A 56886-nucleotide genomic window follows, 5' to 3' on the forward strand; every position below is an offset into this window, starting at 1 on the left:
TACCGCCTACATGTATTCGACCTACGAGGAAGAGTGCGAGGCCAATCCGAGCAGCCGCGACAAGATCATGATCCTCGGTGGCGGCCCGAACCGCATCGGCCAGGGTATCGAGTTCGACTACTGCTGCGTGCACGCCGCGCTGGCCATGCGTGAAGACGGTTACGAGACCATCATGGTCAACTGCAACCCGGAAACCGTTTCCACCGACTACGATACCTCCGATCGCCTGTACTTCGAGCCGGTGACCCTGGAAGACGTGCTGGAAATCGTTCGCGTCGAGAAGCCGAAAGGTGTGATCGTCCAGTACGGCGGCCAAACCCCGCTGAAGCTGTGCCGTGCCCTGGAAGAAGCTGGCGTACCGATCATCGGTACCAGCCCGGACGCCATCGACCGCGCCGAAGACCGTGAGCGTTTCCAGCAGATGGTGCAGCGCCTCGGCCTGCGTCAACCTGCCAACGCCACTGCGCGTAGCGAAGAAGAGGCGCTGACGCTGTCCAAGAACATCGGCTACCCGATGGTGGTGCGTCCATCCTATGTACTGGGTGGCCGGGCGATGGAAATCGTCTACCAGGAAGAAGAGCTCAAGCGCTACATGCGCGAAGCGGTGAAAGTCTCCAACGACAGCCCGGTTCTACTCGATCGCTTCCTCAACTGCGCCATCGAAGTCGATATCGATGCGGTATGCGATGGTGAGCAGGTCGTCATCGGCGCCATCATGCAGCACATCGAACAAGCGGGCGTGCACTCCGGTGACTCCGCCTGCTCGCTGCCGCCTTACTCGCTGCCGGCACACATCCAGGATGAGATCCGCGACCAGGTCAAGAAAATGGCCCTAGAGCTCGGCGTCGTCGGCTTGATGAACGTGCAGATGGCCGTGCAGGGCGAAGACATCTATGTGATCGAGGTCAACCCGCGCGCTTCGCGTACTGTGCCGTTCGTCTCCAAGTGCATCGGCGAGTCGCTGGCCAAGGTTGCGGCGCGTGTGATGGCTGGCAAGACGCTGGCTGAAATCGGCTTCACCAAAGAAATCATCCCACCGTTCTTCAGCGTCAAGGAAGCAGTATTCCCGTTCAACAAGTTCCCAGGCGTTGACCCGATTCTCGGTCCAGAGATGAAGTCGACCGGTGAAGTGATGGGCGTGGGCGATACCTTCGGTGAAGCGTTCGCCAAGGCGCAACTGGGCGCCAGTGAGATCCTGCCGACTGCGGGTTGCGCCTTTATCAGCGTGCGTGACGACGACAAGCCGTTGGCCGAGCAAGTCGCTCGCGATTTGATCAGTCTGGGCTTCGAGGTCGTGGCCACCTCCGGCACCGCCAAGGTGATCGAGGCTGCCGGCCTGCCGGTTCGTCGCGTTAACAAAGTGACTGAGGGTCGTCCGCACGTGGTCGATATGATCAAGAATGACGAAGTCACTCTGATCATCAATACCACCGAAGGTCGGCAGTCCATCGCGGACTCCTACTCCATTCGTCGTAACGCTCTGCAGCACAAGATCTACTGCACCACCACCATCGCGGCGGGGCAGGCGATCTGCGAGGCACTCAAATTCGGTCCTGAGAAGACAGTGCGCCGACTGCAGGATCTGCACGCAGGAATCAAGGCATGATCAAATACCCAATGACCGTCGAGGGCGCTCGCGCCCTGGAAGAAGAACTGGCCCATCTGACCAAGGTCGTCCGTCCGAAGCTGAGCCAGGATATCGGCACGGCCCGTGAGTTGGGCGACTTGAAGGAAAACGCCGAATACCATGCTGCTCGTGAGCAGCAGGGTATGGTCGAGGCACGTGTGCGTGATATCGAAGGGCGTCTGCAGAATGCAGTGGTGATCGATGTCAGTACCATTGCCCATACCGGCAAGGTGATCTTCGGCACCACGGTGGAAATCGCCAACGTCGAGACTGACGAAAGCGTGTCCTATCGGATCGTCGGAGAGGACGAGGCTGATATCAAACAGGGCAAGATTTCCGTCGGTTCGCCTATCGCCCGTGCCTTGATCGGCAAGGAGGAGGGTGACGTGGTAACGGTGAAAACGCCAAGCGGTCTGATCGAGTACGAAATTGTCGAAGTTCGTCACATCTGACCTCGCCGCGACGTCCGACATGGCGGCAGGCTTCTGGATGCTGCTGCAAACCCTCTGGGTGGGCGGCATCTGGATACTGCACTTCATGGTGCTGCCGGGGCTGTACAGTGTAGGGCTGGCGTCGCTGCTGATCGATGAAATCGCCGGCGTGTTGATGCCGCAGATGGTGTTGATCACCTTGGTCTGCGTGCTGATTCAGGCTGGCTTGCTGGTCAGGTTGCGTCGTCTTTCGTCGCTTTGGGGCGAGCGCCGCGGGCAATTGCTGCTCGCGGTACTGTCGATTGCCTCGGGCTTGCTGGCTTCGCTCGCGCTCTGGCCGGATGCCATCCGCTGGCAACTGTTCAGTTACCTGTTGCTGGCATTTTTCGGTCTGCTGCTGGTGCTACAGCCTGTGCCCCGCAAACCTTCGATAGCCGACCCCGCGGTCGGCTAATTCGACGACTCAGCCCTGATGGCGGCTGATGTTGGACAGATTGCGATTGGCTTTGGGGTTCTTGCGGTAGAGCAGCGCCATTTTTCCGATAACCTGTGCCAGGTCGGCCTTGCTGGCCTTGCACAACTCATCGATCACCGCCAGGCGGCCTTCGCGCTCGGTAATGCGCAACTGAATCTTGATCAGTTCATGATCGTTCAGGGCGCGCTCCAGCTCCGCCAATACGCCTTCGGTAACACCGTTATCGGCAACGATCAATACCGGTTTCAGGTGGTGGCCGATAGATTTGAACTGTTTCTTCTGCTCTTGAGTGAGCGGCATAATCTGAACCCTGCGTCTTAATCTGGGGAAAGCGGCCTATTTTAACCGAGCCGCTCGAAGCCCGCCCAGTTATTCATTCTGTTCTTCCGAGGTGTTGTTGTGGCCCGTTCCAAGACCAGCCAGCGTTGGCTGAAAGAGCATTTCGACGATCCGTACGTCAAAATGGCGCAAAAGGACGGCTATCGTTCACGTGCCAGCTACAAATTGTTGGAGGTTCAAGAGAAGGATCGCATCCTGCGCCCCGGCATCACTGTGGTCGACCTCGGTGCTGCTCCGGGCGGTTGGTCGCAGGTCACCAGTCGCGTTATTGGCGATAAAGGCCGGCTGATCGCTTCGGACATCTTGGAAATGGACAGTATTCCGGACGTGACTTTCATTCAGGGTGATTTCACGGATGACGCGGTGTTCGCGCGCATTCTGGAAGCGATCGACAATCATCCGGTAGACCTTGTGATTTCCGATATGGCCCCCAATATGAGTGGAGTCAGGGAGTCGGATCAGCCTCGTGCCATGTATTTGTGCGAGCTGGCACTGGATCTCGCCACGCGTGTCTTGCGTCCTGGTGGCGATTTCTTGATCAAGATCTTCCATGGCGAAGGTTTCGATGAGTACCACAAGCAGGTTCGTGGTCTGTTCGAGAAGGTGCAGATGCGCAAACCGCTGTCATCGCGCGGCCGTTCTCGTGAGCAGTACATGTTGGCTCGCGGACTCAAAGTACAGCGCGAAGAGTAAAACCAAAGGCTTGGTTGTCAGTCCAAGCCTATGCGCGCATCGTTACGGGCAGATATCTCATAAAGGGTTACAGACGGTGTCAGCCACGGGCGGGCGTTTGTAGTAAGTTAGATCGGTTTATAACTGGTCGTCATGCGAAGCACGCTTCGGCAAGGGGCCTGCTTCAGAGGGTAGCTAATTGAACGACATGGCAAAGAATCTGATCCTGTGGCTGATCATCGCTGCCGTCCTGGTTACGGTGATGAACAATTTCTCCAGTCCGAGTGAGACTAACAAGCTCAACTACTCGGAGTTCATCCAGCAGGTGCAGGATGGTGGGGTCAAGCGTGTCACCGTCGATGGTTACATCATCAGCGGCATGCGTTCCGACGGTTCGTCGTTTGAAACGGTGCGCCCGGCGATCCAGGATAATGGTCTGATCAAGGATCTGATGGATAACAACGTCGAGATCGTTGGTAAGCAGCCTGAGCAGCAGAGCATCTGGACGCAATTGCTGGTTGCCAGCTTCCCGATCCTTGTAATCATTGCCGTATTCATGTTCTTCATGCGCCAGATGCAAGGCGGTGCCGGCGGCAAAGGCGGGCCGATGAGCTTTGGCAAAAGCAAGGCGCGCCTGCTTTCCGAAGATCAGGTCAAGACCACTTTCGCTGACGTCGCGGGTTGTGACGAGGCTAAAGAGGAAGTCAGTGAGCTCGTCGAGTTCCTGCGTGACCCCGGCAAGTTCCAGCGCCTTGGTGGTCGTATTCCACGTGGTGTGCTGATGGTCGGCTCGCCGGGTACCGGTAAAACCCTGCTGGCCAAGGCGGTTGCTGGCGAAGCAAAAGTACCTTTCTTCACCATTTCCGGTTCTGACTTTGTGGAAATGTTCGTGGGTGTCGGTGCCTCCCGCGTGCGTGACATGTTCGAACAGGCCAAGAAGCATGCGCCATGCATCATCTTCATCGACGAGATCGACGCCGTTGGTCGCCACCGTGGCGCCGGCATGGGTGGCGGTCACGACGAGCGCGAGCAGACCCTCAACCAGTTGCTGGTAGAGATGGACGGCTTTGAAATGAACGATGGCATCATCGTCATCGCCGCGACCAACCGTCCGGATGTGCTCGACCCTGCGTTGCTGCGCCCGGGCCGCTTCGATCGTCAGGTGGTGGTCGGTTTGCCGGACATCCGTGGTCGTGAGCAGATCCTCAACGTGCACATGCGCAAGGTGCCGATGGGTGAGGACGTCAAGGCTGCGGTCATCGCCCGTGGTACTCCAGGCTTCTCCGGTGCTGACCTGGCCAACCTGGTCAACGAGGCATCGCTGTTCGCTGCTCGTTCGGGTAAGCGCGTCGTCGAGATGAAGGAGTTCGAACTGGCCAAAGACAAGATCATGATGGGCGCAGAGCGCAAATCCATGGTCATGTCGGACAAGGAGAAGCTCAACACCGCATTTCACGAGGCAGGTCACGCCATCGTCGGTCGTCTGGTGCCCGAGCATGATCCGGTCTACAAGGTCTCGATCATTCCCCGGGGCCGTGCCTTGGGTGTGACTATGTTCCTGCCAGAAGAAGACCGTTACAGCCTGTCCAAGCGTGCACTGATCAGCCAGATCTGCTCGCTGTACGGCGGCCGTATCGCCGAAGAAATGACCCTGGGCTTCGACGGTGTAACCACCGGCGCGTCCAACGACATCATGCGTGCCAGTCAGATCGCCCGGAACATGGTTACCAAGTGGGGGCTTTCGGAGAAACTTGGCCCGCTTCTGTATGCCGAAGATGATGACCAGCCGTTCCTTCGTGGTGGTGGCGGTTCGTCCAGCTCCAGTGTGTCGGGTGAAACAGCCAAGCTGATTGATTCGGAGGTGCGCAGCATCATCGATCAGTGCTATGGCACGGCCAAGCGCTTGCTCGAGGAAAACCGCGACAAGCTTGATGCCATGGCTGAAGCCCTGATGAAGTATGAAACCATCGACGCTGATCAGATCGATGACATCATGAGTGGTCGCGCGCCGCGTGAGCCGCGTGATTGGACGGGTGGTGGCAGCGATGCCGGCAAGCCGGCAGCCAAACCCGACGAAGCTGATCTCCCCGAGAAACCAATCGGCGGCCCTGCTGCCGAGCTGTAAGGCTTTTCATGTCCCATGCTATACCCCGGAACCGGCTGCCCTGTGGCAGCCGGTTTCTTGATTTGACCCGTCCCCAAGTGATGGGGATCCTCAACGTAACCCCTGACTCGTTCTCCGACGGTGGCCGCTTCGCCCTGCGCGATGCGGCGTTGCGCCATGCCGAAAGCATGGTGCTGGCCGGGGCGACGCTGATCGATATAGGCGGTGAGTCCACTCGGCCGGGCGCCGCTCCCGTGTCCGTGGAGCAGGAGCTCGCGCGCGTGGCGCCGATGGTGGAAGCCATCGCCGCCGAGTTGGACGTGATCATCTCCGTCGATACTTCGACTCCGGAAGTCATCCGTGAGTCGGCCAGGCTGGGTGCCGGGCTGATTAACGACGTGCGCTCGCTGCAGCGTGACGGCGCGCTGCAGGCGGCTGCTGATAGCGGCTTGCCGGTTTGCCTTATGCATATGCGTGGTGAGCCCACTACCATGCAGCAGAGTCCGCAGTACGACGATGTGCTGGATGCCGTGGCAGACTTTCTGCGCGAGCGTCTGGCGGTCTGCGAGGCGGCTGGCATTCCCGCAGAGCGTATCGTGCTCGATCCGGGTTTCGGCTTTGCCAAAACACTCGAGCACAACCTCAGCCTGTTCAGGCGCATGCCTGCGCTGCAGGCGTTTGGTCTGCCGCTGCTGGTCGGCGTTTCACGCAAGAGTATGATTGGTGCCGTGCTGGGCCGCGAGGTCGATGGGCGCCTGTATGGCAGTCTGGCCCTGGCGGCTCTGGCCGTTGCCAAGGGTGCAAGTATTCTGCGCGTTCACGATGTGGCGGAAACCGTCGACGTGGTGCGCATGGTCGCCGCAGTCGAAGCGGCGCAGTAATTAGAAGAAGGGAGTTGTCGTTTTGAGTCGCAAATATTTTGGCACCGACGGTATTCGTGGGCGCGTCGGTCACTATCCCATTACGCCTGACTTCATGCTCAAACTCGGCTGGGCCGCGGGCATGGCCTTTCGCAAGCAGGGCAAGTGCCGGATTCTGATCGGCAAGGACACGCGCATTTCCGGCTACATGTTCGAGTCGGCTCTGGAGGCGGGTCTGTCTGCCGCAGGCGCTGACGTCATGCTGCTGGGGCCGATGCCGACGCCAGCGATCGCCTACCTGACGCGTACCTTCCACGCCGAAGCGGGCATCGTCATCAGTGCATCGCACAACCCTCATCATGACAACGGCATCAAGTTCTTCTCCGGGCAGGGCACCAAGCTGCCTGACGAAGTCGAGCTGATGATCGAGGAGCTGCTCGATGCGCCGATGACGGTGGTCGAGTCCGAGCAGCTCGGCAAGGTATCGAGAATCAATGACGCCGCAGGTCGCTACATCGAATTCTGCAAGAGCAGTGTGCCGACCAGCACCGATTTCGCCGGCCTCAAGATCGTTCTCGATTGTGCCCATGGTGCGGCCTACAAGGTCGCTCCGGCGGTGTTCCAGGAGCTCGGTGCCGAAGTTTCGGTGCTTTCCGCTCAGCCCAACGGGCTGAACATCAACGCGGATTGCGGCTCGACTCATGTCGAAAACCTGCAGGCCGAAGTCGTGTCGCGTCAGGCGGATCTGGGTATTGCCTTCGATGGCGACGCCGATCGGGTGTTGATGGTCGATCACACCGGTGCGGTGGTGGACGGTGACGAGTTGTTGTTCATCATCGCCCGTGATCTGCAGGCGCGTGGCAAGCTGCAGGGCGGTGTCGTCGGTACCTTGATGAGTAATCTGGGCCTTGAACTGGCCCTCGATGAACTGCAGATTCCCTTCGTGCGCGCCAATGTGGGCGACCGCTACGTGATCGCCGAGCTCCTGGAGCGCGGCTGGCAGCTGGGTGGCGAAAACTCCGGACACCTGGTGTGCTTCCAGCACGTCACCACGGGTGACGCCATCGTTGCTGCGTTGCAGGTATTGCTTGCCATCCGTCGGCGTGGGCAGAGCCTTGCTGAGGCGCGCCAGGGGCTGCGCAAATGTCCGCAGGTGCTGGTCAACGTGCGTTTCGGTGGCGGTGTCGATCCACTCAAGCACCCCGATGTTCAGGCTGCCAGTGACAGCGTGACCGAGCGAATGGCAGGACGTGGCCGTGTGCTGCTGCGTAAGTCCGGCACCGAGCCGCTGGTTCGGGTCATGGTCGAAGGCGAGGACGAAACGCAGGTGCGAGCCTATGCCAATGAATTGGCTGAGGTTGTCTCTAAAGTCTGTGCTTGATTCGGCTTGCCAGTCCACAAGCGGTTGGGTAACATCTGCGCCCTCTTTGACCAACGAGGTAAAGCATGCGCCGCCCAATGGTTGCTGGTAACTGGAAAATGCACGGTACCCGCGCCAGTGTCGCAGAGCTGATCGGTGGTCTGAATCAGCAGGTGTTGCCTGGTGATGTCGATGTTGCCGTGTTTCCTGTCAGTGTTCATCTCGGTCAGGTTGTCGAGGGGCTGAGTGGCGTTGCCGTGTCGGTTGGCGCGCAAGACTGTGCGGTCGAGGCGGGGCAGGGTGCGTTGACCGGAGAAGTATCGAGCGAGCAATTGCGCGATACCGGCTGCAAGTTCGTGCTGATCGGTCATTCCGAGCGCCGCCTGATCCTGGGTGATAGCGAAGAGCAGGTCGTTCGCAAGTTCGCGGCGGCTCAGGTCGCTGGGCTCGTTCCGGTTCTGTGCTTGGGGGAAACCCTTGAGCAGCGCGAGGCTGGGGAGACGCTTGCGGTTGTCGAGCGTCAGCTCGATAGCGTCATCGGCGCCCTGGGCGTTGCGGCTCTGTCGGCTGCTGTAGTGGCATACGAGCCGGTCTGGGCCATTGGTACCGGGCTGACGGCGTCGCCCGTGCAGGCTCAGGATGTGCATGCGGCGATTCGTGCTCGGGTCGCTGGCAAAGATGCAGATGTGGCGAGTGCTTTAAGAATTCTTTATGGCGGCAGTGTCAAGGCCGCCAATGCAGCCGAGTTATTCGGCATGCCAGATATCGATGGGGGGCTTGTGGGTGGAGCCTCTCTGAATGCGGATGAGTTCGGTGCGATCTGTCGCGCTGCAGGAAACTAAGAATATGCTGGAAACAGTCGTTGTGGTTCTTCATCTGCTGGGTGCGATCGGTGTGGTTGTGCTGGTTTTGCTGCAGCAGGGTAAAGGTGCCGATGCAGGTGCTTCGTTTGGTGCTGGTGCCTCGAATACCGTATTCGGTAGTCAGGGAACTACTACCTTTCTGAGCCGAGTTACTGCTATACTCGCCACCGCTTTTTTCATTACCAGCTTGGGGTTAGCTTACTTTGCTAACCAAAAGTCTGATACGCTTGGTCAGGCTGGTTTGCCTGATCCGGCAGTGATGGAAGTGCCGCAGGAAAGCAAGCCTGCAGCAGAAGATGTACCGGTGCTTGAGCAACAGCAGGCACCAACTTCGGGGCAGCAAGATGTACCTCAAACCCCTGAAGAGCAGTAAGCGTTAATTTGCCGAGGTGGTGGAATTGGTAGACACGCTACCTTGAGGTGGTAGTGGCCATAGGCTGTAGGGGTTCGAGTCCCCTTCTCGGTACCAATTAAATGGAAGAGCTCGCTGTATGCGGGCTTTTCTGTTTCTGGAGGGTTGGTTGACCTGCGAGCCGGTTCGGTCGTATAATCCGCTCCCAGTTTTGACGCGGGTGGAGCGAATCGTCGGCGTCGGGCTAATGGCCCTGAGGTCACTGGTTCATCCAGCCCCCGTAGCCAGTATTAGTGGAGCCCCTTTCAAGGGGCTTTTTGCTAGCTGGTGGACAGATTTGCCGTCGCACGGACGGTTTTATGGATGGGCGTTTCGCCCATTTTTTATTTGCACAGCATGCGCGAGGGGTTCAGGTGTCGAGCAAGCTAGAACAGTTGCAGGCCTTGGTGGCCCCGGTAGTCGAGGCGCTTGGCTACGAGTGCTGGGGTATTGAGTTTCTGTCTCAGGGGCGGCATTCGCTGCTACGTATCTACATCGATAGTGCCAATGGCGTCCTTATTGAGGATTGCGAAAAGGTCAGTCGGCAGATCAGTGGTGTCCTCGATGTTGAAGACCCCATTGCCGCGGAGTACACCCTGGAGGTGTCCTCGCCCGGTATGGATCGGCCGCTTTTCACCTTGGCGCAGTTCGCCAGCCATGGCGGCGAGCAAGTAAAAATCAAGTTGCGCTCGCCGTTCGAAGGGCGCCGCAATTTTCAGGGTCTGCTCCGTGGTGTGGAGGAGGAGGACGTGGTGGTGCAGGTGGATGACCACGAGTTCCTTTTGCCGATCGATCTGATCGACAAGGCCAATATTATCCCCCGGTTTGATTGAGACACGGATCCCGCGGGGTTCGCGGAATGCGTGGATCCCAATGGATTGCGAGAGGCGAGGCGTACGATGAGCAAAGAAGTACTGCTGGTTGTTGAGTCGGTATCCAATGAAAAGGGCGTGCCGGCCTCTGTAATTTTCGAGGCGCTTGAGCTGGCTTTAGCCACGGCGACCAAGAAACGTTTTGAAGATGAAGTAGAGCTGCGCGTGGCGATCAATCGTCAGAGTGGCAACTATGAATCCTTCCGCTGCTGGACTGTGGTCGAGGAAGAGCATTTCGAAGATCCTGCGCATCAAGTGACCATCGACATGCCACGGGCTGTTGAGGCGAATGCCAAGGTCGGTGATGTACTCGAAGAGAAAATCGACTCCATCGAGTTCGGTCGTATTGCTGCACAGACAGCCAAGCAGGTCATCGTGCAGAAAGTGCGCGAAGCCGAGCGTGCTCAGGTTGTCGAAGCCTATCGTGAGCGTGTTGGCGAGATCATCGCGGGTACCGTGAAGAAGGTGACTCGTGACAATGTCATCGTTGATCTGGGCGCTAACGCGGAAGCGTTGCTGGCTCGCGAAGACATTATCCCGCGTGAAACTTTCCGGGTTGGTGTTCGTCTGCGTGCGTTGCTCAAGGAAATCCGTGCCGAGAATCGCGGCCCTCAGCTGATTCTGTCGCGTACTGCGCCAGAAATGCTGATCGAGCTGTTCCGCATCGAGGTGCCGGAAATCGCCGAAGGCCTCATCGAGGTCAAGGCTGCTTCGCGTGATCCAGGCTCGCGAGCCAAGATCGCGGTGCGTTCCAAGGACAAGCGTATTGATCCGCAGGGTGCCTGCATCGGTATGCGCGGTTCGCGTGTACAGGCGGTCTCCGGTGAGTTGGTCGGTGAGCGCGTGGACATCGTGCTGTGGGACGACAACCCGGCGCAGTTCGTCATCAACGCCATGTCGCCGGCTGAAGTCGCGGCGATCATCGTTGACGAAGACGCTCATGCCATGGACATCGCTGTCGGCGAAGACAACCTCGCTCAAGCGATTGGCCGTGGTGGCCAGAACGTGCGTCTGGCAAGCCAGCTGACCGGCTGGACGCTGAACGTGATGACCGAAGCGGACATCCAGGCCAAGCAGCAGGCCGAGACTGGCGACATCCTGCAGAGCTTCATCGACGAGTTGGAAGTCGACGAAGAACTGGCCCAGGTGCTGGTCGAAGAAGGCTTCACCAGCCTGGAAGAAATTGCTTACGTACCGATGGAAGAGATGCTCAGCATCGATGGTTTCGATGAAGAAATCGTCAACGAACTGCGCTCGCGAGCGAAAGATCGTTTGCTGACCAAAGCCATCGCTACAGAAGAAAAGCTGGCAGACGCCCAGCCGGCCGAAGACCTCCTCGAACTCGAGGGTATGGACAAAGGCCTGGCGCAGGAACTGGCAGTGCGCGGTGTGGTTACCCGCGAAGACCTGGCCGAGCAGTCTATTGACGACCTGCTCGACATCGACGGCATCGACGAAGAGCGTGCCGGCAAGCTGATCATGGCCGCCCGAGCCCACTGGTTCGAGTAAGTTTTACGGCCTGAGGAGAGAAGTGCATGACGCAAGTCACGGTGAAAGAACTGGCCCAAGTGGTCGACACACCGGTAGAGCGCCTGCTGCAGCAGATGCGAGAGGCGGGTTTGCCGCACAGCAGTGCCGAGCAAGTTGTCACCGATAACGAGAAGCAGGCCCTGCTTGCTCATCTGAAGAGCAGCCACGGCGAGAAGAAAGCCGACGCGCCGCGCAAGATTACCTTGCAGCGCAAAACCACCAGCACCCTACGGGTCGCTGGCAGCAAGACCATTAGCGTTGAAGTGCGCAAGAAGAAAACCTTCGTCGAGCGCAGCAACGAAGAGATCGAAGCCGAGAAGCAGCGTGGGCTCGAAGAGCAACGCGCGGCTGCTGAAGCTGCTCGCCTGAAAGCCGAGGAAGAAGCCAAGCGTAAGGCTGAGGATGAGGCCAAGCGCCAGACTTCCTCGCCAACTGCCGGGCAAACACCTGCTGCCGAAGTGGCGCCAGCGCCAGTTGTTGCGCCGGTTGCTGCTCCTGCAGCCGATGAGCGTAAGAAGGACGAGCCGCGTCGCCCAGACAAGCCTCGTAACGATGACGCTAGCCGCCGTGATGGTGATCGCAAGACCACCCAGCACCGCCCGACCGTCAAGGAAAAAGCGCCTGCTCCGCGTGTGGCTCCGCGTTCCGTCGATGAAGAGAGCGATGGCTTCCGTCGTGGCGGCCGTGGCAAGTCCAAGCTCAAGAAGCGCAATCAGCATGGCTTCCAGAGCCCGAGCGGTCCGGTCGTGCGTGATGTTGCCATTGGCGAGACCATCACGGTTGGCGAGCTGTCCCAGCAGATGTCGGTCAAGGCCGCTGAAGTCATCAAGTTCATGTTCAAGATGGGGACTCCGGTCACCATCAACCAGGTTCTCGACCAAGAAACTGCGCAACTGATTGCCGAAGAGCTGGGCCACAATGTCAAGCTGGTCAGCGATAACGCGTTGGAAGAGCAACTGGCTGAGTACCTGAAGTTTGAAGGCGAGGCTATCTCCCGCGCGCCGGTCGTTACTGTCATGGGTCACGTTGACCATGGTAAGACCTCGCTGCTCGACTATATCCGCCGCGCCAAGGTAGCTTCTGGCGAAGCCGGTGGCATTACCCAGCACATCGGTGCCTATCATGTAGAAACCGATCGCGGCATGGTTACCTTCCTCGATACCCCGGGTCACGCTGCGTTTACCGCAATGCGTGCTCGTGGTGCCAAGGCGACCGATATCGTGATCCTGGTGGTGGCTGCTGATGACGGCGTGATGCCGCAAACCATCGAAGCGATCCAGCATGCCAAGGCTGCTGGTGTACCGCTGGTGGTTGCAGTGAACAAAATCGACAAGCCGGGCGCTGACCTCGACCGTATCCGCAGCGAGCTGTCGGTTCACGGTGTGACGTCTGAAGAGTGGGGCGGTGATACGCCGTTCGTGTCGGTCTCCGCGAAAGTCGGTACCGGTGTGGATGACCTGCTCGAAGCCGTCCTGCTGCAAGCCGAAGTGCTGGAACTGACCGCAACACCGTCGGCTCCTGGCCGTGGTGTGGTGGTTGAGTCCCGCCTGGACAAGGGTCGTGGTCCGGTAGCGACTGTTCTGGTTCAGGACGGTACGTTGCGTCAGGGTGACATGGTGCTAGTCGGTTCGAACTACGGCCGTATTCGCGCCATGCTCGACGAGAACGGCAAGTCGATCAAAGAAGCAGGTCCGGCGATCCCGGTTGAGATCCTCGGTCTCGACGGTACGCCAGAAGCCGGTGACGAAATGAGCGTCTTGGCTGACGAGAAGAAGGCGCGTGAAGTTGCGCTGTTCCGTCAGGGCAAGTTCCGCGAAGTGAAACTGGCTCGTGCGCATGCCGGCAAGCTGGAAAACATCTTCGAGAACATGGGCCAGGAAGAGAAGAAGACGCTTAACATCGTCCTCAAATCTGACGTCCGTGGTTCGCTGGAAGCGCTGCAAGGCTCGCTTGGCGGGTTGGGTAACGACGAAGTACAAGTGCGTGTGGTCGGTGGCGGCGTTGGTGGTATCACCGAATCCGATGCCAACCTGGCACTCGCTTCCAACGCTGTACTGTTCGGCTTCAACGTGCGTGCCGATGCGGGCGCACGCAAGATCGTCGAGCAGGAAGGTCTGGACATGCGTTACTACAACGTCATCTACGACATCATCGAAGACGTCAAGAAAGCGCTTACCGGCATGCTCGGCAGCGATGTTCGCGAGAACATCCTCGGTATCGCCGAAGTCCGCGATGTGTTCCGTTCGCCGAAGTTCGGTGCGGTCGCCGGTTGTATGGTGGTCGAGGGTACGGTTCACCGTAACCGTCCGATTCGCGTACTGCGCGACGACGTGGTGATCTACGAAGGCGAGCTGGAATCGTTGCGTCGCTTCAAAGACGATATGGCCGAAGTGCGTAACGGCATGGAATGCGGTATCGCTGTGAAGAGCTACAACGACGTCAAGGTCGGCGACAAGATCGAAGTGTACGAGAAGGTCCAGGTGGCTCGCAGCCTGTAATCGCGAGTCGCAATACGCAGCGCCCGGCCCCGCATTCGCGCGGCCGGGCGTTTGCCGCTTTTGAGTCCGATGCTTTTTCAGGCGTCGAGGCGAGTGGAAGGTAGCAAAGATGGCAAAAGACTATAGCCGTGCCCAGCGCATCGGCGACCAGATTCAACGCGAGTTGGCTCAGCTGATTCGCTCGGAAGTCAAAGATCCCCGCCTGGGTGGCTTGGTGACTGTCACTGCGGTCGACGTCAGTCGTGATGCCAGCCATGCCAAGGTGTTCGTCACCATCATGGGTGTCGAGCCCGAAGAGGGCGTCGATCCGGTTACGCAAAGCCTACGCGTGCTTAATGACGCCAGCGGTTTCCTGCGTATGCAGTTAGGTAAGGCGATGAAGTTGCGTAGTGTGCCGAACCTGCGGTTTCACTATGACGAGAGTGTTATTCGTGGCGCTCAGTTGTCAGCACTGATCGAGCGTGCGGTGACCGAGGACAGCAAGCACGCTGAAGATGATACCGAGGCCAAGGAGTAAGCGCGTGGCTCAGGTAAAGCGTATTCGTCGCAAGGTCGATGGCATCATTCTGCTCGACAAGCCCAAAGGCTTCAGTTCCAACGCCGCATTGCAGAAGATTCGTTGGTTGCTCAATGCCGAGAAGGCTGGACACACCGGTAGTCTGGATCCGCTTGCCACCGGCGTATTGCCGTTGTGCTTTGGTGAGGCGACCAAGTTTTCCCAGTACCTGCTCGATGCCGACAAAGGCTATGAGACGGTCATGCAGCTTGGCGTTACCACCACCACGGCCGATGCCGAAGGTGAGGTGCTCGAGCGTCGTGATGTGAACGTCGCTGCTGCCGATATCGAAGCGCTGTTGCCGCGCTTTCGGGGTGATATCAGCCAGATCCCGCCCATGTACTCCGCACTCAAGCGTGACGGCCAGCCGCTGTACAAGCTGGCTCGAGCAGGAGAAGTGGTGGAGCGCGAACCGCGTTCTGTTACTATTGCGCGCCTGGAGTTGCTCGACTGCGCCGCCGACAAGGCGAGCCTGGCAGTCGATTGCAGCAAAGGCACCTATATTCGCACCCTGGTCGAAGATATCGGCCAGTTGCTGGGCTGTGGTGCCCATGTCGCCGAGCTGCGACGAGTACAGGCTGGGCCGTTCGGGCTGGTGCAAACCGTCAGTCTGGAAGAAATCGAGCGTGTGCATGCCGAGGGTGGTCATGAGGCGGTAGATCGCTTTCTGCTACCCGTAGACAGTGGTCTGGAGCATTGGCCGCTGCTGAGTTTCTCGGAGCACAGTGCGTTCTATTGGCTACAAGGGCAGCCTGTGCGTGCCGCAGACGCGCCGAAGTTCGGCATGGTGCGGGTACAAGATCACAATGCTCGTTTCATCGGTATCGGTGAAGTGAGCGAAGACGGGCGTATTGCGCCGCGTCGTTTGATTCGGTCTGTATGACCGTGGCGAGCTGCTCCGGCGGCTCGTATCGAGGGTGGCTGTTAATAGGCGCGGTCATACCTCCTTTAAAACACGGGAAGCTATTCCCGGCCTATTGAGGCTGTCGTTCGCGACAATCTCCAGATGAGAGGATGCCCACATGGCACTCAGCGTTGAAGAAAAAGCTCAGATCGTTAATGACTACAAGCAAGCCGAAGGCGATACCGGTAGCCCGGAAGTTCAGGTTGCTCTGCTGTCCGCTAACATCAACAAGCTGCAAGGCCACTTCAAGGCCAACGGTAAAGACCACCACTCGCGTCGTGGCCTGATCCGTATGGTTAACCAGCGTCGTAAGCTGCTGGATTACCTGAAGGGTAAAGACACCAGCCGTTACAGCGCCCTGATTGGTCGTCTGGGTCTGCGTCGCTAAGCAATGCTTATGCGCCGTTGACCGCAAAAGCTGGAAGTGAGCTCGCCTCGCTTCCAGCTTTTGTGTTTATGCTTCATCCGTTTTAACGTTTCACCCGTTTGGACAGCGCCGGGCCGACTCCCGAAGCCACTGCCCACGAATTCGCAAGAAACCGTTTCCCCAAAGGCAACAGAGAGAAGGAAAACACCGTGAACCCGGTAATCAAGAAATTTCAGTTCGGTCAATCGACCGTTACCCTCGAGACTGGCCGTATCGCCCGTCAAGCCTCCGGCGCAGTGCTGGTCACCGTTGACGACGACGTTGCTGTACTGGTTGCCGTAACCGGCGCTAAAACTGCCGACCCGAGCAAAGGCTTTTTCCCGCTGTCCGTGCATTACCAGGAAAAAACCTACGCTGCCGGCAAGATCCCCGGTGGTTTCTTCAAGCGTGAGGCGCGTCCTTCCGAGAAAGAAACCCTGACCTCGCGTCTGATCGATCGTCCGATCCGTCCGCTGTTCCCAGAAGGCTTCCAGAACGAAGTGCAAGTCATCTGCACCGTGGTTTCCACCAGCAAGAAGACCGATCCGGACATCGCTGCGATGATCGGTACCTCGGCTGCTCTGGCGATCTCCGGCATTCCGTTCAACGGCCCAATCGGTGCCGCCCGCGTCGCTTTCCATCCGGAAACCGGCTACCTGCTGAACCCGAACTATGAGCAGCTCAAGGCGTCGAGCCTGGACATGGTCGTAGCGGGCACCAAAGACGCCGTACTGATGGTTGAGTCGGAAGCCAAAGAGCTGACCGAAGACCAGATGCTGGGCGCTGTGCTGTTCGCCCATGATGAATTCCAGGTCGTTATCCAGGCTATCGCCGAGTTGGCTGCCGAAGCCGCCAAACCGACGTGGGACTGGCAGCCAAAGGCTGAAAACACCGCACTGCTCAGCGCTATTCGTAGCGAGTTCGGCGATGCCATCTCCCAGGCTTACACCATCACCGTCAAGCACGAGCGTTATGCCCGTCTGGGTGAGCTGCGCAATGAAATCGTTGCCAAGTTCTCTGGCGAAGAAGGCCAGCCAACTGCCGGCGAAGTCAAAGAAGTATTTGGCGAAATCGAATACCGCACCGTGCGCGAGAACATCGTCAACGGCAAACCGCGTATCGATGGCCGTGACACCCGTACCGTGCGTGGCCTGAACATCGAAGTCGGTGTGCTGGACAAGACCCACGGTTCGGCGCTGTTCACCCGTGGCGAAACCCAGGCGCTGGTCGTTGCCACCCTCGGCACCGCCCGTGACGCACAGCTGCTGGACACCCTCGAAGGCGAGCGTAAAGACCCCTTCATGCTGCACTACAACTTCCCACCGTACTCGGTGGGCGAGTGTGGTCGCATGGGCGCCACTGGCCGCCGCGAAATCGGTCACGGCCGTCTGGCGCGTCGCTCCATAGCTGCCATGCTGCCGGCTGCTGACGTGTTCCCGTACACCATCCGCGTCGTGTCGGAAATCACCGAGTCCAATGGTTCGTCCTCGATGGCCTCGGTCTGTGGTGCCTCCCTGGCACTGATGGATGCTGGTGTGCCGATGAAGGCGCCGGTAGCCGGTATCGCCATGGGGCTGGTTAAAGAAGGCGAGAAATTCGCCGTTCTGACCGACATCCTCGGCGACGAAGATCACCTGGGCGACATGGACTTCAAAGTAGCCGGTACCGCCAATGGCGTCACTGCGCTGCAGATGGACATCAAGATCCAGGGCATCACCGAAGAAATCATGGAAATCGCTCTGGGCCAGGCCCTGGAAGCGCGCCTGAATATCCTCGGCCAGATGAATCAGGTCATTGCTCAATCGCGTAGCGAACTGTCGGCCAATGCGCCGACCATGATCGCCATGAAGATCGACCAGGACAAGATTCGCGACGTCATCGGTAAAGGCGGCGCTACCATCCGCGGTATCTGTGAAGAGACCAAGGCTTCGATCGATATCGAAGACGACGGCTCGATCAAGATCTTCGGCGAAACCAAGGAAGCTGCAGAAGCCGCGCGTCAGCGCGTTCTGGGCATCACTGCGGAAGCCGAGATCGGCAAGATCTACGTCGGTAAGGTTGAGCGCATCGTCGACTTCGGTGCCTTCGTCAACATCCTGCCGGGCAAAGACGGTCTGGTGCACATCTCCATGCTCAGCGATGCGCGCGTCGAGAAGGTCACCGACATTCTGAAAGAAGGCGAGGAGGTCGAAGTGCTGGTACTGGACGTCGACAACCGCGGCCGTATCAAGCTGTCCATCAAGGACGTTGCCGCTGCCAAAGCTTCGGGTGTCTGACCCGGGCTAACGCCGCTGCTACGAGAAAGCCAGTCAGGGTGACCTGACTGGCTTTTTTATGGGTGCTCGATAAAGACGTCAGGCGCGCTCAGGGATCGCGAATGTTGCCTTTTGGAGTGCCTTGCTGATGATCCGTAGACATAAAAAACGCCAGCCAGGCCAAGCCTGACTGGCGTTTGTGTTGTAGTGATCCGATCAGTCTGTGTACTGGAACAGTTTGATGATCTTCTGTACGCCCGAGGTGTTCTGTACGACGTTGCTTGCGGCATTGGCTTCCTGGCGGCTGACGACGCCCAGCAAGTAGACAACACCGTTCTCGGTGATCACCTTGATGCGGCTGCCCGGTACGCCGCTGTCGGCGAGCATCTGGGTTTTGATCTTGGTGGTCAGCAGCGAGTCGTTGCTGCGGGCCAGCAGCGAGCTTGGCTGCTGCACCTGCAGCTCGTTGTGTACCTTGCGCACGCCTTGTACGGTGCGCGCGGCCTGCTCGGCGGTGCTCTTCAGTTCGGCGCGTGGCGTCTGCCCTGCGATCAGGATCACGCCGTTGTAGCTGCTCACGACGATGTGCGAGGTGGGGCTGGCGAGATCAGCGTGCGCGCGGGTAATGGCGTTTTCGACATTGGGGCCGACGAACTGATCGTCGATCTTGTTGCCAATGCTACGGCTGCCGCAACCGCCAAGGATGAGGCTGATTGCCAGTGCGGCGAAGATCAATGGTGAACGGGTCATTCTTCACTCCCAAACAGTTGACTGTCGATAAGGTCGCACAAGCAGTGGATGGCCAGCAAATGGACTTCCTGAATGCGTGCCGTGACCTTGGACGGCACGCGAATTTCAACATCTTCCGGGAGCAGCAGCGAAGCCATACCGCCGCCGTCACGGCCAGTCAGGGCGACCACGGTCATTTCCCGGTCATGAGCGGCCTGAATGGCCTGGATCACGTTGGCTGAGTTGCCACTGGTGGAGATCGCCAGCAGCACGTCGCCGGGTTGGCCGAGTGCCCGGATCTGCTTGGAGAAGATCTCGTTATAGCTGTAGTCGTTGGCGATCGAGGTGATCGTCGAGCTATCGGTGGTCAGCGCAATGGCTGGCAGGCTTGGGCGCTCACGCTCGAAACGGTTGAGCAATTCCGAGGAAAAGTGCTGAGCGTCGCCAGCGGAGCCGCCGTTGCCGCAGGAAAGAATCTTGCCTTCGCTGAGCAGCGCCTGAACCATCACCTGACTGGCGTGCTCGATGAAAGGTGGCAGTACCTCCATCGCGTGGTGCTTGGCTTCTATGCTGGCTTGAAACAGCTGGCGAATCCGGGCTTGCATATCCATGTGGATGTTTTGACCTTGACTGTAACGGTACGCCGAGCCGGGTGGCGCGCAGCGCTGTCGTTGAAAATGGCGGTGAAACGGTGCGTTCGCAGCAAGCCGGGGCTTCAACTGTCGAAGGCGTTCCTGATCCACTCCAGTGGTGCGGGTTTGCCATGGCCTATGGCTATGACATCGAAACGACAGGGATGTTTGGCCCAGCGCTTCTCTTGCTGCAGAAACTGTGTAGCCGTGGCGATCAGCTTGTCACGCTTGCGCCTGTCGACGCTCTCGATCGCACCGCCCCAGGCATTGTGTTTGCGATAGCGCACTTCGGCGAATACTACTGTATCGCCATCGAGCATGACCAGATCGAGTTCGCCGCGTTGGCCGCGCCAGTTATGGGCGATGTGTTTCAGGCCGTGAGTTTCGAGATGCTCGCGGGCGAGGGCTTCAGCCGCTCGCCCGCTGGCATGTCGAGGGTCGTCGCTCAAAGCGGAACGTCGGGCAGGCGCTGGATCTGCCCGCCACGAATTTCAGCCCAGGGCAGTTGACGCTCCACGCGTTGCGCAGGGTTCAGGCTGAGGCTGCCGGAAAGACCATCGATGCGGCTGTCTGGCAGTGCCTTGAGCTGGCCCAGGCGCGGCGCCAGGCGGAAGGCATCGACGCCCATGGCGTACAGGCGGCCCATGCTGCCGCCAGCTTGCGGCCACTGGTTGTTGACCTGCTGTCGCAGTGGATCGTTGGCGTCCAGCAGCCACGGCGTTTCGCAGAAGCGAATGCCGTCGAGGTCACGATACTGGGCGGCATTCATACTGCCGTTGAACAGGTGCGAGGTCGCATAGACCGGCACTTCACCTGCGTACTGGTAGGCGAGGGTCGGTTTGATCTGTTGAGCCTGTTGTGGCGTGGCGGCAAGGAAGATGAAGTCGACATCCTGGCGGCGGCTGGGCGCAGCCCCGGAAGCCGAGCCGCTGCCGCTGAGCTGGAACAGGTTGGCGATCTGCCGAGCCATGTCTACCGGCTGGTCGATGTGTTCGGCGCCTAGGAAGGTGCCGCCGGCGGCCTGCCAGCTCTGCTGGAACGCGGCCAGGACGCGATCGCCCCAGTCACCTTTGGGTACCAGTGCCACGGCACTGCGCTTGCCATCGGCCCAGGCGCGACGAGCGACTTCACGGGCTTCGTCTTCGGCGGCCAGGCCGAACTGGAACAGTTGCTCCGGGCTTTCTGCGCTGGCTTCGCTGTAGTTGAGGGCCAGGGTGGTGATCGGCAGTTGCTCGCGATTGCCTAGCTGGGTCACCAGATTCTTCTCGAGTGGGCCGACGACCAGTTGCACGCCATCGGCCTGAGCCTGGCGGTAGAAATCATCCAGAGAGGTCAGGCGGGCACTGTCGTACAGCTGGATCTGCGGCTGCTTCTCGCCGCTCTGCTGCGCCTGGTAGTGAGCGGCGAGGAAGCCGTCACGCAGTGCGCGCGCCACGGATGCCAGTTGGCCTTCCTGTGGCAGCAGCAGGGCGATTTTTTCCAGCGGCTGGCTGGACAGTGCCTGCAGGTCGGCCAGGGCTTTCGGCAGTTGCTGGGCAGCGGGGTGGTTCGGGTGTTGAGCCAGCCAGTTGTCGATGGCGCCCTGCTGTTGTTGCAGGGTACCGACCGTCTTGGCGACCTGCGCCAGAGACAGCCAGCCGGCCAGATCGGCATCGTCGGCGCTGGGCGTCGGCTCGGCCGGCAGGCTGGAGACTAGGCTCCAGATCTGATCCTGGTTGCGCTGTGCCTCGTCGCCGCTCAGCAGTGGTGCGATGAACACGCGCTCACGGGCTGCGGCGAGAATCTGGCCGTCTTTCTCGAGTGCGTTGGCGCGAGCCAGCTGGGTGCGTGTCTGCTGTTCGACCGGCAGTTCACCGAGGCGCTCAAGGCTGGGATGGGCGAGGGCGCTGAGCGCTGCCTTGGCATCGTTGCGGGTCAGGGCCAATTCGGCAGCGAGCGTGCTGGCGAAGATCTGCTGAGCCGGCTTGAGGGTCTGCAGGTCGACCTGGGCGAGAATGCCGCTGGCGCGCTCGGCGTTGCCTTGCTTGTAGGCCAGGTCGGCGGCGGTGAGACGCAGCAATTGCGCGTCTTCGCTCTGGCTGGTACCGGCCTGCTGGAGCATCTGCTCGAGGCTGGCTTGAGGTGTGCGAGGCAGTTCGCCGAGGTTGGAGGTGGGCGAGCTGCTGCAGGCAACGAGCAAGCCGGCAAGGCAGAGTGCAGAGAGCGGACGCAGGCAGGCGATCATGTAAGCGATTCCGGTTCTTGAGCAAATGAACGCACAATTGTACCCAAGGCATGCCGTCGGCGCGATCTCGAAGGTGTTAACCGGTGCGCAGACAGCGGTATCGTCCGTCGGGAACCCCTCGTTTGTCGCACGCGTTACAATGAGCGCTTTCTGATTAGATGAGGCGCCGCCGTGACTGCTAGTGAAGCTCCCCGTTCCGCCACGGGCACCTTGTTCGTGGTGGCGACGCCTATCGGCAATCTCGACGACCTCAGCGCCCGGGCGCTCAAGGTGCTCAGCAGTGTCGCGCTGATCGCTGCCGAGGATACCCGGCACTCCGCGCGCCTGATGCAGCACTTCGGTATTGGCACGCAGCTGGCTGCCTGTCATGAGCACAACGAGCGTGATGAGGGCAGCCGCTTTATCGAGCGTCTGCGTGCGGGCGAAGATGTCGCACTGATTTCTGATGCCGGTACGCCGCTGATCTCCGATCCCGGCTACCACCTGGTGCGCCAGGCGCGTGCTGCGGGTATTCGCGTGGTGCCGGTGCCGGGCGCTTGCGCGTTGATCGCCGCGTTGTCCGCTGCCGGCCTGCCCTCCGATCGTTTCGTCTTCGAAGGTTTCCTGCCCGCTAAGAGCGTGGGGCGGCGCACCCGCCTTGAGCTGGTGCGTGAAGAACCGCGTACGCTGATCTTCTATGAGGCGCCGCACCGGATTCTGGAATGCCTGCAGGACATGCGCGACGTGTTCGGCGGCGAGCGCCAGGCCCTATTGGCACGCGAACTGACCAAAACCTTCGAAACCCTGCAGGGGCTGCCGCTCGAGCAGTTGTGCGAATGGGTGGCGGCGGATGCCAATCAGCAGCGTGGCGAGTGCGTGGTGCTGGTGGCCGGCTGGCAGGCGCCTGAAGACGAAGCTGCGGTCAGTGTCGAAGCGCTGCGCGTGCTCGATCTGCTGCTCGCCGAACTGCCGCTCAAACGTGCGGCGGCGCTGGCGGCGCAGATCACCGGGGTGCGCAAGAACCTGCTTTATCAGGCCGCGTTAGAGCGTCAGCAGGATGTTTGAACTTGTTCTCACTGTGCCCCAGCGGTTACCCTAGTCGGCGGAGAGTCGATCGGACAGTCGCTGCCGTGCTTCGTTCGCGAAGTGTGGGGGAGGAAAGTCCGGGCTCCATAGGGCGGAGTGCCAGGTAATACCTGGGGGGCGTGAGCCTACGGAAAGTGCCACAGAAAATAACCGCCTAAGCGCTTCGGCGCCGGTAAGGGTGAAAAGGTGCGGTAAGAGCGCACCGCGCGGCTGGTAACAGTCCGTGGCTAGGCAAACCCCACTCGGAGCAAGACCAAATAGGGTTCCATTGGCGTGGCCCGCGCTGGAACCGGGTAGGTTGCTAAAGACGTACAGTGATGTCCGTCGTAGAGGAATGACTGTCCTCGACAGAACCCGGCTTATAGATCGACTCTCCACCTCCTTTCGCTTTGCGCTCCATCCTCTCGTTTCTAATACCGAAAAGATCTTACTCTTAACAAACTACTTTAAGTTTGTGGGTCAGGCTTCTGTATGTGCTTGTTTTTACCCTGACTATCACCCCGATACCTCCGTCACACTCCCTCCTTTATCCGCTAAATCTCCGTTCTATAAGGACTTTTCCGTTCTGGCGCGCCTTGACGGTGGGGTATGCGCGTTCCTATAGTGTGCTCCGGTGGTGAAAAGTGGCATGAAGTGGGTTTTTTTGGATGCAGATGGCTAATTAAGGGGAAGCGCAACAGTGTTTCGCGGAGCTAACGCCATAAGTCTCGACGCCAAAGGGCGACTCGCGATGCCTAGCCGGTATCGGGACGAGCTCGTGTCGCGTTCGGCTGGCCAGCTCATCGTTACCATTGATGCCATCGATCCCTGCCTTTGTGTCTACCCGCTGCCGGAGTGGGAAATCATCGAAAACAAGCTGCGTGAGCTGGCGTCCTTCCGTGAGGAAAACCGCCGCCTGCAGCGTTTGCTGATTGGTAATGCCGTCGATCTCGAGCTGGACGGTAGTGGTCGTTTTCTGGTTCCGCCGCGTTTGCGCGAGTACGCCAAGCTGGATAAGCGCGCGATGTTGGTGGGGCAGCTAAATAAATTTCAACTGTGGGATGAGGATTCCTGGAATGCCGTGGCTGACGCCGATCTGGCCGCCATCAAGCAACCGGGTGCTCTTTCCGATGACTTACGTGACCTGATCCTGTGAATATGACCTCTACCTTCCGCCATATCACTGTACTGCTCGAGGAGGCCGTCGAAGGCCTCTCGCTGCGTGCGGATGGCTGCTATGTGGACGGTACATTCGGGCGAGGGGGGCACAGCCGGCTGATCCTTGATCGGATCGGGCCAGGCGGTCGCTTGCTGGGGTTCGATAAGGACCCTCTCGCAATCGCGACTGGAAATACGCTAGCGGCCGAAGACGGCCGCTTTGTCGTTGTGCAGAGAAGCTTTGCGGAACTTGCTGATGAGCTCGCTGTCCGCGATCTCGCCGGTAGGGTCAGTGGCGTGCTGCTGGATCTGGGTGTGTCGTCCCCGCAGCTGGACGACGCCGAACGTGGCTTCAGCTTCCTCAATGACGGCCCTCTGGACATGCGCATGGATCCGACGCGTGGCGTCAGTGCAGCGCAGTTCATTGCCACTGCCGATGCCGACGAAATCGCCCGGGTCTTCAAGGAATACGGCGAAGAGCGTTTTGCCAAGCGCATGGCTCGCGCGGTGGTAGCACGTCGTGCCGAACAGCCGTTCGAGCGTACCGCCGATCTGGCTCAGGTACTGACCGTGGCCAATCCCGCCTGGGAGAAGGGCAAGAATCCGGCTACCCGAGCTTTCCAAGGCCTGCGCATTCACGTCAACAACGAGCTGGGTGACCTGGAACGTGGCCTCGATGCCGCGCTGGAAAGCCTGGAAGTTGGTGGTCGTCTGGTAGTGATCAGCTTTCACTCCCTGGAAGACCGCATCGTCAAATTGTTCATGCGTAAGCACGCCAAGGGCGAGATGGACAAATTGCCCCGCGACTTGCCGATCATCCCCAAGGCCTTCGAGCCGCGCCTGAAACTGATCGGCAAGCCGCAGTTTGCTTCCGAAGTCGAGCTCAAGGCCAACCCTCGCTCGCGCAGCGCCGTCATGCGTGTCGCGGAGAAGCTGCGATGAGCGGCGTGCTCGCCAAGCGTTTCCCCAAGGGCAGCCTGCTGATGCTGGTGCTCTTCGTTGCCGTGCTCGGCTCCGCGCTGGCAGTGTCCTACAGCGCGCATTGGAATCGTCAGTTGCTCAATGGCCTGTATGCCGAACTCAGCGTGCGCGACAAGGCGCAGGCTGAGTGGGGTCGGTTGATTCTCGAGCAAAGCACCTGGACCGCTCACAACCGTATAGAAACCCTGGCCAGCGAACAGCTGAAAATGCGCATCCCCGACGCCGCCGAAGTGCGCATGGTGGCGCCATGATGAAGCTGGAGGGTGCTCTTTACCCATGGCGCTTCCGTTTGGTCATGCTGCTGCTGGCGGTGATGGTCGCTGCGATCGCTGCACGCATTTTCGAGCTGCACGTATTCGACCACGACTTCCTCAAAGCCCATGGCGATGCACGTAGCGTTCGGCACATTCCGATCCCGGCACACCGTGGCTTGATCACCGACCGCAATGGCGAGCCGCTGGCCGTCAGTACGCCGGTCACCACGTTGTGGGCCAACGGCAAGGAACTGCAGGCCGGCAAGGCCCAGTGGCCGGTGCTCGCTGCCGCGCTTGGTCAAGAACCGAATGCCTTCGCCACGCGCCTGCAGGCCAATGCCGAGCGCGAGTTCATGTACCTGGTGCGTGGTCTGACCCCGGAGCAGGGCCAGCGTGTGCTTGACCTCAAGGTGCCGGGCGTTTACCCAATCGAAGAATTCCGCCGTTTCTACCCGGCCGGTGAAGTGACCGCCCATATGGTCGGCTTCACCGATATCGATGACCGCGGCCGCGAAGGCGTCGAGCTGGCGTTCGAGGACTGGCTGGCTGGCGTGCCTGGCAAGCGTCAGGTGCTCAAGGACAGGCGTGGTCGTCTGATTCGCGACGTTCAGGTTACCCAGAACGCCAAGGCCGGCAAGGCTTTGGCGCTTTCCATCGATCTGCGTCTGCAGTACTTGGCCCACCGCGAACTGCGCAATGCGCTGGTCGAGTTCGGCGCCAAGGCCGGCAGCCTGGTGATGGTCGACGTGAAGACCGGCGAAATCCTCGCCATGGTCAACCAGCCGACCTACAACCCGAACAACCGCCGCAATCTGCAGCCGGCCGCCATGCGCAACCGGGCGATGATCGATGTGTTCGAGCCTGGCTCGACCATGAAGCCGTTCTCCATGAGCGCCGCTCTGGAAACCGGGCGCTGGAAGCCTACCGACAAGGTCGATGTGCAGGGCGGTACGCTGCAGATCGGCCGTTACACCATCAAAGACGTATCCCGTGCGCCGGAAGGCGTGCTCGACCTGACGGGCATCCTCATCAAGTCTAGTAACGTCGGCATGAGCAAGGTCGCCTTCGATATCGGCGGCGCTGCCATTTATGACGTTATGCAGCAGGTCGGCCTCGGCCAGGATACTGGTCTGAGCTTCCCAGGTGAGCGCGTCGGCAACCTGCCCAACCACCGTGAGTGGCGCAAGGCCGAGACCGCGACGCTGTCCTACGGTTACGGTCTCTCGGTTACTGCCGTGCAGCTGGCGCATGCCTATGCCGTACTCGGCAACAGCGGGCGCAGCGTACCAATGTCGCTGACCCGTACCGATCGCGTGCGCGACAGCGTGCAGGTGATCCCGGAAGACGTCGCCCACACCATACAGGGCATGCTGCAGCAAGTGATCGAAGCGCCAGGTGGTGTATTCCGTGCCCAGGTGCCGGGTTACCACGTCGCTGGCAAGAGCGGCACTGCACGCAAGACTGCCTCCGGTACCAAAGGCTATCAGGCCAATGCCTATCGTTCGCTGTTCGCCGGCTTCGCTCCGGCCAGCAACCCGCGTATCGCCATCGCCGTGGTCATCGACGAACCCAGCAAGAGCGGTTACTACGGCGGCCTGGTATCGGCGCCGGTGTTCAGCCGCGTCATGGCCGGTGGTCTGCGCCTGATGAACATCACCCCGGACAATCTGCCGGAAACTGCCGCGGCGAAAGCCGAAGCGCCGACGGCGACCAACAATGGAGGGCGCGGCTGATGCCCATGCCATTGAACCAATTACTGCCGCAAGCACAGAGCAGTGTCCTGATTCGCGAGCTGACGCTGGATAGCCGTCAAGTACGTCCGGGCGATCTGTTCCTGGCCGTACAGGGCACTCGTCAGGATGGTCGCGTGCACATTGCTGATGCGATTTCCCGCGGCGCCGCCGCAGTTGCCTACGAAATCGATGGCTCTCTGCCGATGACCGCCGAGAGCGCTGAACTGGTTGCCATCAAGGGTTTGGCAGGGCAGTTGTCGGCGATTGCCGGGCGCTTCTATGGCGAGCCGAGCCGTGGTCTGCATATGGTCGGTATCACCGGCACCAACGGCAAAACCAGTGTCAGCCAGTTGCTGGCTCAGGCGCTGGATCTGCTTGGCGAGCCCTGCGGTGTTGTCGGCACCCTCGGCAATGGTTTCTATGGCGCCTTGGCTCAGGGGCTTCACACCACGCCCGATCCCATCGGCGTACAAGCGACCCTAGCCGGACTGAAGAAGAACGGCGCTCGGGCGATCGCCATGGAAGTATCGTCCCACGGCCTGCATCAGGGCCGTGTCGCCGCGCTGGACTTCGACGTAGCGGTGTTCACCAATCTGTCGCGCGACCACCTCGACTATCACGGTTCGATGGAGGCCTATCAGGCTGCCAAGTCGGCCCTGTTCGCCTGGCCGAGCCTGCGCAGCCGGGTGATCAATCTGGACGACGCCGTAGGTCGCAAACTCGCCGAGGAAGAGCGCGAGTCACGACTGATCGGTTACAGCCTGGAAAATGAAAGCGCCTACCTATTCTGCCGTGACATTCATTTCGATGATCATGGCGTGCGCGCCACATTGGTCACTCCACGTGGCGAAGGCAGCCTGCGCAGCTCGCTGTTGGGACGCTTCAACCTCAGCAACCTGTTGGCGGTGGTCGGTGCGCTGGTGGCCATGGATTACCCGCTGGACGAGATTCTCAAAGCCCTGCCACGTCTGCAGGGGCCGGTCGGGCGCATGCAGCGCCTGGGCGGTCAGCTGGCACCGCTGGTGGTGGTCGATTACGCCCACACCCCGGACGCTCTGGAAAAAGTGCTGAGTGCGCTACGCCCACACGTCACCGGTCGCCTGCTTTGCCTGTTCGGCTGTGGCGGCGATCGCGATCGCGGCAAGCGTCCGCTGATGGCCGAAGTCGTCGAGCGCCTGGCCGATGCCACGCTGGTTACCGACGACAATCCGCGCAGCGAGGCACCCGAGCAGATTTTCGAGGATATCCGTGGCGGTTTGCGCAGCGCGGATCAAGTGCGTTTCGTCCATGGTCGTGGCCGTGCCATCGCTGAACTGATCGGCGAAGCCGCAGTGGGCGACGTGGTGGTGCTGGCTGGCAAGGGCCACGAGGACTACCAGGAAATCGACGGCGTGCGTCAGCCGTTCTCCGATTTGCAGGAAGCGGCTCGCGCACTCGCGGCATGGGAGGCGGCACATGCTTAAGGCACTGCGTTTGAGCGAAGTGGCCGGGCCATTGAGTGGCCGCCTGGTTGATGAAGATTGCGTTTTCGATGCCGTCAGCACCGACAGCCGCAGCATTGTGCTAGGCCAACTGTTCATCGCCCTGAGCGGCCCGCGTTTCGACGGCCATGACTACCTGGCGCAGGTTGCTGCGAAAGGCGCCGTGGCGGCGCTGGTCGAGCGCGAAGTGCCGGATGCCGGTTTGCCACAATTGGTCGTCAGCGATACGGCCCTGGCCCTTGGCCAACTGGCTGCATTGAATCGTCAGGCCTACGGCGGCCCGTTGGCTGCCGTGACCGGCTCCAGCGGCAAGACCACGGTCAAGGAAATGCTCGCCAGCATCCTGCGCGCCGCCTTCATGGATCTGGGCGGCACCGTGCTGGCCACCCGTGGCAACCTGAATAACCAACTCGGCGTGCCGTTGACCCTGCTGGAGCTGGCGCCCGAGCACAAGGGGGCAGTGATCGAACTCGGCGCTTCCGGTATTGGCGAAATCGCCTACACCGTCGGCCTGACTCAGCCGCATGTGGCGATCATCACCAACGCCGGTAGCGCTCATGTGGGTGAGTTCGGTGGGCCTGAGAACATCGTGCTGGCCAAGGGTGAAATCCTTGAAGGGCTGAGCGAGGGTGGCGTCGCCGTGCTCAATCGGGATGACGTGGCCTTCGAGCGCTGGGTCAAGCGTGCGGCCGGGCGCCGGGTGCTGAGTTTTTCCCTGCGTGATGCATCTGCTGATTTCCATGCCAGCGAATTGAGCCGCGACCCGCGTGGGTGCTCGGCTTTCAGCCTGTATTGCCATGATGGCCAGGCGCGTGTGCAACTGAACCTGCTGGGTGAGCACAACGTCGCCAATGCCTTGGCTGCGGCCGCTGCCGCCCATGCCTTGGCGGTGCCGCTGGTGGCCATCAAGAACGGTCTCGAAAGCTTGCTGCCGGTCAAAGGGCGTGCCGTCGCGCAATTGGCGCAGAACGGCGCACGCGTGATTGACGATACCTACAACGCCAACCCGGCTTCGATCTGCGCTGCCATCGATATTCTTGCCGGTTTCTCCGGGCGCAAGGTGCTGGCGCTGGGCGATATCGGTGAATTGGGCGACTGGTCAGAGCAGGGCCACCGTGAGGTCGGCGAATATGCGCTCGGCAAGGTGGACGCCCTGTATGCAGTCGGGCCGCAGATGAAACATGCCGTACAGGCTTTTGGTTCCGCTGGCCGGCACTTCGCCGACCAGGCCGCACTGATCGATGCGGTACGCGCCGAGCCCGGCGACAGCACCATTCTAATTAAAGGTTCACGCAGCGCCGCGATGGAAAACGTCGTGGTCGCACTGTGTGGCGATAGTGGGGAGAGTCACTAAATGCTGCTGCTGCTGGCAGAGTATCTGCAACAGTTCCACAAGGGCTTCGCGGTCTTTCAGTACCTGACGCTGCGCGGGATTCTCGGCGTGCTCACGGCGCTGACACTGTCGCTGTTCTTGGGCCCCTGGATGATCCGTACCCTGCAGATTCGGCAGATCGGTCAGGCCGTGCGCAACGACGGCCCGCAGTCGCATCTGTCGAAAAAGGGTACGCCGACCATGGGCGGTGCGCTGATCCTTTCGGCAATCGCCGTCAGCACCCTGCTGTGGGCGGACTTGAGCAACCGCTATGTATGGGTGGTGCTGATCGTCACGCTGCTGTTCGGTGCCATCGGTTGGGTTGACGATTACCGCAAGGTGATCGAAAAGGATTCACGTGGCCTGCCGAGTCGCTGGAAGTATTTCTGGCAGTCGGTATTCGGCCTGGGCGCGGCGATCTTCCTTTATATGACGGCGCAGACGCCAATCGAAACCACCCTGATCGTGCCGTTGCTCAAGGATGTCAGCATCCCGCTTGGCATCGGTTTCGTGGTGCTGACCTATTTCGTCATCGTCGGCTCCAGCAATGCGGTGAACCTGACCGATGGCCTCGACGGCCTGGCCATTCTGCCGACCGTCATGGTCGGCGGCGCCCTGGGCATCTTCTGCTACCTGTCGGGCAACGTGAATTTCTCCGAATACCTGTTGATTCCCTATGTACCGGGCGCAGGCGAGCTGATCGTGTTCTGCGGCGCGCTGATCGGCGCCGGCCTCGGCTTCCTGTGGTTCAACACCTATCCGGCGCAGGTGTTCATGGGCGACGTCGGTGCGCTGGCGCTAGGCGCTGCGCTGGGCACCATCGCGGTGATCGTGCGTCAGGAAATCGTGCTGTTCATCATGGGTGGCGTGTTCGTCATGGAAACCCTGTCGGTGATCATCCAGGTCGCCAGTTTCAAGCTGACCGGCAAGCGCGTGTTCCGCATGGCACCGATACATCACCACTTTGAATTGAAAGGCTGGCCCGAACCGCGGGTCATCGTTCGTTTCTGGATCATCACCGTCATTCTGGTGCTGATCGGTCTTGCCACTTTGAAACTGCGTTGAGGAACGAATGAGCCTGATCGCTTCCGACCAATTCCGCATCGTTGTCGGCCTCGGCAAGAGCGGCATGTCCCTGGTGCGCTACCTCGCGCGCCAGGGCATGCGCTTTGCCGTGGTCGATACCCGTGCCAATCCGCCGGAGCTGAGCACCTTGCGTGAACAGTTCCCGCAGGTCGAAGTGCGGTGTGGCGAGTTGGACGCAGAGTTCCTCGGCCGTGCCAGCGAGCTGCTGATCAGCCCTGGCCTGGCCGTGGCCACTCCTGCGTTGCAGGAAGCGGCGAAGCGTGGTGCCAAACTGTCCGGTGACATCGATCTGTTCGCCCGCGCCGCCAAGGCCCCGATCATCGCCATCACTGGCTCCAACGCGAAGAGTACCGTGACCACTCTGGTCGGCGAGATGGCTGCAGCAGCCGGTCGCAAGGTCGCCGTGGGCGGCAACCTCGGCACGCCTGCGCTGGATCTGCTGGCCGATGACGTCGAACTGTATGTGATCGAGCTGTCCAGCTTCCAGCTGGAAACCACTGAATTGCTCAACGCTGAAGTGGCTACCTGCCTGAATATCAGCGAAGACCATATGGATCGCTATGCCGATCTGCCGGCCTATCACCTGGCCAAGCACCGCGTGTTCCGTGGCGCGCGGCAAGTGGTGGTGAACCGGGACGACCCGCTGTCGCGGCCGATGATCGCCGAGCAGGTACCGTGCTGGAGCTTCGGCCTCGGTAAACCTGACTTCAAGCGCTTCGGTCTGCTCGAGGAAAATGGCGAGAAGTATCTGGCCTATCAGTTCGAGACACTGTTGCCGGTGCGCGAGCTGAAAGTCCGCGGTGCACATAACCAATCCAATGCATTGGCCGCGTTGGCGCTCGGCCACGCTGTAGGCCTGCCGATGGATGCCATGCTCGATACCCTCAAGGGTTTCACTGGCTTGCCGCATCGCTGCCAGTGGGTCGGCGAGCGTGCAGGCGTGAGCTATTACGATGATTCCAAGGCCACCAATGTCGGTGCCGCCCTGGCGGCCATCGAAGGCCTGGGCGATGACATCGCCGGCAAGCTGGTGCTGATCGCCGGTGGCGATGGCAAAGGCGCCGACTTCTCCAGCCTGCGCAAACCGGTGGCGGCACATTGCCGCGCCGTGGTGCTGCTTGGCCGTGATGCCGACAAGCTGTCTGCGGTGCTCGACGGCGCAGTGGACATCGTTCGTGTCGACAGCCTGCAGGCGGCGGTCGAGCAAGCTGCAGCTATCGCACAAAATGGTGACGCGGTGCTGCTGTCGCCGGCTTGCGCGAGCCTCGACATGTTCAAGAACTTTGAAGAACGCGGGCGCCTGTTCGCCCAGGCCGTGGAGGCGCTCGTCTGATGCTGTCCTTCCTGCGCCCTTATCCGTCCCCGCTGTTCAGCCGCCGTGGCCTGGACATGGACTTCCCCATGCTCGCCGGCTGCCTGGCGCTGCTCGGCCTCGGCCTGGTGATGATCTCCTCGGCCTCCACCGAAGTGGCGGCGGTCAACACCGGCAGCCCGCTGTACTACATGATCCGTCACCTGGTGTACCTAGTGATCGGCCTTGGCGCCGCAGGTGTGGTGCTGATGATTCCACTGGCCACCTGGCAGCGCCACGGCTGGTTACTGCTGTTGGCTGCGCTGGCGCTATTGGTCATGGTACTGGTGCCGGGCATTGGTCGTGAAGTGAACGGCGCGAGGCGCTGGATCGGCTTCGGGGCGTTCAACATTCAGCCGTCGGAGATCGCCAAGGTCTTCGTGGTGATTTACCTCGCCGGTTACCTGGTGCGTCGCCAGGAAGAGGTGCGTGAGAGCTGGGCCGGTTTCTTCAAGCCGTTCGTGGTACTGCTGCCGATGGCCTTCTTGCTGCTGCTGGAGCCAGACTTCGGCGCCACCGTAGTGATGATGGGCTCGGCGATGGCCATGCTTTTCCTCGGCGGCGTCGGCTTGCTGCGCTTCGGTTTGATGGTGGCCTTGGCCGTAGGCGCGGTGTTTGTACTGGTGCAGACCCAGGAATATCGCCTGCAGCGTCTGATTACGTTCACCGACCCCTGGGCCGACCAATACGGCTCTGGCTACCAATTGACTCAGGCACTGATCGCTTTCGGTCGTGGCGAATGGCTGGGCGTGGGCCTGGGCAATAGCATCCAGAAGCAGTTCTACCTGCCGGAAGCGCACACCGATTTCGTGTTCTCCGTGCTGGCCGAGGAGCTTGGCCTGGTCGGCGCACTGGTGACTGTTGGTCTGTTCGTGTTCGTCAGTGTGCGGGCCTTGTATATCGGCCTGTGGGCGGAACGCGCCAAGCAATACTTCTCCGCCTATGTAGCCTTCGGTCTGGCCTTCCTGTGGATTGGCCAGTTCCTGATCAACATCGGCGTCAACATCGGGCTGTTGCCGACCAAGGGGCTGACTCTGCCATTCCTCAGCTATGGCGGCAGCTCCCTGGTGATCTGCTGCGTCAGTCTGGCGCTGCTGCTGCGTATCGAATGGGAAACGCGCAATCAACTGGGCAACGAGGACGTCGAGTTCGACGAGTCGGATTTCCCGGAACCCGCTATCGGGCAGGAGTCACCACATGGCCGGTAACGTGCTGATCATGGCGGGCGGCACCGGGGGCCATGTGTTCCCGGCTCTGGCCTGCGCGCGTGAATTCCAGGCCCGCGGCTATCGCGTGCACTGGCTGGGCACGCCACGCGGTATCGAGAACGAATTGGTGCCGGCTGCCGGCCTGCCGCTGCATCTGATCAACGTCAGTGGCCTGCGCGGTAAAGGCAAGTTGTCGCTGCTCAAAGCACCGCTGCAATTGCTCAAGGCGCTTTTCCAGGCGCGCAAGGTAGTGCGTGAGCTACAGCCGGTCTGTGTGCTGGGCATGGGCGGTTATGTGACGGGCCCGGGTGGCCTGGCTGCCCGACTGGCTGGCGTACCGCTGATCATTCACGAACAGAATGCAGTGGCAGGTACCGCCAATCGCAGCCTGGTGGCATTCGCCAGCCGGGTCTGCGAGGCTTTCCCCGATACCTTCGCGGCGTCGGACAAACGTCGTACCACTGGCAACCCGGTGCGCGAGGAGCTGTTCCTGGAAACGCCCCGCGATTCCCTGACCGGCCGTCGCCCGCGTCTGCTGATTCTGGGTGGCAGCCTGGGCGCCGAACCACTCAACAAACTGCTGCCGGAGGCGCTGGCGCAGGTATCTGCCGAGCTGCGGCCGGAAGTCTTCCACCAGGCGGGCAAGCAGCACGCCACGGTGACTGGCGAACGTTACACCGCTGTGGGCGTCGAAGCGCAAGTCGCGCCGTTCATCAGCGACATGGCCCGCGCCTATGCCTGGGCCGACCTGGTGGTCTGCCGCTCCGGCGCGCTGACCGTCAGTGAACTGGCTGCTGCCGGTCTGCCGGCTTTCCTGGTGCCGTTGCCCCACGCGATCGACGATCACCAGACGCGCAATGCCAGTTATCTCGCGAAGGACGGTGCCGCCGTCCTTCTGCCACAACGCTCCACTGACGCTGCCGATCTGGCAGCGCAGCTGACCGAGGTCTTGATGCACCCCGAACGACTCAAAGAAATGGCCAGCACGGCACGTCGCCTGGCCAAGCCCGATGCCACCCGTAGTGTTGTCGATGTTTGCCTGGAGGTGGCCCGTGGCTAAGTCTCCCGCAGCGGTCAAGGCAGAAGTGCGGCGCATGCGCCGTATCCGCCGTATTCATTTCGTCGGCATCGGCGGCGCCGGCATGTGCGGCATCGCTGAAGTGCTGCTCAACCTCGGTTACGAAGTCTCCGGTTCCGACCTGAAGACCTCGCCGGTTACCGAGCGCCTGGAAAACTTCGGTGCCCACATCTTCATCGGCCACCGTGCCGAGAACGCCGAGAGTGCCGACGTGCTGGTGGTTTCCAGTGCCATCAACACCTCCAACCCTGAAGTCGCTACCGCTCTCGAGCGGCGCATTCCGGTGGTGCCGCGTGCCGAGATGCTCGCCGAGCTGATGCGCTACCGGCATGGCATCGCCGTGGCCGGTACCCATGGCAAGACCACCACCACCAGTCTGCTGGCTTCGGTGTTCGCTGCCGGTGGCCTGGATCCAACCTTCGTGATTGGCGGGCGCCTGAACGCGGCTGGTACCAATGCGCAGCTCGGCAGCAGCCGTTACCTGATCGCCGAAGCCGACGAGAGCGATGCTAGCTTCCTGCATTTGCAGCCGATGGTTTCGGTCGTCACCAACATCGACATGGATCACATGAGCACCTATGAGGGTGACTTCAATAAATTGAAGAAAACCTTCATCGAGTTCCTCCACAACCTGCCGTTCTACGGCCTGGCCGTGGTCTGCGTGGATGATCCGGTGGTACGCGAGATTCTCTCCCAGGTGGGTCGCCCGACCGTGACCTACGGCTTCAGCGAAGACGCCGACGTGCGCGCCATCAATGTGCGTCAGCAGGGTATGCAGACTTTCTTCACGGTGCTGCGCCCGGACTGCGAGCCGCTCGATGTGTCGGTGAACATGCCGGGCAACCACAACGTGCTCAACTCCTTGGCGACCATTTGCATCGCCACCGACGAGGGCATCAGCGACGAAGCCATCGTGCAGGGCCTGTCGCAGTTCCAAGGTGTTGGTCGCCGCTTCCAGGTCTATGGCGAACTGCCGGTCGAAGGTGGCCAGGTGATGCTGGTCGACGATTATGGCCACCACCCGCGTGAAGTCGCGGCGGTGATCAAGGCCGTGCGTGGTGGCTGGCCTGAGCGCCGATTGGTGATGGTCTACCAGCCGCACCGCTTTAGCCGTACCCGTGACCTGTACGACGATTTCGTTCAGGTGCTGGCCGACGCCAACGTACTACTTCTGATGGAAGTCTATCCGGCTGGCGAAGAGCCGATTCCCGGTGCCGACAGCCGCCAGCTGTGCCACAGCATCCGCCAGCGCGGTCAGCTGGATCCCATTTATGTCGAACGCGGCGCCGAGCTGGCGCCGCTGATCAAGCCGCTGCTGCGTGCCGGCGACATCCTGCTTTGCCAGGGTGCCGGCGACATCGGCGGGGTTGCCCCACAACTGCTGCAAAGCCCGCTGTTCAGCGTGCAAGGTCAAGGGAAATGAGTGCCGAAACCCTGAAATCTCAACTGCCGGTCGCGGCGTTCGGCCGAGTGGCCGTGCTGTTCGGCGGCAAGAGCGCTGAGCGCGAAGTCTCGCTGAAGTCTGGCAATGCCGTGTTGTCCGCGCTGCAGAGTGCAGGCGTGGATGCCTTCGGTATCGATGTGGGCGATGACTTCCTTGCGCGCCTTACCAGCGAGAAGATCGACCGCGCCTTTATCGTTCTCCACGGTCGTGGTGGCGAAGACGGCAGCATGCAGGGTCTGCTCGAATGCGCCGGTATTCCCTACACCGGCAGCGGCATCCTGGCTTCGGCCCTGGCCATGGACAAGCTGCGCACCAAGCAGGTATGGCAGAGCCTCGGTCTTTCCACGCCGCGTCATGCTGTGCTGGCTAGCGCCGAGGATTGCCGCCGTGCGGCTGCCGAGCTGGGTTTCCCACTGATCGTCAAGCCCGCCCACGAAGGTTCCAGCATCGGCATGGCCAAGGTTGCCGATGTCGAGGCACTGATAGCAGCCTGGCAGGACGCTGCTGTCTACGACAGCCAAGTGCTGGTCGAGCAGTGGATCCACGGACCTGAGTTCACCATCGCCATGTTGCGCGGCGAAGTATTGCCGCCCATCGCGCTGGGCACTTCGCACAGCTTCTACGACTACGATGCCAAGTACCTGGCCAATGACACCCAGTATCGCGTTCCCTGCGGCCTGGATGCCGACAAGGAAGCCGAGCTCAAGGCGCTGACCGCCAAGGCCTGCGAGGCCGTGGGCACTCAGGGTTGGGCCCGCGCCGACGTGATGCAGGACGCCGAGGGGCGCTTCTGGCTGCTCGAGGTGAATACCGTACCGGGCATGACCGACCACAGCCTGGTGCCGATGGCCGCGCAGGCCGCGGGTCTGGACTTCCAGCAACTGGTGTTGGCGATTCTTGCCGATAGCCTCGAGGCTCGGGGGTAATCATGAGCGCCGTCTTGCGTCATCAGCCAGGTACCGCCCGAGCGCCCGTGCGCGGGAAGGCCGTGCCGCGCGGCGCCAGCCGTCTGGTGCCGAAGGAGCCGATCAGCCTGCGTTTGCCGCGGCCCAATTTCAGCCTGTTCAAGCGCATCACCTGGCCGGTTTTGCTGCTGGTGCTGGGCTTCGGCGCCTATGAGCTGTCGCTGCGCCTGCTGCCATACGCGGATCGGCCAATCGCCAAGATCAGCGTCGAAGGCGACCTCAGCTACATCAGCCAGCAATCGGTGCAGCAACGCATTGAACCTTTTGTCAGCGCGAGCTTCTTCAGTGTCGACCTTGTCGGTATGCGGCACGAGTTGGAGCAGATGCCATGGATCGCCCACGCCGAAGTGCGTCGCGTATGGCCCGATCAGGTGATGGTGCGTCTGGAAGAGCAACTGCCGATCGCCCGCTGGGGTGACGAAGCACTGCTCAACAACCAAGGGCAGGCATTCGCGCCGAAAGAGCTGGCGCATTACGAGAATCTGCCGCAGCTGTACGGCCCTAAACGGGCCCAGCAACAAGTCATGCAGCAGTATCAGGTGTTGAGCCAGATGCTGCGGCCAATGGGATTCACCGTGGCACGCCTGGAGTTGCGTGAGCGCGGCAGCTGGTTCCTGTCTACCGGGCAGGGCATCGAAGTGCTGCTGGGGCGCGACCATCTGGTGGAAAAAATACGTCGTTTCGGCGCCATCTACAGCAAGGCGCTGAAGGATCAGAAAGACAACATCGCGCGGATCGATCTGCGCTACGCCAACGGCCTTGCCGTTGCGTGGCACGAACCGCAAGCACCCGTAGCGGCCGAAACCGCTGCGGTGCAGTGAATCAGGAGAGAAGGCAACAGTCATGGCAAACGTGCAGAGCGGCAAGATGATCGTCGGTCTCGACATCGGCACCTCCAAAGTGGTGGCGCTGGTGGGCGAGGTGACCGCTGATGGTCAGCTGGAAATCGTCGGCATCGGTACTCACCCGTCACGCGGCCTGAAGAAGGGCGTGGTGGTCAATATCGAGTCCACGGTGGCCTCGATCCAGCGCGCGGTCGAAGAGGCCCAACTGATGGCGGGTTGCCGTATCCACTCGGCGTTCGTCGGTGTGGCTGGCAATCACATCCGTAGCCTCAACAGCCATGGCATCGTCGCCATCCGCGACCGTGAGGTCAGCAGTGCCGATCTGGAACGCGTGCTCGATGCCGCCCAGGCCGTGGCCATCCCGGCTGACCAGCGCGTGCTGCACACCCTGCCGCAGGATTACGTGATTGATAACCAGGAAGGTGTTCGTGAGCCCCTGGGTATGTCCGGTGTGCGTCTGGAAGCCAAGGTGCACGTCGTGACCTGCGCAGTGAATGCGGCGCAGAACATCGAGAAGTGCGTGCGTCGTTGCGGCCTGGAAGTCGACGACATCATCCTCGAGCAGCTCGCTTCCGCGTATGCGGTGCTGACCGACGACGAGAAGGAGTTGGGCGTATGCCTGGTCGACATCGGCGGCGGCACCACCGACATCTGCATCTTCACCGAAGGCGCAATCCGGCACACCGCGGTGATACCGATTGCCGGCGACCAGGTCACCAACGACATCGCCATGGCGCTGCGTACTCCTACTCAGTACGCCGAAGAGATCAAGATCCGTTATGCCTGCGCCCTGGCCAAACTGGCTGGCGCCGGCGAAACCATCAAAGTACCGAGCGTGGGCGACCGCCCGCCGCGCGATCTGTCGCGTCAGTCGTTGGCCGAAGTGGTCGAGCCGCGTTATGACGAGCTGTTTACCTTGATCCAGGCCGAACTGCGCCGCAGTGGCTACGAAGACCTGATTCCTGCTGGCATTGTGATGACCGGCGGCACCGCGAAGATGGAAGGCGCGATCGAACTGGCCGAAGAGATCTTCCATATGCCGGTTCGCCTTGGCATGCCCCATAGCGTCAAGGGGCTCAGCGACGTGGTGCGCAATCCTATTTATTCGACGGGCGTTGGCCTGTTGATGTACGGCCTGCGCAAGCAGTCCGACGACATCCCGATGCCCGGCAACGGTAACTACGGTGATGAAACTAAAACCCCAGTGCTGGAACGGCTCAAACGCTGGATTCAGGGCAACTTCTAATGTTGGGTGACGCGTGCACGGGCGTGTGCGGCGTCATCAGGCAGTAGGCGTAAAAACTAGAAAATACAGGAGAGAGACCATGTTTGAACTCGTAGACAACCTTCCGCAAAGCGCGGTCATCAAGGTTATCGGTGTCGGTGGTGGTGGTGGCAACGCCGTCAATCACATGGCCAAGAGCAACATCGAAGGCGTCGAATTCATCTGCGCCAACACCGATGCTCAGGCACTGAAGAACATCGGTGCACGCACCATCCTGCAGCTGGGTACTGGCGTGACCAAAGGCCTGGGCGCTGGCGCCAACCCGGAAGTCGGCCGTCAGGCGGCTATGGAAGACCGTGAGCGCATCGCCGAAGTACTGCAGGGCTGCGACATGGTTTTCATCACCACGGGCATGGGGGGTGGTACCGGTACCGGTGCTGCGCCAGTGATCGCCGAAGTGGCCAAGGAAATGGGCATCCTCACCGTTGCTGTGGTGACCCGTCCGTTCCCGTTCGAAGGTCGCAAGCGCATGCAGATCGCTGACGAAGGCATTCGCTTGCTGCAGGAAAGCGTCGATTCGCTGATCACCATCCCCAACGAGAAATTGCTGACCATCCTCGGTAAAGACGCCAGCCTGCTGTCCGCCTTCTCCAAGGCCGATGACGTGCTGTCCGGTGCCGTACGTGGCATCTCCGACATCATCAAGCGTCCGGGCATGATCAACGTCGATTTCGCCGACGTGAAAACCGTGATGAGCGAAATGGGTATGGCGATGATGGGCACTGGCTGCGCCAGCGGCCCTAACCGTGCTCGTGAGGCCACCGAAGCGGCGATTCGCAACCCGTTGCTCGAAGACGTCAACCTGCAGGGCGCTCGCGGTATCCTGGTGAACATCACCGCAGGTCCCGATCTGTCCCTGGGTGAGTACTCCGACGTGGGTAACATCATTGAACAATTCGCTTCCGAGCACGCCACCGTCAAGGTCGGCACCGTGATTGATCCGGACATGCGCGACGAGCTGCACGTGACCGTAGTTGCCACTGGTCTGGGGGCGCGCATCGAGAAACCGGTCAAGGTCATCGACAATACCGTTCAGGTCGCTGCTGCTCAGTCCGCTACGCCCGTAGCTGCCCCGATTCGTGGTGAGCAGAACGTTAATTACAAGGATTACGAGCGTCCGACCGTACAGCGTCAGAGCCATGGTAGTGCAGCTACTGCGGCGAAGCTGAATCCGCAGGATGATCTGGATTATCTGGACATTCCGGCATTTCTGCGTCGTCAGGCAGATTGATGAAATCTATCAGGAGCATAAGGGTGATTGGTGTTCAGCAAAGGTCGGTTCTGCTATCATCGCCAGCCTTTGTTGAAAACAATTCGCACTTAGCGCTATAGCGGCCAGAGCCATGATCAGACAACGCACCCTGAAGAACATCATCCGCGCCACGGGTATCGGCCTGCACTCCGGGGAGAAGGTTTACCTGACCCTGAAGCCGGCTCCGGTGGATACCGGCATCGTGTTCCGTCGTACCGACCTCAACCCCGTAGTAGAGGTTGTCGGTTACGCCCTGAACGTCGGTGAAACCACGATGTCGACCACGCTGGTCAACGGTGATGTCAAGGTGGATACGGTAGAGCACCTGCTTTCGGCCATGGCTGGCCTGGGTATCGATAACGCCTACGTCGAGCTCTCTGCATGTGAAGTGCCGATCATGGATGGCAGTGCCGGGCCCTTTGTTTTCCTGATTCAGTCGGCCGGTCTGCAAGAGCAGGACGCCCCTAAGAAGTTCATCCGTATCATCCGTGAAGTGACCGTGACGGAAGGCGACAAACGCGCCACTTTCGTTCCGTTCGAAGGCTTCAAGGTGAGCTTCGAGATCGATTTCGACCACCCGGTGTTCCACGACCGTACCAAGACGGCGAGTGTGGATTTTTCCAGCACCTCGTTCGTCAAGGAAGTCAGTCGCGCTCGCACGTTCGGTTTCATGCGTGATATCGAATTCCTGCGTTCGCACAACCTGGCACGCGGCGGTAGCGTGGACAACGCCATCGTGGTGGACGAGTTCGGTGTGCTCAACGAAGACGGCCTGCGTTACGAGGACGAATTCGTCAGGCACAAGATTCTCGACGCGATTGGTGACCTCTATCTGCTCGGTAACAGTTTGATCGGTGAGTTCCGCGGCTACAAATCGGGCCATGGCTTGAACAATCGCCTGCTGCGCGCCTTGATCGCACAGCCGGACGCTTGGGAAGTGGTGACTTTCGAAGACGCCGAGGCTGCACCGATTTCTTACATGCGCCCAGCTGCGGCAATGTAAGAGACTCTCCTTGCTTTATCTTTAAGGCCACCCTCGGGTGGCCTTTTTTATGCCCGTATTTCTATTGCGCACGCAGGTTCGGCTCGCAGCATTCAGAGCTGCAACGGCTATCCGTTTTATAGGAGTGACATTTTTCTGGCTATTGCAAACTACAGCGCTAACAGCTTGATGAACTTTACGAATCGCTGCGTCGGCGGTGATTGGCAAGGCGCTCCAGGGCTTCTCGCAGGCGAGGGTCGGTGACGCCCGCAGCGGTTTCCTGAATGTTATCGGCGGCGCTGTCTGAGAGCTCGAAGGGTTGAGTGGGCTCACGCCTTTCGGCGGTAGGAGGTTGCACCTTGAAGAGTATTTTCGTTAAGGTCGCGAACGTTTCGAGCGCCTGCAACTGCCTTTGCAGGCGTCGCTGTTGATAACGCAACCGGGTGGCCCAGTGGCCGTCGGTGACGATTAAAAGCAGACAGCCTTCTCGCCAGGACGCCACGTGGCAATGTTCCCGGGCGGCTGGTTGTAGCTGGCTTTCCAGCAACTGCTGCAGGTGATCAATCCGCTGGGCCTGATTGAACAGGGCTTTCAGGGGTTTCGCCTCGCGCATCAGTGCAACGGGAGCCTTGGCCGGCAAGGGACGAAAACTCATGGCGGAGCGCCTGCAACTTTGTGGGCCGTCATGTTAGCAGAACCTTGCTGAGCGCTTGGGTTCCACTTTTTTACATGGGGATGTCATGCACATCATTTTTCTCAGTCGACGCCACGGCGCGGCGCGTTCGCTCAGCCTCGATCTGCGTTGGCTGGCGATCGGCCTGGCGCTGTTGATCGCGTTGGCGGTTGGCGGAGGTGCCGCTGTCGGCGCCTGGCTGGCACCGAAGCCGACAGGGCTGCCGGAAAGCGTCGAAATCACTCAAGCACTTGATGCCCAGCGTGACGAAGTGGGCGCGGTGCGTATTGATGCGCAGCGTCAACTGGACGCGTTCGCCGCCCACGTCGCCGAGCTGCAAGCCCGGCTGACTCGTCTCGATGCCCTCGGTGAACGCCTTACCGAGCTGGCCGAGCTGGACGCCAGCGAGTTCGATTTCTCCCTCGGCGTCGGTCAGGGTGGGCCTGAAGAGCCCATCGGTGGCGCTGCCTACGCACCGCCACCGTTCATGAGTTCTCTGGATGAACTGGCAATGCGCATGGACAGCCGCGAGCAGCAGCTCGAAGTGCTGGAGCAACTGTTGGCTGATCGGCGCATTGACGAAGCCGTGATGCTATCCGGGCATCCGGTATTGCAGGGTTATGTGTCGTCACCTTTCGGTCGCCGTGTTGACCCGCTGACTGGCCGTGCCAGCGTACACAAAGGCGTGGATTTCGCTGCCAAGGCTGGCAGTGATGTGGTTGCCGTCGGCGCTGGCGTGGTGACCTTCGCTGGACGCCGTAACGGCTATGGCAACACCGTGGAAATTAGCCATGCCGATGGCTATGTCACCCTGTATGCGCACAACCGCAGCAATCGTGTGCAGGTCGGTGATCTGGTTCAGCGTGGTCAGGCCATCGCAACGGTGGGCAGTACCGGGCGCTCGACCGGTAATCACGTTCACTTCGAAGTCAGCCGTAACGGGCAATTGGTCAATCCGCACAATTACATTGCGCGAGTCAGCGACGGCGAATGACGCACACGGACGCTGGCCGTCTCATGCATCGCCGATGGCTCTGTGCCAATAACGCCGCTTTCCTCAATTCCGTTTCCGGGTAGAATGCCCCCTTCTCACGCAGCCATAAGGGCTGCATGGGCGACTCACGGGGCCGCCCTCCATCCATAGCGTGGAAGATCCTGTCGATATGTTTGCGCCTTTGTTGAAAAAACTCTTTGGAAGCAAGAACGAGCGTGAGGTCAAGCGCCTGCTCAAGGCGGTTCAGGCCGTCAATGCATTCGAGGAGCAGATGCTCGCTCTCTCCGATGAGCAACTGTGCGCCAAAACCGAAGAATTCAAGGCCCGCCTGGCCAAAGGCGAAACCCTGGATCAACTGTTGTCCGAAGCTTTCGCCGTTGCCCGCGAGGCCGGCAAGCGTGTGATGGGGATGCGCCACTTCGACGTTCAGTTGATCGGCGGCATGACTCTGCACGAAGGCAAGATCGCCGAGATGCGTACCGGTGAGGGCAAGACCCTGGTCGGCACCCTAGCCGTCTATCTCAACGCTCTGGAAGGCAAAGGCGTGCACGTGGTCACGGTCAACGACTACCTGGCCCGTCGTGACGCCAACTGGATGCGTCCGCTGTACGAATTCCTCGGCCTGTCGGTCGGCATCGTCACCCCGTTCATGCCGCCGGACGAGAAGCGCGCCGCCTACGCCGCCGATATCACTTACGGCACCAACAACGAATTCGGTTTCGATTACCTGCGCGACAACATGGCGTTCAGCGTGGAAGAGAAATTCCAGCGCGAGCTGAATTTCGCCGTGATCGACGAAGTTGACTCGATCCTCATCGACGAAGCGCGTACGCCGTTGATCATCTCCGGCCAGGCCGAAGACAGCTCCAAGATGTACACCGAGATCAACAAGCTGATTCCTCGCCTCAAGCTGCACATCGAGGAAGAAGAGGGCGTGGTCACTCAGGAAGGCCATTACAAGGTCGACGAGAAGAGCCGCCAGGTCGAACTCAACGAGGAAGGCCACCAGGTCATCGAAGACATGCTGACCCAGGCAGGTTTGCTGGCCGAGGGCGAGAGCCTCTATTCGGCTCACAACCTCGGTCTGCTGACTCACGTGTATGCCGGTCTGCGCGCTCACACCCTGTTCCAGCGCAACGTCGAGTACATCGTGCAGAACGGTCAGATCATCCTGATCGATGAGCACACTGGTCGTACCATGCAGGGTCGTCGTTTGTCCGAAGGTCTTCACCAGGCCATCGAAGCGAAGGAAGGCGTGAATATTCAGGCCGAGAGCCAGACCCTGGCCTCTACCACCTTCCAGAACTATTTCCGCCTGTACAACAAGCTATCCGGGATGACCGGTACCGCTGACACCGAAGCTTTCGAATTCCACCAGATCTACGGTCTGGACGTGATGGTGATTCCGACCAACAAGCCGGTTTCTCGTAAGGACTTCAATGACCTGGTCTATCTGACGCAGGAAGAGAAGTACGCGGCGATCATCAACGACATCAAAGAATGCCAGGCTCAGGGCCGGCCGATTCTGGTTGGCACTGCGACCATCGAAACGTCCGAGTACATGTCGCGATTGCTGGAGCAGGAAGGCATCGAGCACAAAGTACTCAACGCCAAGTTTCATGAGAAGGAAGCCGAGATTATCGCGCAGGCCGGTCGCCCAGGCGCGCTGACCATCGCTACCAACATGGCCGGTCGTGGTACCGATATCCTGTTGGGCGGCAACTGGGAAGTGGAAGTCGCGGCGCTGGAAAATGCTACCGCCGAGCAGATCGCTCAGATCAAGGCTGACTGGCAGAAACGTCACCAGCAGGTGCTGGAGTCGGGTGGCCTGCACGTGATCGCTTCCGAGCGTCACGAGTCGCGCCGTATCGACAACCAGCTGCGTGGCCGTGCCGGTCGCCAGGGTGACGCCGGCTCCAGCCGCTTCTACCTGTCGCTGGAAGACAGCCTGATGCGCATCTTCGCCTCTGATCGTGTGAAGAACTTCATGAAGGCGCTGGGCATGCAGGCTGGCGAGGCTATCGAGCATCGCATGGTCTCCAATGCCATCGAGAAGGCGCAGCGCAAGGTCGAAGGCCGCAACTTCGACATGCGTAAGCAACTGCTCGAGTTTGATGACGTGGCGAACGAGCAGCGCAAGGTGATCTACCACATGCGCAATACCTTGCTGACCGCCGACAACGTGGGCGAGACCATCGAGGATTTCCGCAGGGAGGTGTTGGACAACACCGTTAACGCGCACATGCCACCGCAGTCGCTGCCAGAACAATGGGACATCCCAGGCCTGGAAGAGGCGCTGTACGCTGGCTTCAATCTGCGTCTGCCGATCCAGCAGTGGCTCGACGAAGACGACAAGCTGTACGAGGACACCCTGCGTGAGCGCATCCTCAAGGAGCTGATCGAGGCTTACAACGAGAAGGAAAACCAGGCCAGCGCCGAGGCTCTGCGTACCTTCGAGAAACAGATTCTGCTGCGTGTGCTTGATGACCTGTGGAAAGACCACCTGTCGACCATGGATCACCTGCGTCACGGTATCCATCTGCGTGGCTACGCCCAGAAGAACCCGAAGCAGGAATACAAGCGCGAGTCCTTCACCCTGTTCCAGGAACTGCTCGATTCGATCAAGCGCGATGCCATCCGCGTGCTTTCGCACGTGCAGGTTCGCCGCGAAGATCCGGTCGAAGAGGAAGCCCGTCTGCGTCGCGATGCCGAAGCCCTGGCCCAGCGCATGCAGTTCCAGCACGACGAAGTTTCCGCGCTCGAAGAGCCTGAAGCCGAAGCGCAGGACGGTGGCGATGTCGCCGTTGCCACTGCCCCGGTGCGTGCCGAGCAGAAGATCGGTCGCAACGAGCTCTGCCCGTGCGGATCCGGCAAGAAGTACAAGCACTGCCACGGTCAGGTCAACTGATCAACGCAATGCCGTGAAACGTCCAAACGCCGCGAAGGGTTAATCCCTTCGCGGCGTTTTCGCATCGTACATGCTGTGCAATTCCACCTAATTCGAGGAGCTTCCCTATGGCTGTTGGTCTTGGCCCGCTGTCTACCCTGCACCCGGTTCCAGGTTTCGAACTGGGCATCGCCTCCGCCGGCATCAAGCGCCCGGGGCGCAAGGATGTGGTGGTGATGCGCTGTGCCGAAGGCAGCAGTGTGGCGGGTGTGTTCACTCTCAACGCGTTCTGCGCGGCGCCGGTGATCCTGGCCAAGAAGCGTGCCTCTGGCAGTGTCCGCTACCTGCTCACCAATACCGGTAATGCTAATGCCGGCACCGGTGAGCCGGGCCTGCAGAACGCTATGCGTACCTGCGCCAGCCTGGCCAGTCTGGCCGGTGTGGACGAAAGCGAAGTGCTGCCGTTCTCCACCGGGGTGATCGGTGAGCCGCTGCCGGTGGAAAAGATCGAGGGCGCGCTGCAGGCCGCGCTGGACAACCTCTCGGTGAACAACTGGGCAGAAGCCGCTACCGGCATCATGACCACCGACACCCTGCCCAAGGGTGCCAGCCGCCAGTTCAGCCATGAAGGCGTGACGGTCACCGTCACCGGTATCAGCAAGGGCGCCGGCATGATCAAGCCGAACATGGCCACCATGCTCGGCTACATCGCCACGGACGCCAAGGTCGCCCAAGGCGTGCTGCAGGATCTGCTGCGCGATGCGGCGAACAAGTCGTTCAATCGCATCACCATCGACGGCGACACCTCCACCAACGACTGCTGCATGCTGATCGCTACTGGCCAGGCGGCGCTGCCGGAAATCACCCAGGCCAGCGGGGCGCTGTTCGCGGCGCTCAAGCAGGCAGTGTTCGAGGTGTGCATGGACGTGGCCCAGGCCATCGTGCGTGATGGTGAAGGCGCGACCAAGTTCGTCACCGTGCAGGTCAACGGCGGGGCGACTCATCAGGAGTGCCTGGATGTCGGCTATGCGGTGGCCCATTCGCCGCTGATCAAGACCGCGCTGTTCGCTTCCGATCCCAACTGGGGGCGCATCCTCGCGGCCGTCGGCCGTGCCGGTGTGGCACAGCTCGACGTCAGCAAGATCGACGTGTTCCTCGGTGACGTGTGCATCGCCAGCAAGGGGTGCCGGGCCAGCAGCTACACCGAAGAGCAGGGCTCGGCGGTGATGGCCGAAGAGGAAATCACCATCCGCATCGAGCTGGGTCGTGGCACCTGCAGCGAGACGATCTGGACTACCGATCTGTCGCATGAGTACGTGAAGATCAACGCCGAATACCGTACCTGAGGTATGGCAGCCGCCCGTTGCGGGCGGCACGTTGATCCGCGTCTACGTGCGGCCTGACGCTCGTAGCTGACGTCTATTCCGCTCGCGCATGACCCCATGAGTGAGCGGAATTTGCCTTCACGGCAGGTAGCGGCGAAGCTGTCGCTCTGATTCTTCTGACCGCCGGAGAGCGCACATGCCGCTGCAATTGCTGATAGGCAACAAGAACTACTCGTCCTGGTCGCTACGCGGCTGGTTGCTGGCCGAACTCAGTGGCGCGGACTATCAGGAAACTCTGGTGCCGCTGTTCCGTGCCGATACCCACGCGCGTCTGCTGGCCCACTCACCGACCGCCAAGGTGCCGGTGCTCAAGACCGACGACGCTGGGGTGATCTGGGATTCCCTGGCCATCGCCGAGTACTTGGCTGAGCGCTTCCCCGAGGCCGTCATGTGGCCGCGCGATGTGGCGGCTCGTGCCATGGCGCGTTCCGCCTGTGCGGAAATGCACAGTGGTTTCGGCGCATTGCGCAGTCATATGCCCATGGACATGCAGCGCAGTACGCCACTGGCCAGCATTGCCGATGACGTGCAGCACGATATCCAGCGCATCATCACCTTGTGGGCGTCCTGTCGTCAGCGTTTTGGCCAGAGTGGCCCGTATCTGTTCGGTGAGCTGAGCATTGCCGACGCCTATTTCGCACCGGTGGCCAGCCGCCTGCGCAGCTATGCCGTGCAACTGCCGGAAGATGCCGCGGCCTATGTGGAAACCATTTTTCAGTGGCCGGCGTTCCAGCGCTGGTTGCAGGCAGCCTTGAAGGAGTGAACGTGAAGCGCGTGCATGTAGCGGCAGCGGTGATTCGTGGTGAGGATGGTCGCATCCTCATCGCCAGGCGTCCCGACGACAAGCATCAGGGCGGGCTCTGGGAATTTCCGGGTGGCAAGGTCGAGGAGGGCGAGGCTGTGCTGGCTGCGTTGTCCCGCGAGCTGCAGGAGGAGCTGGGGATCCGCCCGGAAACTGCGCGACCACTGATCCAGGTGCGCCACGACTATGCCGACAAGCACGTGCTGCTGGACGTCTGGGAGGTCAGCCGTTTCAGTGGCGAGCCCCACGGTGCCGAAGGCCAGCCGCTGGCCTGGGTGAGTGCGCGGCAATTGGGTGAGTATGACTTCCCTGAGGCCAACCGGCCGATCATCGCCGCGGCGCGCTTGCCCGAGCAGTATCTGATTACCCCGGATGATCTGGATCGCGCTGAGCTGCTGGGCGGCGTTCGTGCAGCCATCGGGCGCGGTGCCCGTTTGATCCAGCTACGAGCGCCGGCGATGTTCGATGCCCAGTACCGCGATCTCGCCGTGGATATCCAAGGCATGTGCGCCGGCAAGGCGCAATTGATGCTCAAGGGGCCGCTGGAGTGGCTCGGGGATTTCCCCGCTGCGGGCTGGCATCTGACGGCTGAGCAACTGCGCAAGTATGCTGCCAAGGGCCGTCCGTTGGCGGCGAATCGCTGGCTGGCAGCCTCGTGCCACAGTGCTGAAGAGCTGCAATTGGCAACACAGATCGGCGCTGACTTCGTTACCTTGTCGCCGCTGCAGGCCACCCAAAGTCACCCTGATGCACAGCCCTTGGGCTGGACGCAGGCTACCGAACTTTTGCAGCGTTTCAACCAGCCCTGCTATCTGCTCGGTGGTGTCGGCCCGCAGCACAGCGAGCAGGCCTGGCAGGCCGGCGCGCAGGGCGTCGCCGGGATTCGCGCTTTCTGGCCTGAGCAATAACCACTATCTGCTGCCTGCTTTGGGCGGCAGTACACCTTTCCGTTTTCGCTGAGAGTTCTCCGGCCCATGGCCTCGGTCTTCAATGTCATTCTGCCGGTCTTCGCGCTGATCCTCGCCGGCTTCGCCTGTCGGCGGATGGGCCTGCTTGGCGCCAGTGCAGCGTCCGAGATAAATCGCATGGTGGTCTGGCTGTGCCTGCCGGCGCTGTTGTTCGAGGCCATGGCGACGGTCGTCTGGGAAGAGATCTGGCAGCCGGGCTTCATCTTCGCTTACGGCATCGCCACCCTGGGCATCTTTGCCGTGGTGCTGCTGTGGCGCCTGCGCCGTACCGGCAGCCTGGCCGATGCCAGTGTGCAGGGGTTGAGCGCTTCCTACGCGAATACCGGTTACATGGGTATCCCGCTATGTCTGCTGGTGTTCGGCGAAGCAGGCATGGAGCCGGCGCTGATTGCCTGCCTGATCGTCATCTGCGTGCTGTTCGCCCTGGCGGTGGTGTGCATCGAGGTCGGCCTGCAGAACGAAAAGAGCATCCTGCTGGCGGTACGCAAAGTCTTGCTCGCGCTGCTCAAGAACCCCATCGTCATGGCGCCGCTGCTCGGCACGCTATGGGCCGCGACGGCACAGCCGCTGCCGGGGCCGCTGCACCAGTTTCTCAAGTTGCTCGCTGCCGCTACCGGGCCCTGTGCATTGATCGCGTTGGGGCTGTTTCTGGCGCAGCGGCATGACGGGGTGAGGGAGCGCGGTACCAGTTTGGTGCTGATCAAGTTGATCGCTCATCCGCTGATCACCTGGGTGCTCGCTGTCTACGTCTTTCGCCTGCCACCGATGTGGGCTCATGCGGCCTTGCTGCTCAGTGCACTGCCTACCGGCACCGGGCCGTTCATGCTGGCCGAGTTCTACCGGCGCGAAGGCACTCAGGTGTCGAGTACCATCCTGCTGTCGACCCTGGGGTCGCTGGTGACGCTGTCGATCTGTCTGTACCTGATCGCCCCCTGATAACCGCGACCGGAGCCTTTGTATGTCCGCATCCGATCACCCGCGAGTCACTCTGCGGCCCAGCACCCTGCATTTGCCGGCAGGGCCCTGGGTGACCGTGCTCGATTGCCTGTGCGCGCACTTTCCGGCGATTTCACGAGAAATCTGGCTGCAGCGTGTAGCGCGGGGCCGGGTGTTGGATGGCGAAGGCGTGCCTATCGCTGTCGATCATCCTTATCGGGTCGGCTTGCGTGTGCATTATTTTCGCGAGGTACCGGCCGAGCCGCAGATTCCGTTCGAAGAGGCGATCCTGCATATCGACGAGCATCTGTTGGTCGCCGACAAGCCACATTTCCTGTCAGTGATGCCGGCCGGCGCCTATGTCGAGCAGACTCTGCTGGCGCGGCTGGTCAAACGCACCGGCAATGCCGACTTGGTGCCGCTGCACCGGATCGACCGGCACACCGCCGGGCTGGTGCTGTTCTCCACCAACGCGCAGACGCGTGGGCGCTACCAGGCGCTGTTTCGCGAGCGCAACATCGACAAACGTTACGAGGCGCTGGCGGCGCCTTTGCCGCAGGTGCAGTTTCCGTTACTGCGCGAGACCCGCTTCGAGGCGGGCGAGCCGTTCTTCCGCATGCGCGAAGCGCCGGGCGAGGCCAATACCTGCACGCGCATCGACGTACTCGAACGACGTGCTGATTGCTGGCTGTACGGCCTCGAGCCGGTTACCGGCAAGAAGCACCAGCTGCGGGTGCATATGGCTGCATTGGGTGCGCCGATCCTCAATGATCCCTTCTATCCCGACGTCAGCAGCAGCGAGGGTGATCCCGACTATTACAGCCGGCCGCTGAAGCTATTGGCTCGCGGCTTGTCGTTCACCGATCCATTGAGCGGCGAACCGAGGCGTTTCGAGAGCGACCTCAGGCTTTAGTGGCCGCCTCCCAGAGGACTTCGTCGACTCCCTGGCGCCTGGCGATCAACCGCGCCGCCACGAACAGCAGGTCGGACATCCGGTTGATATAGGCCAGCAGCTCGCCACGCAGCGGTTCGATGGCATTGAGCTGCCCGCAACGGCGCTCGGCGCCGCGTGCGCTGCTGCGGCACAGGTGAGCCTGGGCTATCAGCCGCGAGCCTCCGGGCAGAATGAAGTTGGTCAACGGGCCGACTTCCTCGTTCCAGCGGTCGATGGCCGCTTCCAGGCGCTCGATCTCGACCGCTTGCAGCGCCTGGTAGTCCGGCATGGCCAGTTCGCCACCCAGATCGAACAGGCGATGCTGACAGGGCGCCATTACCTCGATCAGCTCGGCAAACCCCGGGTAGCGGGGCTGCTGCTCGATCAGTTCGGCCAGCAACAGGCCGAGCTGGCTATTCAGGGTGTCCACTTCGCCGATGGCTTCGATACGTGGATGATCCTTGGCGACCCGGCGTCCATCGGCCAGCCCGGTTTCCCCGGCATCGCCGGTGCGTGTGTAGATTTTCGACAGTCGATAGCCCATAGGGTCTCCGTTGCAGGGGTCAGCTACTTATGCCGATGGGCAGGCGCAGGGTGAAGCAGGTGCCCTGGCCGGTGCGTGAGTGCACCTCCATCTGCCCCTTGTGATTGTTGGTGACGATGAAGTACGAGACGGAAAGCCCCAGCCCCGTGCCTTGGCCAACTTCCTTGGTGGTGAAGAACGGCTCGAAGATGCGCTTGCGCACGGCTTCCGGGATGCCCACCCCGTTGTCTTCCACCTGCACTTCGGCCCATGGCGGCGCCAGGCGGGTGCGCAGGATGATCTTGCCCGGGACGCTGTCATCATCGCGCAGGTGAATGGCCTGGGCGGCGTTCTTCAGCAGGTTGAGCAGCACCTGTTCCAGCTCATTGCCGATGCCGGGAATCGGCCCCAGTACCGGGTCGAACTCGCGCTGAATCAGCAGGCTCTTGAAGTCGAAGCTTTCGGTCAGGTCGAAGTCGTTGCTGGCGATCTCCACGGCCTGGTCGATCAGTGCCGGCAACTGGCAGGGCGCCAACTGACGGTTGCTCAGGCGGCTGAAGCTGAGCATGTGGGTGACGATCTTCGAGGCCCGCGTACCGGCCTGTTGGATGCCGTCGAGCAGCATGGGAATCTCCCGCGCCGTCAGGTATTGATCGATGGCCGGCAGGCTGACACCGGCTACTTCAGCCTGCTCCTGATTGCGTGGCAGCTCGGGGGACAGGCGCCGACGGATGTTCTGCACGTTGTGCAGGATGGCGCCCAGCGGGTTGTTGATCTCGTGGGCCATGCCGGCGGCCAGGCCGCCGACGGAGAGCATCTTCTCCGACTGCACCATGACCTCTTCGAGGTTGAGGCGCTGGGTGATGTCGTCAATGCGGATCACCACGCCGCGGCCGATGCTGCCGATCAGCGGGTAGAAGGTCAGGGCGTAATGGTGTGGCTCGTCATCGCGGATCCAGGTGACTCGTTCGATCTTCTCCACCCGGTGCTGTTCGGCGGTGCGCTTGAGCTTGGACAGGTAGGGTTTGAGCAGCGGGAAGGCGAGAAACACCGGCTGGTTCACCGCCTCGTCCAGCGAGGTGCCGGAGAGGGCGCTGGCCTCCTGGTTCCATTGCGCCACGTAGAGCTGTTCGTCAAGGGCGATCAGCGCCGAGGGCATGGAGTCGATGATGCTGTTGAGGTAGTTCTGGAAGCCGGTGAGCTTCTTCTCGATCTTGCTGCGTACCTGCACCTCGAGTTCCAGCTTGCGGTTCGACAGGCGGGTTTCCTCGGCCAGGCCCTGGGCCTGGTTGTAGGCCTCTTCGGAATCGTCACGGGCGCGCTTGAGCTGCTGCTCGCGGGCCTCGATGCGCGTCAGCATGGTGTTGAAGGCTTCGGCCAGGCTGCCGATTTCATCCTGATTGCCGCGCCGCGCCCGCAGCGAATAGTTCTCTTCGCGGGTGACCTGACGGGTCAGTTCTTCCAGACGCTTGATCGGGCTGGTGACCAGACGGCGGATCTGCCGCGCCACCAGCAGCCACAGCACCAGGCTGAAGCCTAGGATCACCAGGCTGGCGGTGACGGTGCCCGTGTAGAACGCACCAGGCAGTTCGCTGGAGGCGACCAGCAGCAGGTAGCCCGCTGGTGCATCGACCTGCGGCAGCTCGACCAACTGATTGGCGCGAAATTCGCTGAGGCGCCAGCTGTCCAGCTCCTCGACCCGTGAGGGTAGCTGCAGTTTTTCGCCGCGCTGCAACTGCGCGAGGCTGTTACCGTTGGCGTCGTAGATCACTGCTGCGCGCAGCGGCCCATAGCCATCCAGGCGCTTGAGCAGATCGCCCGCGGCCTGGGGCGAACTCAATGCTTCGCGGCTCAGGGCGGGGCTGGCGATCAGTCGGCTAAGGGTCTGCAGCGCCTGGGGGGCGACGCTCTCCTGGGAAATCCAGTAGGCAGCGCTGATGAAGGTCAGGTTAGCCACCACCAGCACCGCTGCCAAGAGCACCAGCAAAGCGGCGAGTAGTTTTCGGCCAACGGGTAGATTCTTCAGGCGGTGGCGCAGGCGCATTAGGCTTTGTCGTATTGGCAGGTAAGAGGGCAGGTTAGGGCCTGTTAACCGTTGCGCGCAAGCGTCAGCTGGCTCTGGGATGGACTTACTGTCGCGGCAATCCGCGGGCATCCAGGTACGCGAGCAGGCGTTGCTGCAGGGTGTTCAGGCGCGGCAGTGGCAGCCCGTTACGTTCACCCGCTGTGCAGGCGTAGCCGAGCAGATAGCTGACTTCGGTGCGCCGGCCCCCGGCGACATCCTGGTACATGGACGAGTAATTGGCGGCGGTGGCCTCGATCACTCGCCAGACATCTGCCTGAAGGTTTTCAGCCGCTGTGGACTGACCGCAACCCTGCAGCAGAACCGTCAACTCCGTGCATAGCCCATCGACTTCCTCGCGGTAGCCGGCGAGCCCGCCGTTGCGGCAACCATGCAGCACGGTCAGCGGGTTGATCGCGCAGTTGAGTGCCAGCTTGCGCCACAGCCGCGCGAGAATATCGGGGCTCCAGGTATGAGGAGTGCGACAGCGTTGCAGGTCGCTCAACCAGCCCGGCTGGGTGACATCGGTCGGGTCGCCGATCCAGGTATGCCCCTGGCCGGCGAACACCACGCGCCAGTCACCGTCGCGAAAGGCGCCTTCGGTACTTGAGGCGAACAGGCAGCGCCGTCCTGGTAACAGGTCGATGACCTCGTCCTGGCTGCCGAGGCCGTTTTGCAGCAGGATTACTTCGGCGCCTGGGGCGAGGCGATGGGCGACGCACTCGATCGCGCTCGCTGCGTCATAGGCTTTGCATGCCAGGAGCAGGCGTCGAATGGGTGTGTCGTCGTTGACGCTATGTGCTGGTATGGCGTGTTGGCTAACGTGGCCCTGCTCGACCAGGGTCAGTGCGCCCGCCTGGCGATAGGCGGCCAGGCGCTGTTCATCGCGCAGGATCAGTTGAACCGGCACGCCGGCACGAGACAGGCGCGCGGCCCACAGGCTGCCCATGCTGCCTGCGCCGAGCACGTGCCAGGTCATGGTCGGGGCAGGCGTACGGCGGTGACGCGACCGCTGGCGTGGGCCTCTGGAAGCAGGCGAGTGGCGAGGTCGAGCAGTTGCTGCTGTTCCATGGGCATCGCCTTGCTATCCAGCCCGACTACGGCAATCCCGGCCTTTAGCGAGATGAAGCCTTCGCTGGTCTTGAAAGCCTTGAGGTTGAGACCTTCGTGAAGACGCTTGAAGCTGCTCGGCGAGCACTCCTGCAAGTCCTCGAGCAGGGTGATCAGGGCAAAATGGCGGTCGTCCAGGCTCACCAGTACGTCGAGCGGGCGTACCAACTGTTGCAGGCGGCGCGCCACGCTGCGTAGCAGCTCGTTGTAGAAGGCCGCGCCATGGCGAGCGCTCAATTCATCGGCGCCCTGCAGACCAATCAGCAGGTAGCACAGCGCACCACCGCGAGATTCCACCTGGCGCAGGCTGTCAGCCAGTTTCTGTGTCAGGTAACGGGTGTTGCCCAAACCGGTTAGCGGGTCTACCAGGTTACGCTCTTCCAGGCCGGCGATGCTCTGTACCAGCAGGGCGTTTTCATGGAGCAGGCGCTGCAGGGTGTTGCACAGGCGGTCGGCGGCAAACACGCGGGGCAAGAGCTGCTCGTTCATTGCCGATTTGCTGATGAAGTCATCGACGCCGCGGTCGAACGCCTCGTTCAGCACGTTCTCACCTTCCTTGCCGGTCAGCAGGATGATGTAAGTGTAGTGCTCGGCCGATTCGTCGAGCTGACGCACACGACCCGTCAACTCCAGGCCATCCATTTCCGGCATCAGCCAGTCGGCCAATAGCACACTCGCCGGGCGTTGTTCGAGGTTGCTGATGGCCTCGGCCGCACTACTGGCGAAGCGTACGTCCTGGTAACCAGCCTGAGTAAGCGCACGACCGATGATGGCGCTGGAAAACTTGGCATCGTCCACCACCAGGATGCTGAGATGGGGGTTGGGCATGGATGGTACTCACAGGCAAGAAAGCGGGTCGAGAAAGGGGAGTAACCAATACAACGCCGAGCGGTCTGTATCAGAGCGGATATAATGATCGCGCCAATTATATCGTCAAGCCATCCGCGCGGTTTCCGGAAAACTTAATTCACGATCTCGCGAACTGGAGCCCAGCAAGACGCAATCATCAGCTCAAACAGCAGCTATGAGCTTAGCGTAGCCGGGTCTATGTGCAGCAGATCGAGAATGAGATATCTACCAGGATCGCGCCTTTTATCAGGAGCAATTGCATGCCCTCGTTCGACGTGGTGTCGGAGCTGGACAAACACGAACTCACCAACGCTTTGGATAACGCGGCCAAAGAGCTGGAGCGGCGCTTTGATCTGCGCGGTAAGTGCAGCATCGAGATCAAGGAAAAGGCCGTTACGCTGACTGCCGAAGCTGATTTCATGCTCGAGCAGATGCTCGAAATTATTCGTTCCTGCCTGGTCAAACGCAAGATCGACGGCCAGTGCATGGAAACCAAGGATGCCTTTGCATCCGGAAAAGTGGTCAAGCAGGAAGTCGAGTTCCGCGAAGGTATCGACAAGGAACTGGCGAAGAAGATCGTCGCTCATATCAAGGATGCCAAGCTCAAGGTGCAAGCCGCCATTCAGGGCGAGCAGGTGCGGGTTACCGGCAAGAAGCGTGATGATCTGCAAGAGTGCATTGCCTCCCTGCGCAGCAAGGATTTCGAGATGCCCCTGCAGTACAACAACTTCCGCGATTGAAGGCGCGCGCCTCCTGCCGCCTAGAGGATTATTGAACCCGGGCGCGGTGACGGCGTCGCACATTCTGTAACGCGCTCGCAAACGCCATGGCCAGTGCGGCCATGGCGTTTTCGTTTCAAGACCTAGAAGGAGTGCCAGATGGATATGAGCGTCGACCAGTTGGTCGTCATGTCGCAGGCCTGGATCCCGGTTTTGCTGCAGTACAGCGGCAAGCTGACCCTGGCCCTTTTCACCTTGTTGATTGGCTGGTGGCTGATTAGCAAGGTGACTACCAAGGTCAGTGCGTTGATGGATGGCCGCAAGGTCGACCGTGCCCTGAGCAGCTTTATCGGCAGCCTGGCGAGCATCGTGCTGAAGGTACTGCTGGTCATCAGCGTGGCCTCGATGATCGGTGTGGAAACCACCTCGTTCATCGCCGTGATCGGTGCCGCTGGTCTGGCCATTGGTTTGGCGCTGCAGGGCAGCCTGGCGAACTTCGCCGGTGGTGTTCTGATCATGCTGTTCCGCCCGTTCAAGGCTGGCGACTTCATCGAGGCCCAGGGCGTCTCCGGTTCGGTCGACTACATCCAGATCTTCCATACGGTGCTGCGCACGGGTGACAACAAGGTGGTGATCGTTCCCAACGGCACCCTCTCCAACGGCATCATCACCAACCACTCGCGACAGGCTACCCGGCAGATACTGTACGACGTGAAGCTCGATTACGACGCCGACCTGTCCAAGGCCCGTGAGGTGCTGCTCGCGCTGTCCAAGGATGCGCGCGTGCATCAGGATCC

The 56886-nt window shown here is 60.9% G+C and carries 51 protein-coding genes, 1 tRNA gene, 1 other RNA gene and 1 pseudogene (2 of these 54 cut by a window edge); 44 read left to right on the forward strand and 10 right to left on the reverse strand.

Annotated features, from left to right (window positions below; translation table 11 throughout):
• The 3 genes in view from carB to ACZ3GY_RS02080 are tightly spaced (each overlapping or abutting the next) and all read left to right on the forward strand, a layout consistent with a single transcriptional unit that may run on beyond the window.
• Positions 1 to 1606: the 3' portion of a carbamoyl-phosphate synthase large subunit gene (gene carB, locus ACZ3GY_RS02070; RefSeq protein ID WP_463563714.1), read on the forward strand. The gene continues 1616 nt to the left of window position 1, outside the view; only the last 1606 of its 3222 coding nucleotides appear in the window; the start codon falls outside the window, past its left edge; its stop codon occupies positions 1604 to 1606.
• Positions 1603 to 2079: a transcription elongation factor GreA gene (gene greA, locus ACZ3GY_RS02075; protein ID WP_463563715.1), complete on the forward strand. Its 477-nt coding sequence runs from the start codon at positions 1603 to 1605 to the stop codon at positions 2077 to 2079. Before carB ends, greA begins: the two co-directional genes overlap by 4 nt.
• Entirely contained in the window at positions 2057 to 2512 is a 456-nt protein-coding gene (locus tag ACZ3GY_RS02080) for a DUF4149 domain-containing protein (protein WP_463563716.1), read from the forward strand. Before greA ends, ACZ3GY_RS02080 begins: the two co-directional genes overlap by 23 nt.
• 9 nt (positions 2513 to 2521) lie before the next feature.
• On the opposite strand, the gene yhbY is transcribed toward ACZ3GY_RS02080, so the two are convergent.
• The gene (gene yhbY / locus ACZ3GY_RS02085) at positions 2522 to 2833 is read right to left on the reverse strand and encodes a ribosome assembly RNA-binding protein YhbY (protein WP_225835093.1); all 312 of its coding nucleotides are present in this window, start codon (positions 2831 to 2833) and stop codon (positions 2522 to 2524) included.
• A gap of 99 nt (positions 2834 to 2932) precedes the next feature.
• On the opposite strand from yhbY, the gene rlmE reads away from it, so the two are divergent.
• From rlmE to pnp, 14 genes are all read left to right on the forward strand, one after another.
• A complete protein-coding gene (gene rlmE, locus ACZ3GY_RS02090) occupies positions 2933 to 3565 on the forward strand; it encodes a 23S rRNA (uridine(2552)-2'-O)-methyltransferase RlmE (protein ID WP_225835089.1) in 633 nt (210 codons plus the stop codon).
• A 187-nt stretch (positions 3566 to 3752) separates the two neighbouring features.
• Entirely contained in the window at positions 3753 to 5669 is a 1917-nt protein-coding gene (gene ftsH, locus ACZ3GY_RS02095; RefSeq protein ID WP_465908771.1) for an ATP-dependent zinc metalloprotease FtsH, read from the forward strand.
• An 8-nt stretch (positions 5670 to 5677) separates the two neighbouring features.
• Entirely contained in the window at positions 5678 to 6529 is an 852-nt protein-coding gene (gene folP, locus ACZ3GY_RS02100; RefSeq protein ID WP_465908772.1) for a dihydropteroate synthase, read from the forward strand.
• A 22-nt stretch (positions 6530 to 6551) separates the two neighbouring features.
• Complete coding sequence (glmM, locus tag ACZ3GY_RS02105) at positions 6552 to 7889, forward strand: phosphoglucosamine mutase (RefSeq protein ID WP_465908774.1); 1338 nt, start codon at positions 6552 to 6554, stop codon at positions 7887 to 7889.
• Between the two features lie 65 nt (positions 7890 to 7954).
• Complete coding sequence (gene tpiA, locus ACZ3GY_RS02110) at positions 7955 to 8710, forward strand: triose-phosphate isomerase (RefSeq protein ID WP_465908775.1); 756 nt, start codon at positions 7955 to 7957, stop codon at positions 8708 to 8710.
• Between the two features lie 4 nt (positions 8711 to 8714).
• The gene (gene secG / locus ACZ3GY_RS02115) at positions 8715 to 9104 is read left to right on the forward strand and encodes a preprotein translocase subunit SecG (protein ID WP_465908776.1); all 390 of its coding nucleotides are present in this window, start codon (positions 8715 to 8717) and stop codon (positions 9102 to 9104) included.
• 10 nt (positions 9105 to 9114) lie between these two features.
• Positions 9115 to 9200: transfer RNA gene (locus ACZ3GY_RS02120), tRNA-Leu, on the forward strand.
• A gap of 296 nt (positions 9201 to 9496) precedes the next feature.
• Entirely contained in the window at positions 9497 to 9955 is a 459-nt protein-coding gene (gene rimP / locus ACZ3GY_RS02125; protein WP_463565999.1) for a ribosome maturation factor RimP, read from the forward strand.
• 66 nt (positions 9956 to 10021) lie between these two features.
• Positions 10022 to 11503, forward strand: coding sequence for a transcription termination factor NusA (nusA, locus tag ACZ3GY_RS02130; protein ID WP_463563721.1), 1482 nt, complete (start codon positions 10022 to 10024; stop codon positions 11501 to 11503).
• Between the two features lie 26 nt (positions 11504 to 11529).
• Positions 11530 to 14022 (forward strand): translation initiation factor IF-2, encoded by a 2493-nt coding sequence (gene infB, locus ACZ3GY_RS02135; RefSeq protein ID WP_463563722.1) that lies wholly within the window; start codon positions 11530 to 11532, stop codon positions 14020 to 14022.
• A gap of 109 nt (positions 14023 to 14131) precedes the next feature.
• Entirely contained in the window at positions 14132 to 14539 is a 408-nt protein-coding gene (rbfA, locus tag ACZ3GY_RS02140) for a 30S ribosome-binding factor RbfA (protein ID WP_463563723.1), read from the forward strand.
• Between the two features lie 4 nt (positions 14540 to 14543).
• Positions 14544 to 15461, forward strand: a complete 918-nt coding sequence (truB, locus tag ACZ3GY_RS02145; RefSeq protein WP_463563724.1) for a tRNA pseudouridine(55) synthase TruB — start codon at positions 14544 to 14546, stop codon at positions 15459 to 15461.
• A 139-nt stretch (positions 15462 to 15600) separates the two neighbouring features.
• On the forward strand, positions 15601 to 15870 hold the full coding sequence (gene rpsO, locus ACZ3GY_RS02150) for a 30S ribosomal protein S15 (protein ID WP_042554902.1): 270 nt from the start codon (positions 15601 to 15603) through the stop codon (positions 15868 to 15870).
• 188 nt (positions 15871 to 16058) lie between these two features.
• Positions 16059 to 18164 carry a polyribonucleotide nucleotidyltransferase gene (gene pnp, locus ACZ3GY_RS02155; RefSeq protein WP_463563725.1) on the forward strand — a complete coding sequence of 702 codons (2106 nt, stop codon included), beginning with the start codon at positions 16059 to 16061 and terminating at the stop codon, positions 18162 to 18164.
• Positions 18165 to 18359: 195 nt separating this feature from the next.
• On the opposite strand, the gene ACZ3GY_RS02160 is transcribed toward pnp, so the two are convergent.
• From ACZ3GY_RS02160 to ACZ3GY_RS02175, 4 genes are all read right to left on the reverse strand, one after another.
• Positions 18360 to 18893: a BON domain-containing protein gene (locus ACZ3GY_RS02160; protein ID WP_225835071.1), complete on the reverse strand. Its 534-nt coding sequence runs from the start codon at positions 18891 to 18893 to the stop codon at positions 18360 to 18362.
• Positions 18890 to 19483 (reverse strand): phosphoheptose isomerase, encoded by a 594-nt coding sequence (locus tag ACZ3GY_RS02165; RefSeq protein ID WP_042554905.1) that lies wholly within the window; start codon positions 19481 to 19483, stop codon positions 18890 to 18892. Before ACZ3GY_RS02165 ends, ACZ3GY_RS02160 begins: the two co-directional genes overlap by 4 nt.
• A gap of 104 nt (positions 19484 to 19587) precedes the next feature.
• Positions 19588 to 19953, reverse strand: a complete 366-nt coding sequence (locus ACZ3GY_RS02170) for a YraN family protein (RefSeq protein WP_463563727.1) — start codon at positions 19951 to 19953, stop codon at positions 19588 to 19590.
• Entirely contained in the window at positions 19950 to 21728 is a 1779-nt protein-coding gene (locus ACZ3GY_RS02175) for a penicillin-binding protein activator (protein ID WP_465908777.1), read from the reverse strand. Before ACZ3GY_RS02175 ends, ACZ3GY_RS02170 begins: the two co-directional genes overlap by 4 nt.
• Before the next feature lie 171 nt (positions 21729 to 21899).
• Here ACZ3GY_RS02175 and rsmI point away from each other — a divergent pair, with 171 nt between their 5' ends.
• From rsmI to lpxC, 18 genes are all read left to right on the forward strand, one after another.
• Positions 21900 to 22772, forward strand: coding sequence for a 16S rRNA (cytidine(1402)-2'-O)-methyltransferase (rsmI, locus tag ACZ3GY_RS02180; protein WP_463563729.1), 873 nt, complete (start codon positions 21900 to 21902; stop codon positions 22770 to 22772).
• Between the two features lie 41 nt (positions 22773 to 22813).
• Positions 22814 to 23171: RNase P RNA component class A (gene rnpB, locus ACZ3GY_RS02185), an RNA gene on the forward strand.
• A 301-nt stretch (positions 23172 to 23472) separates the two neighbouring features.
• Positions 23473 to 23928 (forward strand): division/cell wall cluster transcriptional repressor MraZ, encoded by a 456-nt coding sequence (gene mraZ / locus ACZ3GY_RS02190; protein WP_013792660.1) that lies wholly within the window; start codon positions 23473 to 23475, stop codon positions 23926 to 23928.
• 2 nt (positions 23929 to 23930) lie between these two features.
• The gene (gene rsmH, locus ACZ3GY_RS02195) at positions 23931 to 24872 is read left to right on the forward strand and encodes a 16S rRNA (cytosine(1402)-N(4))-methyltransferase RsmH (RefSeq protein ID WP_463563730.1); all 942 of its coding nucleotides are present in this window, start codon (positions 23931 to 23933) and stop codon (positions 24870 to 24872) included.
• Positions 24869 to 25162: a cell division protein FtsL gene (gene ftsL / locus ACZ3GY_RS02200; protein WP_042554910.1), complete on the forward strand. Its 294-nt coding sequence runs from the start codon at positions 24869 to 24871 to the stop codon at positions 25160 to 25162. Before rsmH ends, ftsL begins: the two co-directional genes overlap by 4 nt.
• Entirely contained in the window at positions 25162 to 26898 is a 1737-nt protein-coding gene (locus ACZ3GY_RS02205; RefSeq protein WP_463566000.1) for a peptidoglycan D,D-transpeptidase FtsI family protein, read from the forward strand. The genes ftsL and ACZ3GY_RS02205 overlap by 1 nt, the downstream gene beginning before the upstream one ends.
• The gene (locus ACZ3GY_RS02210; RefSeq protein ID WP_463563731.1) at positions 26898 to 28361 is read left to right on the forward strand and encodes a UDP-N-acetylmuramoyl-L-alanyl-D-glutamate--2,6-diaminopimelate ligase; all 1464 of its coding nucleotides are present in this window, start codon (positions 26898 to 26900) and stop codon (positions 28359 to 28361) included. The genes ACZ3GY_RS02205 and ACZ3GY_RS02210 overlap by 1 nt, the downstream gene beginning before the upstream one ends.
• A complete protein-coding gene (locus ACZ3GY_RS02215) occupies positions 28354 to 29733 on the forward strand; it encodes a UDP-N-acetylmuramoyl-tripeptide--D-alanyl-D-alanine ligase (RefSeq protein ID WP_463563732.1) in 1380 nt (459 codons plus the stop codon). The genes ACZ3GY_RS02210 and ACZ3GY_RS02215 overlap by 8 nt, the downstream gene beginning before the upstream one ends.
• Positions 29734 to 30816, forward strand: coding sequence for a phospho-N-acetylmuramoyl-pentapeptide-transferase (gene mraY / locus ACZ3GY_RS02220; RefSeq protein ID WP_463563733.1), 1083 nt, complete (start codon positions 29734 to 29736; stop codon positions 30814 to 30816).
• 7 nt (positions 30817 to 30823) lie between these two features.
• Complete coding sequence (gene murD / locus ACZ3GY_RS02225) at positions 30824 to 32170, forward strand: UDP-N-acetylmuramoyl-L-alanine--D-glutamate ligase (RefSeq protein ID WP_463563734.1); 1347 nt, start codon at positions 30824 to 30826, stop codon at positions 32168 to 32170.
• Positions 32170 to 33396 carry a putative lipid II flippase FtsW gene (gene ftsW / locus ACZ3GY_RS02230; protein WP_463563735.1) on the forward strand — a complete coding sequence of 409 codons (1227 nt, stop codon included), beginning with the start codon at positions 32170 to 32172 and terminating at the stop codon, positions 33394 to 33396. Before murD ends, ftsW begins: the two co-directional genes overlap by 1 nt.
• Positions 33386 to 34456: an undecaprenyldiphospho-muramoylpentapeptide beta-N-acetylglucosaminyltransferase gene (gene murG, locus ACZ3GY_RS02235; RefSeq protein ID WP_225835055.1), complete on the forward strand. Its 1071-nt coding sequence runs from the start codon at positions 33386 to 33388 to the stop codon at positions 34454 to 34456. The genes ftsW and murG overlap by 11 nt, the downstream gene beginning before the upstream one ends.
• A 34-nt stretch (positions 34457 to 34490) precedes the next feature.
• Complete coding sequence (murC, locus tag ACZ3GY_RS02240; RefSeq protein WP_463566001.1) at positions 34491 to 35897, forward strand: UDP-N-acetylmuramate--L-alanine ligase; 1407 nt, start codon at positions 34491 to 34493, stop codon at positions 35895 to 35897.
• Positions 35894 to 36844 carry a D-alanine--D-alanine ligase gene (locus ACZ3GY_RS02245; RefSeq protein WP_463563736.1) on the forward strand — a complete coding sequence of 317 codons (951 nt, stop codon included), beginning with the start codon at positions 35894 to 35896 and terminating at the stop codon, positions 36842 to 36844. Before murC ends, ACZ3GY_RS02245 begins: the two co-directional genes overlap by 4 nt.
• On the forward strand, positions 36844 to 37704 hold the full coding sequence (locus ACZ3GY_RS02250) for a cell division protein FtsQ/DivIB (protein ID WP_465909216.1): 861 nt from the start codon (positions 36844 to 36846) through the stop codon (positions 37702 to 37704). The genes ACZ3GY_RS02245 and ACZ3GY_RS02250 overlap by 1 nt, the downstream gene beginning before the upstream one ends.
• A gap of 22 nt (positions 37705 to 37726) precedes the next feature.
• On the forward strand, positions 37727 to 38974 hold the full coding sequence (ftsA, locus tag ACZ3GY_RS02255) for a cell division protein FtsA (RefSeq protein WP_463563737.1): 1248 nt from the start codon (positions 37727 to 37729) through the stop codon (positions 38972 to 38974).
• A gap of 79 nt (positions 38975 to 39053) precedes the next feature.
• On the forward strand, positions 39054 to 40244 hold the full coding sequence (gene ftsZ, locus ACZ3GY_RS02260; RefSeq protein ID WP_465908778.1) for a cell division protein FtsZ: 1191 nt from the start codon (positions 39054 to 39056) through the stop codon (positions 40242 to 40244).
• A gap of 112 nt (positions 40245 to 40356) precedes the next feature.
• Entirely contained in the window at positions 40357 to 41268 is a 912-nt protein-coding gene (gene lpxC, locus ACZ3GY_RS02265) for a UDP-3-O-acyl-N-acetylglucosamine deacetylase (RefSeq protein ID WP_463563739.1), read from the forward strand.
• A 175-nt stretch (positions 41269 to 41443) separates the two neighbouring features.
• Here lpxC and ACZ3GY_RS02270 read toward each other — a convergent pair whose 3' ends face one another.
• Complete coding sequence (locus ACZ3GY_RS02270) at positions 41444 to 41902, reverse strand: DciA family protein (protein ID WP_463563740.1); 459 nt, start codon at positions 41900 to 41902, stop codon at positions 41444 to 41446.
• A gap of 85 nt (positions 41903 to 41987) precedes the next feature.
• On the opposite strand from ACZ3GY_RS02270, the gene ACZ3GY_RS02275 reads away from it, so the two are divergent.
• The 7 genes from ACZ3GY_RS02275 (at position 41988) to ACZ3GY_RS02305 (ending at position 50805) form a co-directional block, all read left to right on the forward strand.
• Positions 41988 to 42914, forward strand: coding sequence for a M23 family metallopeptidase (locus ACZ3GY_RS02275; RefSeq protein ID WP_465908779.1), 927 nt, complete (start codon positions 41988 to 41990; stop codon positions 42912 to 42914).
• Positions 42915 to 43083: 169 nt separating this feature from the next.
• Positions 43084 to 45822 carry a preprotein translocase subunit SecA gene (secA, locus tag ACZ3GY_RS02280; protein WP_465908780.1) on the forward strand — a complete coding sequence of 913 codons (2739 nt, stop codon included), beginning with the start codon at positions 43084 to 43086 and terminating at the stop codon, positions 45820 to 45822.
• A gap of 107 nt (positions 45823 to 45929) precedes the next feature.
• Positions 45930 to 47147 (forward strand): bifunctional glutamate N-acetyltransferase/amino-acid acetyltransferase ArgJ, encoded by a 1218-nt coding sequence (gene argJ, locus ACZ3GY_RS02285; RefSeq protein WP_463563743.1) that lies wholly within the window; start codon positions 45930 to 45932, stop codon positions 47145 to 47147.
• A gap of 175 nt (positions 47148 to 47322) precedes the next feature.
• Positions 47323 to 47949 (forward strand): glutathione S-transferase family protein, encoded by a 627-nt coding sequence (locus tag ACZ3GY_RS02290; RefSeq protein WP_465908782.1) that lies wholly within the window; start codon positions 47323 to 47325, stop codon positions 47947 to 47949.
• A gap of 2 nt (positions 47950 to 47951) precedes the next feature.
• Positions 47952 to 48896 (forward strand): Nudix family hydrolase, encoded by a 945-nt coding sequence (locus ACZ3GY_RS02295; protein ID WP_463563745.1) that lies wholly within the window; start codon positions 47952 to 47954, stop codon positions 48894 to 48896.
• 66 nt (positions 48897 to 48962) lie between these two features.
• Entirely contained in the window at positions 48963 to 49892 is a 930-nt protein-coding gene (locus ACZ3GY_RS02300; RefSeq protein ID WP_465908783.1) for an AEC family transporter, read from the forward strand.
• A 22-nt stretch (positions 49893 to 49914) separates the two neighbouring features.
• Positions 49915 to 50805: a pseudouridine synthase gene (locus tag ACZ3GY_RS02305; RefSeq protein ID WP_465908784.1), complete on the forward strand. Its 891-nt coding sequence runs from the start codon at positions 49915 to 49917 to the stop codon at positions 50803 to 50805.
• Here ACZ3GY_RS02305 and ACZ3GY_RS02310 read toward each other — a convergent pair.
• The 4 genes and pseudogenes from ACZ3GY_RS02310 to ACZ3GY_RS02325 all read right to left on the reverse strand — a co-directional run.
• Positions 50795 to 51370 (reverse strand): cob(I)yrinic acid a,c-diamide adenosyltransferase, encoded by a 576-nt coding sequence (locus ACZ3GY_RS02310; protein ID WP_465908785.1) that lies wholly within the window; start codon positions 51368 to 51370, stop codon positions 50795 to 50797. The genes ACZ3GY_RS02305 and ACZ3GY_RS02310 overlap by 11 nt on opposite strands.
• Positions 51371 to 51389: 19 nt before the next feature.
• Complete coding sequence (locus ACZ3GY_RS02315; RefSeq protein WP_465908786.1) at positions 51390 to 53393, reverse strand: sensor histidine kinase; 2004 nt, start codon at positions 53391 to 53393, stop codon at positions 51390 to 51392.
• A gap of 85 nt (positions 53394 to 53478) precedes the next feature.
• Entirely contained in the window at positions 53479 to 54390 is a 912-nt protein-coding gene (locus tag ACZ3GY_RS02320; protein ID WP_465908787.1) for a putative 2-dehydropantoate 2-reductase, read from the reverse strand.
• Positions 54387 to 55355: pseudogene (locus tag ACZ3GY_RS02325) on the reverse strand (GGDEF domain-containing response regulator); the annotation flags it as partial. The gene ACZ3GY_RS02320 and the pseudogene ACZ3GY_RS02325, both read right to left, overlap by 4 nt.
• Before the next feature lie 275 nt (positions 55356 to 55630).
• On the opposite strand from ACZ3GY_RS02325, the gene ACZ3GY_RS02330 reads away from it, so the two are divergent.
• Positions 55631 to 56110, forward strand: coding sequence for a YajQ family cyclic di-GMP-binding protein (locus ACZ3GY_RS02330; protein ID WP_465908788.1), 480 nt, complete (start codon positions 55631 to 55633; stop codon positions 56108 to 56110).
• 138 nt (positions 56111 to 56248) lie between these two features.
• A protein-coding gene (locus tag ACZ3GY_RS02335) for a mechanosensitive ion channel family protein (RefSeq protein ID WP_465908789.1) crosses the window boundary here: on the forward strand, positions 56249 to 56886 show its 5' portion. It continues 196 nt past the right edge of the window; 638 of the gene's 834 nt are visible here — the first part of the coding sequence; the start codon lies at positions 56249 to 56251; its stop codon lies beyond the right edge, outside the window.

The organism is Pseudomonas sp. PME37.24/006 (assembly GCF_055556635.1).

Coding starts and splice junctions, on each gene's coding strand:
- secG (WP_465908776.1), top strand. CDS start 8,715: ATGCTGGAAACAGTCGTTGTGGTTCTTCATCTGCTGGGTGCGATCGGT.
- ACZ3GY_RS02175 (WP_465908777.1), bottom strand. CDS start 21,728: ATGATCGCCTGCCTGCGTCCGCTCTCTGCACTCTGCCTTGCCGGCTTG.
- secA (WP_465908780.1), top strand. CDS start 43,084: ATGTTTGCGCCTTTGTTGAAAAAACTCTTTGGAAGCAAGAACGAGCGT.
- ftsZ (WP_465908778.1), top strand. CDS start 39,054: ATGTTTGAACTCGTAGACAACCTTCCGCAAAGCGCGGTCATCAAGGTT.
- ACZ3GY_RS02305 (WP_465908784.1), top strand. CDS start 49,915: ATGTCCGCATCCGATCACCCGCGAGTCACTCTGCGGCCCAGCACCCTG.
- infB (WP_463563722.1), top strand. CDS start 11,530: ATGACGCAAGTCACGGTGAAAGAACTGGCCCAAGTGGTCGACACACCG.
- mraY (WP_463563733.1), top strand. CDS start 29,734: ATGCTGCTGCTGCTGGCAGAGTATCTGCAACAGTTCCACAAGGGCTTC.
- ACZ3GY_RS02330 (WP_465908788.1), top strand. CDS start 55,631: ATGCCCTCGTTCGACGTGGTGTCGGAGCTGGACAAACACGAACTCACC.
- rsmH (WP_463563730.1), top strand. CDS start 23,931: ATGACCTCTACCTTCCGCCATATCACTGTACTGCTCGAGGAGGCCGTC.
- ACZ3GY_RS02320 (WP_465908787.1), bottom strand. CDS start 54,390: ATGACCTGGCACGTGCTCGGCGCAGGCAGCATGGGCAGCCTGTGGGCC.
- ftsW (WP_463563735.1), top strand. CDS start 32,170: ATGCTGTCCTTCCTGCGCCCTTATCCGTCCCCGCTGTTCAGCCGCCGT.
- greA (WP_463563715.1), top strand. CDS start 1,603: ATGATCAAATACCCAATGACCGTCGAGGGCGCTCGCGCCCTGGAAGAA.
- ACZ3GY_RS02290 (WP_465908782.1), top strand. CDS start 47,323: ATGCCGCTGCAATTGCTGATAGGCAACAAGAACTACTCGTCCTGGTCG.
- ACZ3GY_RS02275 (WP_465908779.1), top strand. CDS start 41,988: ATGCACATCATTTTTCTCAGTCGACGCCACGGCGCGGCGCGTTCGCTC.
- ACZ3GY_RS02315 (WP_465908786.1), bottom strand. CDS start 53,393: ATGCGCCTGCGCCACCGCCTGAAGAATCTACCCGTTGGCCGAAAACTA.
- ACZ3GY_RS02205 (WP_463566000.1), top strand. CDS start 25,162: ATGAAGCTGGAGGGTGCTCTTTACCCATGGCGCTTCCGTTTGGTCATG.
- murD (WP_463563734.1), top strand. CDS start 30,824: ATGAGCCTGATCGCTTCCGACCAATTCCGCATCGTTGTCGGCCTCGGC.
- folP (WP_465908772.1), top strand. CDS start 5,678: ATGTCCCATGCTATACCCCGGAACCGGCTGCCCTGTGGCAGCCGGTTT.
- rbfA (WP_463563723.1), top strand. CDS start 14,132: ATGGCAAAAGACTATAGCCGTGCCCAGCGCATCGGCGACCAGATTCAA.
- ACZ3GY_RS02210 (WP_463563731.1), top strand. CDS start 26,898: ATGCCCATGCCATTGAACCAATTACTGCCGCAAGCACAGAGCAGTGTC.
- rpsO (WP_042554902.1), top strand. CDS start 15,601: ATGGCACTCAGCGTTGAAGAAAAAGCTCAGATCGTTAATGACTACAAG.
- nusA (WP_463563721.1), top strand. CDS start 10,022: ATGAGCAAAGAAGTACTGCTGGTTGTTGAGTCGGTATCCAATGAAAAG.
- argJ (WP_463563743.1), top strand. CDS start 45,930: ATGGCTGTTGGTCTTGGCCCGCTGTCTACCCTGCACCCGGTTCCAGGT.
- murC (WP_463566001.1), top strand. CDS start 34,491: ATGCGCCGTATCCGCCGTATTCATTTCGTCGGCATCGGCGGCGCCGGC.
- ACZ3GY_RS02215 (WP_463563732.1), top strand. CDS start 28,354: ATGCTTAAGGCACTGCGTTTGAGCGAAGTGGCCGGGCCATTGAGTGGC.
- ACZ3GY_RS02160 (WP_225835071.1), bottom strand. CDS start 18,893: ATGACCCGTTCACCATTGATCTTCGCCGCACTGGCAATCAGCCTCATC.
- ftsA (WP_463563737.1), top strand. CDS start 37,727: ATGGCAAACGTGCAGAGCGGCAAGATGATCGTCGGTCTCGACATCGGC.
- ACZ3GY_RS02310 (WP_465908785.1), bottom strand. CDS start 51,370: ATGGGCTATCGACTGTCGAAAATCTACACACGCACCGGCGATGCCGGG.
- ACZ3GY_RS02270 (WP_463563740.1), bottom strand. CDS start 41,902: ATGAGTTTTCGTCCCTTGCCGGCCAAGGCTCCCGTTGCACTGATGCGC.
- ftsL (WP_042554910.1), top strand. CDS start 24,869: ATGAGCGGCGTGCTCGCCAAGCGTTTCCCCAAGGGCAGCCTGCTGATG.
- yhbY (WP_225835093.1), bottom strand. CDS start 2,833: ATGCCGCTCACTCAAGAGCAGAAGAAACAGTTCAAATCTATCGGCCAC.
- tpiA (WP_465908775.1), top strand. CDS start 7,955: ATGCGCCGCCCAATGGTTGCTGGTAACTGGAAAATGCACGGTACCCGC.
- ACZ3GY_RS02300 (WP_465908783.1), top strand. CDS start 48,963: ATGGCCTCGGTCTTCAATGTCATTCTGCCGGTCTTCGCGCTGATCCTC.
- ftsH (WP_465908771.1), top strand. CDS start 3,753: ATGGCAAAGAATCTGATCCTGTGGCTGATCATCGCTGCCGTCCTGGTT.
- ACZ3GY_RS02165 (WP_042554905.1), bottom strand. CDS start 19,483: ATGGATATGCAAGCCCGGATTCGCCAGCTGTTTCAAGCCAGCATAGAA.
- lpxC (WP_463563739.1), top strand. CDS start 40,357: ATGATCAGACAACGCACCCTGAAGAACATCATCCGCGCCACGGGTATC.
- ACZ3GY_RS02245 (WP_463563736.1), top strand. CDS start 35,894: ATGAGTGCCGAAACCCTGAAATCTCAACTGCCGGTCGCGGCGTTCGGC.
- murG (WP_225835055.1), top strand. CDS start 33,386: ATGGCCGGTAACGTGCTGATCATGGCGGGCGGCACCGGGGGCCATGTG.